This is a genomic window from Photobacterium panuliri (genome assembly GCF_059920555.1).
The window spans coordinates 3050809-3108479 of the sequence record NZ_CP197192.1; the positions used below are offsets into that span (position 1 = coordinate 3050809).

Annotated in this window: 46 protein-coding genes (1 of these 46 running past the window's edge); 27 read left to right on the forward strand and 19 right to left on the reverse strand. The window is 49.1% G+C overall.

What is annotated here, in order from left to right; translation table 11 throughout:
- Positions 1–621: 621 nt before the first annotated feature.
- From ACSF8X_RS13860 to ACSF8X_RS13870, 3 genes are all read left to right on the forward strand, one after another.
- The gene (locus ACSF8X_RS13860) at positions 622–1287 is read left to right on the forward strand and encodes a winged helix-turn-helix domain-containing protein (RefSeq protein ID WP_500850244.1); all 666 of its coding nucleotides are present in this window, start codon (positions 622–624) and stop codon (positions 1285–1287) included.
- Between the two features lie 25 nt (positions 1288–1312).
- Positions 1313–1669, forward strand: a complete 357-nt coding sequence (locus ACSF8X_RS13865) for a hypothetical protein (protein WP_157037768.1) — start codon at positions 1313–1315, stop codon at positions 1667–1669.
- Between the two features lie 124 nt (positions 1670–1793).
- Positions 1794–3461, forward strand: a complete 1668-nt coding sequence (locus ACSF8X_RS13870; RefSeq protein ID WP_500850245.1) for a response regulator — start codon at positions 1794–1796, stop codon at positions 3459–3461.
- Here the strand turns inward: ACSF8X_RS13870 and ACSF8X_RS13875 are convergent.
- Positions 3427–4386 (reverse strand): glutathione S-transferase family protein, encoded by a 960-nt coding sequence (locus ACSF8X_RS13875; RefSeq protein ID WP_500850246.1) that lies wholly within the window; start codon positions 4384–4386, stop codon positions 3427–3429. The two genes, ACSF8X_RS13870 and ACSF8X_RS13875, sit on opposite strands and share 35 nt — an antisense overlap.
- Before the next feature lie 123 nt (positions 4387–4509).
- A complete protein-coding gene (locus tag ACSF8X_RS13880; RefSeq protein WP_047877427.1) occupies positions 4510–4758 on the reverse strand; it encodes a GlsB/YeaQ/YmgE family stress response membrane protein in 249 nt (82 codons plus the stop codon).
- 365 nt (positions 4759–5123) lie between these two features.
- Between ACSF8X_RS13880 and ACSF8X_RS13885 the strand changes: the two genes are divergently transcribed.
- Both ACSF8X_RS13885 and xthA read left to right on the forward strand, forming a co-directional pair.
- Positions 5124–6986, forward strand: coding sequence for a methyl-accepting chemotaxis protein (locus tag ACSF8X_RS13885; RefSeq protein WP_500850247.1), 1863 nt, complete (start codon positions 5124–5126; stop codon positions 6984–6986).
- Between the two features lie 133 nt (positions 6987–7119).
- Positions 7120–7926: an exodeoxyribonuclease III gene (gene xthA, locus ACSF8X_RS13890; RefSeq protein ID WP_500850248.1), complete on the forward strand. Its 807-nt coding sequence runs from the start codon at positions 7120–7122 to the stop codon at positions 7924–7926.
- Between the two features lie 78 nt (positions 7927–8004).
- Here xthA and ACSF8X_RS13895 read toward each other — a convergent pair whose 3' ends face one another.
- A complete protein-coding gene (locus ACSF8X_RS13895; protein WP_500850249.1) occupies positions 8005–8781 on the reverse strand; it encodes an ABC transporter substrate-binding protein in 777 nt (258 codons plus the stop codon).
- Positions 8782–9116: 335 nt separating this feature from the next.
- Between ACSF8X_RS13895 and ACSF8X_RS13900 the strand changes: the two genes are divergently transcribed.
- Positions 9117–10814, forward strand: coding sequence for an ABC transporter substrate-binding protein (locus ACSF8X_RS13900; RefSeq protein WP_500850250.1), 1698 nt, complete (start codon positions 9117–9119; stop codon positions 10812–10814).
- A 42-nt stretch (positions 10815–10856) separates the two neighbouring features.
- Here the strand turns inward: ACSF8X_RS13900 and ACSF8X_RS13905 are convergent, their stop codons facing one another.
- From ACSF8X_RS13905 to ACSF8X_RS13915, 3 genes are all read right to left on the reverse strand, one after another.
- A complete protein-coding gene (locus ACSF8X_RS13905; protein WP_047877431.1) occupies positions 10857–11168 on the reverse strand; it encodes an ArsR/SmtB family transcription factor in 312 nt (103 codons plus the stop codon).
- 108 nt (positions 11169–11276) lie between these two features.
- On the reverse strand, positions 11277–12758 hold the full coding sequence (locus tag ACSF8X_RS13910; protein WP_047877432.1) for a YfcC family protein: 1482 nt from the start codon (positions 12756–12758) through the stop codon (positions 11277–11279).
- Positions 12755–14110, reverse strand: a complete 1356-nt coding sequence (locus ACSF8X_RS13915) for a M20 family metallopeptidase (protein ID WP_500850251.1) — start codon at positions 14108–14110, stop codon at positions 12755–12757. Before ACSF8X_RS13915 ends, ACSF8X_RS13910 begins: the two co-directional genes overlap by 4 nt.
- Positions 14111–14576: 466 nt before the next feature.
- Between ACSF8X_RS13915 and ACSF8X_RS13920 the strand changes: the two genes are divergently transcribed.
- The 6 genes from ACSF8X_RS13920 to ACSF8X_RS13945 all read left to right on the forward strand — a co-directional run bounded on the left by ACSF8X_RS13920 (position 14577) and on the right by ACSF8X_RS13945 (position 25114).
- Entirely contained in the window at positions 14577–16526 is a 1950-nt protein-coding gene (locus ACSF8X_RS13920; RefSeq protein WP_053062370.1) for a methyl-accepting chemotaxis protein, read from the forward strand.
- A gap of 120 nt (positions 16527–16646) precedes the next feature.
- Complete coding sequence (gene ycaO / locus ACSF8X_RS13925) at positions 16647–18404, forward strand: 30S ribosomal protein S12 methylthiotransferase accessory factor YcaO (protein WP_500850252.1); 1758 nt, start codon at positions 16647–16649, stop codon at positions 18402–18404.
- Positions 18405–18869: 465 nt separating this feature from the next.
- Positions 18870–19742, forward strand: coding sequence for a formate transporter FocA (focA, locus tag ACSF8X_RS13930; protein WP_047877435.1), 873 nt, complete (start codon positions 18870–18872; stop codon positions 19740–19742).
- A 59-nt stretch (positions 19743–19801) separates the two neighbouring features.
- Positions 19802–22078, forward strand: a complete 2277-nt coding sequence (gene pflB / locus ACSF8X_RS13935) for a formate C-acetyltransferase (RefSeq protein ID WP_047877436.1) — start codon at positions 19802–19804, stop codon at positions 22076–22078.
- 258 nt (positions 22079–22336) lie between these two features.
- Positions 22337–23080, forward strand: a complete 744-nt coding sequence (gene pflA / locus ACSF8X_RS13940) for a pyruvate formate lyase 1-activating protein (RefSeq protein ID WP_047877437.1) — start codon at positions 22337–22339, stop codon at positions 23078–23080.
- Positions 23081–23359: 279 nt separating this feature from the next.
- A complete protein-coding gene (locus ACSF8X_RS13945; protein WP_500850253.1) occupies positions 23360–25114 on the forward strand; it encodes a formate--tetrahydrofolate ligase in 1755 nt (584 codons plus the stop codon).
- A gap of 74 nt (positions 25115–25188) precedes the next feature.
- Here the strand turns inward: ACSF8X_RS13945 and ACSF8X_RS13950 are convergent, their stop codons facing one another.
- Positions 25189–26442: a NupC/NupG family nucleoside CNT transporter gene (locus tag ACSF8X_RS13950; protein ID WP_500850254.1), complete on the reverse strand. Its 1254-nt coding sequence runs from the start codon at positions 26440–26442 to the stop codon at positions 25189–25191.
- A 714-nt stretch (positions 26443–27156) separates the two neighbouring features.
- On the opposite strand from ACSF8X_RS13950, the gene ACSF8X_RS13955 reads away from it, so the two are divergent.
- The 4 genes from ACSF8X_RS13955 to ACSF8X_RS13970 all read left to right on the forward strand — a co-directional run bounded on the left by ACSF8X_RS13955 (position 27157) and on the right by ACSF8X_RS13970 (position 32792).
- Positions 27157–27657 carry a YfbU family protein gene (locus tag ACSF8X_RS13955; RefSeq protein ID WP_047877441.1) on the forward strand — a complete coding sequence of 167 codons (501 nt, stop codon included), beginning with the start codon at positions 27157–27159 and terminating at the stop codon, positions 27655–27657.
- 248 nt (positions 27658–27905) lie between these two features.
- On the forward strand, positions 27906–29171 hold the full coding sequence (locus tag ACSF8X_RS13960; RefSeq protein WP_047877442.1) for an ABC transporter substrate-binding protein: 1266 nt from the start codon (positions 27906–27908) through the stop codon (positions 29169–29171).
- Positions 29171–31534: an ATP-binding protein gene (locus ACSF8X_RS13965; RefSeq protein ID WP_047877443.1), complete on the forward strand. Its 2364-nt coding sequence runs from the start codon at positions 29171–29173 to the stop codon at positions 31532–31534. Before ACSF8X_RS13960 ends, ACSF8X_RS13965 begins: the two co-directional genes overlap by 1 nt.
- Complete coding sequence (locus ACSF8X_RS13970; protein ID WP_500850255.1) at positions 31521–32792, forward strand: sigma-54-dependent transcriptional regulator; 1272 nt, start codon at positions 31521–31523, stop codon at positions 32790–32792. Before ACSF8X_RS13965 ends, ACSF8X_RS13970 begins: the two co-directional genes overlap by 14 nt.
- Before the next feature lie 76 nt (positions 32793–32868).
- Here the strand turns inward: ACSF8X_RS13970 and ACSF8X_RS13975 are convergent, their stop codons facing one another.
- Positions 32869–34257: an MFS transporter gene (locus ACSF8X_RS13975; protein WP_500850256.1), complete on the reverse strand. Its 1389-nt coding sequence runs from the start codon at positions 34255–34257 to the stop codon at positions 32869–32871.
- A gap of 345 nt (positions 34258–34602) precedes the next feature.
- Here ACSF8X_RS13975 and ACSF8X_RS13980 point away from each other — a divergent pair, with 345 nt between their 5' ends.
- The 3 genes from ACSF8X_RS13980 to ACSF8X_RS13990 are packed head-to-tail and all read left to right on the forward strand — an operon-like array spanning position 34603 to position 39510.
- On the forward strand, positions 34603–35877 hold the full coding sequence (locus ACSF8X_RS13980; protein ID WP_500850257.1) for an ABC transporter substrate-binding protein: 1275 nt from the start codon (positions 34603–34605) through the stop codon (positions 35875–35877).
- A 2-nt stretch (positions 35878–35879) separates the two neighbouring features.
- Positions 35880–38255: a sensor histidine kinase gene (locus ACSF8X_RS13985; protein ID WP_500850258.1), complete on the forward strand. Its 2376-nt coding sequence runs from the start codon at positions 35880–35882 to the stop codon at positions 38253–38255.
- Positions 38242–39510, forward strand: a complete 1269-nt coding sequence (locus tag ACSF8X_RS13990) for a sigma-54-dependent transcriptional regulator (protein WP_500850259.1) — start codon at positions 38242–38244, stop codon at positions 39508–39510. The genes ACSF8X_RS13985 and ACSF8X_RS13990 overlap by 14 nt, the downstream gene beginning before the upstream one ends.
- Positions 39511–39602: 92 nt before the next feature.
- Here the strand turns inward: ACSF8X_RS13990 and ACSF8X_RS13995 are convergent, their stop codons facing one another.
- Complete coding sequence (locus ACSF8X_RS13995; RefSeq protein WP_047877445.1) at positions 39603–40631, reverse strand: porin; 1029 nt, start codon at positions 40629–40631, stop codon at positions 39603–39605.
- Positions 40632–40915: 284 nt separating this feature from the next.
- Here ACSF8X_RS13995 and rlmA point away from each other — a divergent pair, with 284 nt between their 5' ends.
- The 3 genes from rlmA (at position 40916) to ACSF8X_RS14010 (ending at position 43497) form a co-directional block, all read left to right on the forward strand.
- Entirely contained in the window at positions 40916–41734 is an 819-nt protein-coding gene (gene rlmA / locus ACSF8X_RS14000; protein WP_500850260.1) for a 23S rRNA (guanine(745)-N(1))-methyltransferase, read from the forward strand.
- A 138-nt stretch (positions 41735–41872) separates the two neighbouring features.
- Positions 41873–42865 (forward strand): ChaN family lipoprotein, encoded by a 993-nt coding sequence (locus ACSF8X_RS14005; protein ID WP_500850261.1) that lies wholly within the window; start codon positions 41873–41875, stop codon positions 42863–42865.
- A 326-nt stretch (positions 42866–43191) separates the two neighbouring features.
- Positions 43192–43497: a DUF6172 family protein gene (locus ACSF8X_RS14010; protein WP_047877448.1), complete on the forward strand. Its 306-nt coding sequence runs from the start codon at positions 43192–43194 to the stop codon at positions 43495–43497.
- A gap of 71 nt (positions 43498–43568) precedes the next feature.
- Here the strand turns inward: ACSF8X_RS14010 and yfbV are convergent, their stop codons facing one another.
- Positions 43569–44021, reverse strand: a complete 453-nt coding sequence (yfbV, locus tag ACSF8X_RS14015) for a terminus macrodomain insulation protein YfbV (RefSeq protein WP_047877449.1) — start codon at positions 44019–44021, stop codon at positions 43569–43571.
- Between the two features lie 336 nt (positions 44022–44357).
- Between yfbV and ACSF8X_RS14020 the strand changes: the two genes are divergently transcribed.
- From ACSF8X_RS14020 to ACSF8X_RS14030, 3 genes are all read left to right on the forward strand, one after another.
- Positions 44358–45554: an acetate kinase gene (locus ACSF8X_RS14020; protein ID WP_500850262.1), complete on the forward strand. Its 1197-nt coding sequence runs from the start codon at positions 44358–44360 to the stop codon at positions 45552–45554.
- A gap of 167 nt (positions 45555–45721) precedes the next feature.
- Positions 45722–47875, forward strand: coding sequence for a phosphate acetyltransferase (gene pta, locus ACSF8X_RS14025; RefSeq protein WP_157037769.1), 2154 nt, complete (start codon positions 45722–45724; stop codon positions 47873–47875).
- Between the two features lie 191 nt (positions 47876–48066).
- Entirely contained in the window at positions 48067–49317 is a 1251-nt protein-coding gene (locus tag ACSF8X_RS14030; protein WP_500850263.1) for an Nramp family divalent metal transporter, read from the forward strand.
- 64 nt (positions 49318–49381) lie between these two features.
- Here ACSF8X_RS14030 and ACSF8X_RS14035 read toward each other — a convergent pair whose 3' ends face one another.
- Together ACSF8X_RS14035 and ACSF8X_RS14040 are read right to left on the reverse strand one after the other, a co-directional pair.
- Positions 49382–49831 (reverse strand): hypothetical protein, encoded by a 450-nt coding sequence (locus ACSF8X_RS14035; RefSeq protein WP_500850264.1) that lies wholly within the window; start codon positions 49829–49831, stop codon positions 49382–49384.
- On the reverse strand, positions 49776–50330 hold the full coding sequence (locus tag ACSF8X_RS14040; protein ID WP_500850265.1) for a winged helix-turn-helix domain-containing protein: 555 nt from the start codon (positions 50328–50330) through the stop codon (positions 49776–49778). The genes ACSF8X_RS14035 and ACSF8X_RS14040 overlap by 56 nt, the downstream gene beginning before the upstream one ends.
- A gap of 323 nt (positions 50331–50653) precedes the next feature.
- Here ACSF8X_RS14040 and ACSF8X_RS14045 point away from each other — a divergent pair, with 323 nt between their 5' ends.
- Positions 50654–52522, forward strand: coding sequence for a methyl-accepting chemotaxis protein (locus ACSF8X_RS14045; RefSeq protein ID WP_500850266.1), 1869 nt, complete (start codon positions 50654–50656; stop codon positions 52520–52522).
- A 62-nt stretch (positions 52523–52584) separates the two neighbouring features.
- On the opposite strand, the gene ACSF8X_RS14050 is transcribed toward ACSF8X_RS14045, so the two are convergent.
- The gene (locus tag ACSF8X_RS14050; RefSeq protein WP_500850267.1) at positions 52585–53106 is read right to left on the reverse strand and encodes a MerR family transcriptional regulator; all 522 of its coding nucleotides are present in this window, start codon (positions 53104–53106) and stop codon (positions 52585–52587) included.
- A 460-nt stretch (positions 53107–53566) separates the two neighbouring features.
- Here ACSF8X_RS14050 and ACSF8X_RS14055 point away from each other — a divergent pair, with 460 nt between their 5' ends.
- Positions 53567–54328, forward strand: a complete 762-nt coding sequence (locus tag ACSF8X_RS14055) for a sulfite exporter TauE/SafE family protein (RefSeq protein WP_500850268.1) — start codon at positions 53567–53569, stop codon at positions 54326–54328.
- Positions 54329–54394: 66 nt separating this feature from the next.
- Here the strand turns inward: ACSF8X_RS14055 and ACSF8X_RS14060 are convergent, their stop codons facing one another.
- The 6 genes from ACSF8X_RS14060 to ACSF8X_RS14085 all read right to left on the reverse strand — a co-directional run.
- Positions 54395–55117 (reverse strand): SIMPL domain-containing protein, encoded by a 723-nt coding sequence (locus ACSF8X_RS14060; RefSeq protein WP_047877457.1) that lies wholly within the window; start codon positions 55115–55117, stop codon positions 54395–54397.
- A 223-nt stretch (positions 55118–55340) separates the two neighbouring features.
- Positions 55341–55892: a phosphodiesterase gene (yfcE, locus tag ACSF8X_RS14065; protein ID WP_500850269.1), complete on the reverse strand. Its 552-nt coding sequence runs from the start codon at positions 55890–55892 to the stop codon at positions 55341–55343.
- Positions 55893–55991: 99 nt separating this feature from the next.
- Positions 55992–56393, reverse strand: a complete 402-nt coding sequence (locus ACSF8X_RS14070; RefSeq protein ID WP_047877459.1) for a CBS domain-containing protein — start codon at positions 56391–56393, stop codon at positions 55992–55994.
- A complete protein-coding gene (locus ACSF8X_RS14075) occupies positions 56390–56740 on the reverse strand; it encodes a P-II family nitrogen regulator (RefSeq protein ID WP_047877460.1) in 351 nt (116 codons plus the stop codon). The genes ACSF8X_RS14070 and ACSF8X_RS14075 overlap by 4 nt, the downstream gene beginning before the upstream one ends.
- A complete protein-coding gene (locus ACSF8X_RS14080) occupies positions 56730–57524 on the reverse strand; it encodes a DUF1538 domain-containing protein (RefSeq protein WP_084722140.1) in 795 nt (264 codons plus the stop codon). The genes ACSF8X_RS14075 and ACSF8X_RS14080 overlap by 11 nt, the downstream gene beginning before the upstream one ends.
- 8 nt (positions 57525–57532) lie before the next feature.
- On the reverse strand, positions 57533–57671 hold the final stretch of the coding sequence (locus ACSF8X_RS14085; protein ID WP_047877461.1) for a DUF1538 domain-containing protein. Its footprint extends 596 nt past the window's final position; 139 of the gene's 735 nt are visible here — the last part of the coding sequence; its start codon lies off the right edge, out of view; the stop codon is at positions 57533–57535.

Sequence of the window (57671 nt, forward strand, 5' to 3'; positions counted from 1 at the left end):
AGCAGGCAACTTAATATCCAAGTCAAAAAGTTACATGATGAACACCTCCTGCGTGTAAAGAACAAGATGATCTCTCACATGGAGAGCCGAAAAAAGTTAGCAACCCAACACGCTGACTTTAACAGAGCGACTCGTTGATCATTGGGCTCTGCCCACAACGAAGATACTTTTGGAATGAGTATCTCTCTATGTGACATCTACTGGTGATTATTGGGGAAAGGATATCCCCCCTTTTTTTGCTCCTCTCCCTTCTTTGTACCCGATGCTCTCCTCCCTCCTCTCGCAACATCTCAATGCCTTGCCGTACATTTTTTAACCTGCCTCTCTTTTTTCTCAGAATCCCTACCCATAAAGCCACGTAAATATCGACTAAAATGCAACCTTATTTTCCATTATGTGTCTGTTTTTACATGATGATAATGTTTTTTTTAGCTGGAAATAAACACTCTAAATAGACATTGCATGATTTATCAGACAAAATCCCTCACTTTTACTCATACAGTACAGTACAAGTATTAACCCCAAAGCGATAAATACCGACCAGACATACAAAATACAGAAACGACTGGTTTACCTCGCTTATGCAACATTAGCTAACACCGCCCGAACGGAGACACTTGCTTGATCGATCTTAATTCACGGTCTTCATACTGTGTGTTGGGAGAGCTCTATTGGAGCTTTACCTCCCAATCACTGTATAAAGTATCCACCGATACTCAGGCCCAAGCCGAGCTGGTTAAGCTAACCAGCAAGCAAAAAGCCTTGCTACAATGCCTGATCGATGCCTACCCAAAAGTAATCGATAAAAACGATATCATCGAAGCGATATGGGGCAGCCATGCAATTTCACCAGAAAGCCTGCCACAACTGATCAATCGGACTCGGATTGCGATAGGTGACAGCGACAAGTCTGTCATTATCAACCACCCAGGCACAGGTTACTCCATTGTCATTGATGATAACCGCCCTGAGTTAGAGGCTCGTCCAGCACTGCAGGTCTGTGCAACAGAACCTGATGCCCCTGCGCCTGCGCCTAAATGCAATGTTCAGTCTCCCAAGACCCATACCGCAGCCACCTTCACCATCGCGGCGGTACTCATTGGTATCACCCTGTTCAACGGCTACAGCCTTGCGAGTGCTATTTGGTACAAAAATGTATTCCATTCATTTTTCAATGCCGTGCCATACCAGAAGATTGAAAAGAACGACAACACCAATGAACTACGAGTAATTCTCGATGACAGAACCTGCACTTATAACAAAACTAACAAGATTCTTTTTTGTTAAACGCTACCCGCTCATTGCGATGGTCGTGATCGTTAACATCGGATTGCTCGGTAGCACTTACTTGCAAGAGAATGTATTGGTTGGCACCGTTGAAAGAAATGGGATCAGCAGTACGACCTATATCAAGCAGTTCCGCAACAGCTACCAGTTCAAAATGTCGAACAGTGATATCCACAACGACAGGATGCAAAACGATACTTGGCACTATACGTTTGAGTTCAGTCGCCTTGAACGCAACCGTTACTTGCTGGTCAACGAAGATGACGATACCCATCTGTCACGCCATCGTATTTTCGAACTGGATAATACATGCAGCTTGGTATTTCGTGGCCCGGAAAAAAACACATCCAGCAATGTGATGCTTTTCTGCCAGCAAGACTAACCTTCCGACAGTCCCACTTTCAGGGTTGATCACATGATCAGCCCTTTTCACCCCTCCCGCTATATCCAAGCAACCTCCGCTAGCCTACACTTCAACTAGGAGCATAATAAAATAGGGTACGGAGATGCCGACAAGCGCCAAGGATGACACCACAGTTAAAAAAGGGAAGATATTGATCATTGACGATCAAAAAAGTGCGGCATGTCTGCTCAAAACCCTCTTAAATCAAATTGGCTACACTGATATCAGCATGGTTCAGACGGCCCCTCAAGCCATCGCCGCCTGCCAACATTGTGCTTTCGACCTGTTGTTTGTGGACTACCATCTCTCTCCACCGCTAACCGGTTGCGAACTCATTGCCATGCTAAGGCTCAACAATGCCATCAAACCTGCCTGTGGGATTGTGATGACATCAGGCGACCATACCAGCGAGGCAATCCTCACCAGCCTCTCTATCGCCCCCGATGCCTTTATCCACAAACCGATCTCTCTTGGGGTGGTGCGGGAAAAAGTGACGGCGACGCTGCTAAGCAACCAGTACTGCCAAACGATTTACGATACTCGGCAATATAATACTGACCTTGCTATTGAACAATGCAGGGAAATGCTCTCTCAGGTAGGTAACAACCGTAAACTTGCCGGGCTGCTTCTTGACATGCTGCTAGCCGAAGAGCGCTGGGAGGAAGCGGCTAAAGAAGCAGAACAGCGACTTACCAGCACACCTCACCCACGGTTGTATCTTTATCAGGCTCGAGCCTGGTATCACCTCGGGCACAAAGAGCAAGCCATTCGGCTCCTTCAGCAGCAACTTCAGCACCATCCTCTGGCAATCGAACTCTATGACTTCCTCTCTGATTTCCTTGCCGAAAGCGGCCATGTAGACGAGGCCTTGAACATCGCCCTGAAAGCGCACCGACAAACCCCGTGTATCGCCCAACGCACGCTGCGAGTCGCCAAACTGGCCGCCGACACAAACAACCATCAACTCTTATTCGAATGCGGCCGCTCTCTGGCTGCAAATCAGCCAATCACCGATCCCGCATGGCTCGACAACTTAGCGAGATATACGGCCATCATAGAAAAAGTCTACTTTCGGCATCACTCTCCTTTTTTTTCCCGCCAGTTAATGAGCGAGCTTGAGATTATCCACCGGCGGCTTGCCTCGCGGTTACCTCCAGCCCAGCTAAATACGCTTACCAGCTTTGGTCATATCTACCAGGCGAGGCTCGGTATCAACCAGCGCCCCTTGGACGCCAAACGTCATTTATTAATTGGTTTATCCTATTTCTTCAGCCAAACCAATAAATTACCATCTGCGATTATTGCCGACGCACTACCGTTGCTGATTCATCTTGGCGAAATATCGCTATTAGGGCTCTGCCACTACGCCATCACACAACAGGCCCCAATCGGCCCGCACAGCCAGCAGCGTCTTGACGATATCCGGCAACAACCGTTACTCATCAACGCGATAAAGTCAGCCGAAAAACGGCTGTTAGAAGCCGAATCGCTAAAGCAGCCAGCACCCGCTGATGCTCTACAGGTTTACCGACAAGTACTGCGCGATTACCCCTACAGCAGCGAAGCCAACCTCGGCAAGCTCGAATGCCTCTATCTGCTAGGTGAGGACAGCGACGCCCAGCTGATTGATGGCGTAAAGTCGCTATCCCTGATGCCATTACCCCCCCAGCTTTCACAGCGACGCCAAAGCCTGTTCGACAAACTGACGGCTAGACGCACTGCGGCTGCGCAGGCAGTTACACCAGCCTGTCTCGCAAATGCGGAGAATTAAGATCCAACTCGGGCCCTAACGGCACAATCCCCGTAGGATTAATAGTGGTATGGCTAAAGTAGTAATGGCGCTTGATATGATAAAAGTCGACCGTATCTGCGATACCCGGATACTGGTAGAGCTCTTTAAGGTAACCTTTTAGGTGTGGATAGTCAGCAAGACGCTGGCGGTTGCATTTGAAGTGCCCGACATAGACGGGATCAAAACGGATCAGGGTCGTAAACAAGCGCCAGTCCGCCTCAGTCAGTCGATTACCAACAAGATAACGTGATGTGGCAAGATGGGCATCTATCTTGTCTAACGCGGCGAACAACAGGCCAAAGGCTTCTTCGTAGGCTTGCTGAGTCGTAGCAAAACCGCAACGATAGACACCGTTGTTAATTGCCGGATAAACATATTCGTTCCATCGCTCGATCTCTTCCCTTAGCTCGACAGGATAAAAGTCAACCTCATTGCCCGTCACATCATTAAATGCCGAATTGAACATTCGGATGATCTCGGCAGACTCATTGCTGACAATAGTCTGGGAGTGCTTGTCCCACAAAACCGGGACCGTAACTCGTCCGGTATAATCCGCTTTGGCTCGAGTATAAAGCTGATGAAGGAAAGACGCGCCATAAAGCGGTTCAGGGGTGTCAAACGCCCAACCTTGATTTTTCATATCTGGACTGACAACTGTCACCCCAATATGCGGTTCAAGCCCCAAAAGCTTACGGTATATCAGTGTCCGATGAGCCCAAGGGCACGCTAATGATACATATAGGTGATATCGACCTGACTCAGCAGCAAATAGATGATCGTCTCCCTTGTCTCGAGCCGACTTCACCCAATGACGGAAACCAGCATCCTCCCTGACAAATTTCCCGCCACTGTCTTTAGTGTCATACCACACATCATGCCATACTCCCTGCACCAATTTTCCCATGATCTCCCCCTTCTCATCATACGTTTCCCTTGATTATAGAAAGGAGCCCACACAAAGTCGGCGGGGGAATATTGGCAGGGATCATCGAAATTTTCGAATGACTGCGCCGAAACGTTTTCTCGCCTAGCGAATAAACTTGTTATAGATAAATAGCAGGATAAATGCCCCCAGCGTCGCCGTCACCAAACTACCAATGTTGACCCCTGTCGCAGGCCCCAAGCCGATAAACGCCCCAACCCAGCCGCCAACAAACGCCCCGCCAATACCCAACCCCATCGTCGCTATCCAGCCACCGCCATCATCACCGGGCATCAGCCATTTCGCCAGTGCCCCGGCCAGCAAACCCAGAATAATCCAAGAAAAAACACCCATTCCTCTCTCCTCATCCTATGTTGATGTTGCACCTTGAACCTTGTTCATCCAAGGTGTTCGTCTCATATTTGCTCATCGAAAAAGTCAAAGATATTGTTGAGCATAGCCCCCACAAGCAAAGCGCTCAAACTTACAAAGCCTCTGCCTCAAAACTATGCCTTAATATTTAAGTGCAACTTGTTTATTATATTATTATCTATTTACCCCCATTACTGATTAGTCTTGTCTCACCTATTTACCCACCATCAATTGTCAATCCAGTCTATTGATTACGACGATTTATAAATTAACGAAATACGCACTCACAACAGACTAAAACTGTATGTTACAGTGTGATTAGTCATTAATAATGAATTACCACCCACATGCTAAAAAAAATAAATATATCCATATTAATCGCTTTATCTTTTATGTTTGCCGTTTCCCTACTGACGTCATATCAATACCTCAACTATTGGGAAGAGAAAAGCATTCAAAGAAGTAATGATGAAGTGGTATCTGTTATATCAACTGTTTATGCAACACTTTTAGCAGAGAAGGAAAACTCTGCAAAACAGTTCTCTGATCTACTGCCTTTAAATGGCTCATCATTTAATGAAGAAAATATATTACATTTTCTCAACGCAATAAAATCCGAAGATAAGAACTTAACCCAGGTCTTCTTTGCCACAAAAGAAGGTAAGGTGTTTAGTAACGCTGCAAACGGCTGGATTGAAAATTTTAATGCCGCCGAAAAACGTCGAGAATGGTTTGTCAGCATCATAGAAGGCAATCGTAATATTAATGTCACCAAGCCTTATTACGGCACATTAGGTCTAGCCGTTACTGTTTCAGCACCGATTGTTAGGGATAATGCTGTAGTTGGTGTATTTGCATTAGACTTAGTATTAAGTGGTCTTATCCCTGACAAATTAGGCTTGGAGTACGCCATTACAAATAATGATGGATTAATTGTCGCAACCGATATTAACAATCATGAGATGTTAGAAAATAACATCTATGAACAAAGACCTGCATACAAATCTGTCGACCATACCCCCTATATCTACGAGACGCAAGATAATGAATTATTTAGCGTTTCAAAACAAAAACTTAGTGATGAGTTGATCTTATTTGCCTTTACCAACCAAACTGGCTCCGTAAAGATGATAGAAAGCCTGCTAATCGGCTTGGTACTCTTGCTGGTTACTATCGGATGTGTATTTTTATCGCTTGTCATTACGATTGTAAACCGCGAGATAAAATTAAACCTTGGCGAAGAGCCAGCATTGTTAGTTGAAAAGATTCAATCATTCTCTAATGGCAATATCCGTGATGTTAAATTTATTAATCAAGGTTTGATATCTAAGTCACTGATTAATATGCAGGATAACATATCTAAAATAATTAGCACTTCAAACCAATCCATTGAACAACTTCATATCAACCAAGAAAATATAAATGCCATTATCATTGAAAGCAAAATAAATGCAGAAAAAGAGATCCATGAGGTTGAACAAGTTGTTGCAGCAACCACGGAGCTCTCTGCCACGGCAACGGAAGTGGCCAAAAACGCAACGGATGCCGAATCAGTAACCTCATCAACATTAGATGTAGTCAGCCAAAGCACGAAGACATTACAGCACTCAGAAGAGATTTCACATAAAGTCAGTAATGCAATGTCTGAGTCTGTAATCATTGTTGGTGAACTGAGAGATTATGCTGAAAAAATCAACACTGTTATTGATGTAATTAACTCAATATCAGAACAAACTAACTTACTTGCATTGAACGCTGCAATTGAAGCCGCTCGAGCAGGTGAACAAGGCCGGGGATTTGCCGTCGTTGCTGATGAAGTAAGATCATTAGCAGGAAAAACACAGCAATCCACAATCGATATTCAAAATATTATATTGAAACTGCAAGAACAATCTCAAAGAGCGGATAGCGTGATGAGAGATAATGCCAGCCTTGTTGATGAATCAAAATTGATTTCAGAAGAGCTGATTTCCGCCTTTAATGAAATATCATCGAAAATAATCGAACTTTCAGACATTAATACATTAGTGGCTACCGCCGCAGAAGAGCAATCTTCGGTTACGTTAGATATTTCAAAAAGAATGGAGGCAATCAACATAACCGTCCTTGAAAGCTTAGCAAATGCGAATAAAGTATCAGACGGTAATAATATGACATCATCTTTGACTAATGACATCAAACAACAATTTAGATTCTTTAAAGTGTCTTGATGCATTTCTAAGCATGCTCAGTCATTTTATGGCTGAGCATCTTGAGGTAACTTGGATATAGTACGAGAATAGACCAACTATCAGCCGACTGATTTTGTCATAAAGCCAACAAAACCAAGGACCTAAAATTATAATGAAAGTCATCTCTTTTAATATCAACGGCCTTCGTGCTCGCCTCCACCAATTACAGGCACTGATTGAAAAGCACCAGCCTGATGTTATCGGACTTCAGGAGATCAAAGTCCATGACGAGGCTTTCCCGCTCGCCGATGTGGAAGCGATGGGCTATAAAGTCTATTTTCACGGCCAGAAAGCCCACTACGGCGTCGCCATGCTATGCAAACAAGAACCTCTAGAGGTTCGCAAGGGCTTCCCTACCGATGACGAAGACGCCCAGCGCCGAATGATCATGGCAACCTTCGCGCATGCAGATGGCCGCAAGACAACTATCCTCAACGGTTACTTCCCGCAAGGGGACAACATCAACCACGAGACAAAATTCCCAGCCAAGGAAAAGTTCTATGCCGATTTGATGACCTACCTCAACAGCCACCACCATAACGGCGAAGAGCTGATCGTGATGGGGGATATCAACATCAGCCCGATTGATCTAGATATCGGTATCGGCCCAGCCAATGCCAAGCGCTGGCTGAAGACCGGCAAGTGTTCTTTCCAGCCTATCGAGCGAGAATGGCTTAAGACCCTGCTTGACTGGGGGTTCGTCGATACCTTCCGCCAGCTTCACCCCGATGCCGACGACCAGTTCTCATGGTTCGACTACCGTTCCAAAGGCTTCGATGACAACCGCGGCCTACGTATCGATGTGATCCTAGCCACGCCATCACTGGCTGAACGCTGTACCGATGCAGGTATCGATTACGAGCTACGCGGTATCGAAAAACCGTCTGATCATGCCCCTATCTGGTCAACCTTCAGCTAACCCGTGCCTGCATGGCACAGGCTCATAAAAAATGAAAACGCCGGCAATGCCGGCGTTTTTGCAAAAACAGATACAGCACTAATAACCGTAAACATCATAGGCAAAATAACGAGATGCAATCTGCTGGTAAATTCCCTTTTCGCGCAATGACGCGATCGCCCGGTCGAGGTTGTTTTTCAGCTCGCTATCCTGCTTGCGCACCGCGATACCAAAACCTTCACCGAACCATTTAGGATCGGTGAGGGTCGGGCCGGTGAAAGCAAAGTCCCTCCCCCACGGCCTATTTAGCAATCCATCTTCAAGCGTGGCAGCGTCACCCAAAACCATAGCGATACGCTCGGCCTTGAGATCAAGAAATGCCTCATCAAAGCTCCCGTAGCGGGTGACAACCATCGAATCACCAAAGTTATCACTAAGGTACCGGTCATGGGTTGAAGCGCGCAACACACCAACTTTCACCCCTTTGAGCCCCTCTGGGGTGAACACAAATTTTGCATCCTTCTCGGCGACATATCGATTGGGGATTAGTGCATATTTAGATGTAAAATCAACGACTTTCTTACGCTCATCGGTAATGGACATTGCCGCAATAATGGCATCGTATTTGTGATCCAGCAGTGATGCAATAATCCCATTCCAAGGTTGGGCCACGATCTTGCACTGCACTTGCATTTCCCGACACAGGGCATAGGCCAAGTCAACATCAAACCCCCTGAGTTCACCGTTGGGCTCGGTCCAGCTAAACGGCGGATAGGCCCCCTCGATACCAAAACGTACTACCGATCTTTCCTTGGCCTGAACGCACGAGCCCCCGAAAACGAACATCATCGCAACGGCTAGCACCCATCTGTTCATAATTACTCCTTTCATTTCTCCGTCACAATATGCGGTGATCGCCGACTTACACCCCAACCGAAAAAACCCCACAACACGATATCCATAATATACCCAAGTTACTCCAAGGAGCAGGATTCAACATAGGCTCTGCGGATTCCATCCAAGGAAAATATCCAAACCTTACAAGGGGATCTAGCACCGAAGTAAGTACGCAGAAACAAACAACATGTGGTAGTTTGGATATATCTAAGATTTATATGGTTTTTCACGGCCATATAGCATTGATTACCGCCTAGACATCCGTTAGTTTAGGCCGTTAATAGTGGGCTGCAGCGATATTTTCAGGCAGGTTTATGAGTTATCGATTTTTTTTCCTCACGACCAAAAGCATATACGGTCTTTTTGCGTCGTTGCTACTGGCATTTCCAGCCCTATCAACCCCTCTGGGGGCCCCTTTTGCCAAGCCTACCGTTCTCACCATCGTCCCTGAGCACAAAGACCATATTGTCGCCAATTTCAACCCCTTCTCAAAATTCAGCATGCCGACAACTCATGAGTTTATTTTCGAACCGCTGATCATCTTCAACAGCCTGCAAAACAACAAACCGGAATATCGGTTGGCGACCAAATACCGGCTGGATTCCGATCTTCTGGGGATCAACTTCACCCTTAGAGAAGGCGTTACGTGGTCAGACGGCAAGCCCTTCACCGCCGATGACGTCCTGTTTTCCTTTTCGATCATCCAAAAGCATCCAGAGCTCGACTCCTTTGGCGTAAACCAATGGCTTGCCCATATCGAAAAGCGCAGTGCCAACGAAATATACTTCAAGCTCAAGCAGCCCAATGCGCTTATTGCCTACACGTTGGTGCTCAATCCCATCGTGCCCAAACACCAATGGAAGTCCGTTACCGATTTTTCCAGCTACCTGAACTCGACGCCTGTCGGTACGGGCCCGTTCACCGAAATACGCGAGCTCAATGAAAACGGCTACCTCCAGTGTGCGAACCCTTTCTACTGGCAAGCATCCCACCGCAACATTGACTGCCTGCGTTTCCCCAAAGTCGCCACTAACGACGACTTTATCGCCCGGATCACCAAGGGGGAGTTTGACTGGTCAGGCGGCTTCATCCCAGATATCGAACGCAACTATGCGTCGTATTCGCCCGACTTCAAGTACTGGCTGCCACCAGCAAGCAGTATCAGCCCGATGTTCAACTTCAAGGCCGCCGATCCTGAAATACAGTCACTATTTCATGCACTGGCTTTTCGCAGAGCAATCTCCATGTCTATCCAACGGGGGTTGCTGATTGATATCGCGGCCTTTGGCCAAGGCGGTCCCTCTCGCTATGCCTCCGGTATGAGCGAGCGCTTCCACTCATGGGCCGATCCTATGGTAACTGAGCGCTACCTTCCCTACATGACCTACAATCCGATGCTTGCCCAGCAGATGCTCGACAAGCTCGGGGTTATCGATACCAACGGGGATGCTTGGCGTGAACTTCCTTCAGGCAAACCACTCTCATTAACCTTGCTGACCCCAAGTGGTTGGTCGGATTTCAATACCACCGCGCTACTACTCAGCGAGATGCTCGGCAATATTGGTATTCAAGTCATTCCAAAGGAAGTCGACTTCGATCAGTTTGTTCAACGCCTGAGCAATGCCGACTACCAACTGTCATTGACCAATTACCCGCAAGGGCAAACACCATTCAAGTACTTCGACAGCGCATTCAACAGTGCATATCAGGCCCCGCAATACCCGCGCTATGCGATGCACTTCTACAAGGATCCCGACATCGACCGACTATTGGCGGAGTTCCCAATTGCCAACAGCGCCCAACAGCGATTGAACATTATCCACCAGCTCAATAAGCTAACGGCCAGCAAGCAGATCACGGTTCCGTTATACAATACGGTCCAGTTCTATCAGTACAATACGCAACGCTTCGAGGGGTGGTATAGCAAAGACAACCCCGTGGCCTGCCCGCTCGCCTGGCCGCAGACCCCTGAGCGCCTGCTTCACGTTCTCTCCTTGCGCCCCAAGGCATAAAACAAAAAACGGGCCTCAGCCCGTTTTTTTCACTCTGTTTTTTTACTCTGATGGGTATTCGGTTTTACTCGATGCACTGCAGCACTCATCACGAAGAAAACCGATCACTGCATCAAGTACCTCATACTGAGGAACGCAATACAGCACCCGCCCGTCGCGCTGCTGGCAAATCAGCCCTGCCGATACCAATCCAGAAATATGGTGGGATAGCGTCGACCCCGGAATTGCCAGCTCCTCTTGTAATCTGCCCACCGGCAAACCATCGTACCCCGCCTTGACCAAGTGCTTATAAACCGCCAGTCTGGTCGGGTGGCCCAACTCTTTTAGCGCCTTCGCTACGTCTTCCAATTCCATATCTACGACTCTCAATACCTTGATATCTCAACACCCAACAATATTTCGATATTAGCAGAAACAAAAAAGCGGGGACACAGCCCCGCTCTGATATCAACAAACAACCAATCAAACCATCGCCGCACCGACAAACAGCAACACGACGGTCACTGCCAGTACCATACCGACAAATGGCATTACCCACTTCAGGAATCGCTCGTATGGGATCTTGGCCAGGGCCAGACCCGCAACCAGATGCCCGGCCGTCGGTGCGAACAAGTTAATCCAACCGCTGGCAGACTGGTAAGCTGTGATGATCAAATCACGGCCAATGCCAGAAAAGTCCGCCAATGGGGCCATCAACGGCATAGACACTGTCGCTAACCCTGAGGTAGATGGAATGAAAAAGCTCAGGACGATATGGACGAAATAGGTCACGACCACAAACACCCCAGAAGACAGGCCTGTTACAACGCCTTCTGCCCAGTTGAGGATGGTGTCAATAATCACCCCGTTGTCCATCACCACGTAAATACCGCGCGCAACGGCAACCACGAGGGCGACGCCAATCAAATCCTTGGCACCTTCGATGAATGTCTTGATGAACTCGCCTTCTGGCATACGGTTGATAACAGCAATCAAAATCGCCGCAGCCAAGAACAACGTTGACAGCTCATCAAACCACCACCACATGGTCGGGATCGCCGTGATTCCCATATCAGCCCACGGAATAACACCGTAGATCATGATAAGGAAAGCCGTGAAGAAGATCCCCATCGTCCATTTTTGCTTGGTGGTGAACTCACCGGTGTCCTCGCTGACATGTGAGAACTCGTCGTTGAACTCTATATCAGCCAGCACGGAATTGGATTTATCAGCCTTGACCTTGGCGGCATAGCGCATCACGAACCACGATGCCAATACAATCAGAATGGCCAGCTGAATCACCCGAAGCACGATCCCGTCACCAATCGGCAATCCGGCAAAACCCGATGCGATCCCTGTGGCAAACGGGTTCACGGTTGATGCCAATACACCGACCCCAGAGCCAAGCAGGATAATCCCGGCCGCGACCATACGGTCATAACCAGCAACCGCCATCACTGGCAGGATCACCGCCCAAAACGCCACGGTTTCCTCGGCCATCCCGTACGTCGATCCACCCAGCGCGAACAAGGTGATCAAGACAGGGATCATCAACTGCTCACGACCGTGGAACTTACGAACGATAGCCGCCACCCCGGAGTCCATCGCCCCGGTACGCATGGTTACGGCAAGGAAGCCACCGATCACCAATACGAACAACGCAACATCCACCGCCTTGTGGAAGCCCTTGATCGGTGCCATCAAGACATCAATCACCCCCTGCGGCGAAGACTCCAACTCATGGTAGCTGCCGGGAACCGGCAACAAACGCTCATCCCCGTTATAGTCCAGTACCTCGGCAGCCGGGATCACCTGCTGGGTACCATTGATGACATAATCGTACTTACCCGCGGGCAGCACCCAAGTCATCAGGGCAACGAGAGCAATAATGGAAAAAAGGATGGTATATACCGTGGGCATCTTGAACGAACGTTTCATTTTGCCGGCCTCAGACGTGGTTGTCATAGCTCAACTCCCTGCAATTGATATATCGCGTTAGCATACACATTCATTGCCCTGAGCATATCGTCAATGATTAGGTACTCATTGGGCATGTGTTCCACTTTGTCGCGACCGGGGAACACCGCCCCGAACGCCACACAATTGGGTATCGCGCGGGCATAGGTCGCACCGCCAGAAGTCATCGGCTGGCTCTCGCAATCGCCAGTGACCTCCTGATAGGCAGCCATCAATGTCTGGATCAACGGGCTTTCGGCCGGTACGTACAAGGATGGCAACACATCGAACTCTTCATAGCGCAGCGCGTACTGTTCAGCCACGGCATAGATATCATTATCGAAATCTTCCTTGGCGAAGGTCACTGGTACCCGGATATCGATACCGATCTTGCTGGTCGCACTGTTGATCTCAAGCTGAGCCACATTGAAGGTCAGCCGGCCACTCACATCCTCAACCGGACCGAAAATCTCCTTGGCATTGGCATCCTCGCCGACCTGCTCGGCAATAAAACGCACCGCCGGATGAGTTACCCCGATATCACGCAACGCCATACACAAACGGGCAATCGCATTAACCCCTTTGGTATCGGACGAGGCCGAGTGGGCCGCCTTGCCAAACACCGTGACCTCTGCATCCTCGGCGGTGAAATCAAACCCAAGCTCATCCAGCTTCGCCGCCAGTTCTTCCCATAACGGGCCGACATACCGGGCAAGCTCAGGAACCGCATTGAGCGCCCCGCCACACGATAGCTCGACAGCGGCATCGCCCGTGCCATGAAGCCATGATTGGATCAGCATCTTCTCGGCATAAATCAGCGGAAAAACAGAATCAGGGGTAAAACCGCAGCTTGGAGCCTCTTCTTTTTCCAAATAGCGGCCGATACAGCGCCAAAGGGTTTCTTCATCGGTACCAAAAATAAAACGGACGCGCTTGTTTAGCACAATACCGCTATCAAGCAGAGCCTTGACAGCAAACATCGCGGCCAGTGTCGGCCCCTTGTCGTCCTGAGTTCCACGCCCGTATAGTCGACCATCACGAATTTCAGGGCTGAACGGCGGGCTCTGCCAAGCGGATTCTTCTCCCACTGGCACCACATCCAAGTGGCCGAGAATACCAATCATCTGCTCGCCACTACCGATTTCGGCATAGCCATAATACCCGTCAGGATCTTTGTAAGTTGCAAACCCCAGCTCGTCACACAGTTTCAGTGTTTCAGTCAGGCAGTCATCAATAGGCTGGCCAAATGGTTTTCCGCTGTCATCGTCCTGATAGACACTTGGCATAGCGACTAAACGCGTCACCGCTGCAATATAATCATCACGTAGTGCGTCAATCGTAGATGCTATCGTAGCTTTCATCGTATCCCTCTTTAACCTCCATTTTAGCCTGCCCATTTATCTCAATACCGACTAAAAGGATGTGAATTAATAATTATCCAGAATATATAATTAGTTGGAACTCATCCGACCAACTTATGATGCTACAGAGTAACCCGTTTAACTGTGATGACTTTCACTCACTGCCAGAATCAGATGGGATGACGGTCATAAAAACAACAAATTAGGCCATAAGCACACCATCCATACAAACAATTCCTAATAAGAATCAAAAGGATGACTAAAAACGATAGGAAAATGCCAATAACTGTCACTTCTAACAATGACAAAAAATGTCATTTCTTATGTCAGTTTCTTTTACCCCATGACTAGTCATCACGTTTTTTTGTTTCTATAATCCGCCGCCATAATTTACTACTACTTTCACAGACTTAATTGTCAGTTTTGTCTTTTTTTTATATTTCATCGGGATTTACTATAAACACACATGAATCACGCGATTAAAAATATTCCGCTTAATATCCTACTTTCCCTCTCTTCAGGGTTTGCCATTCTTTGTTTTACGGCAGTACTTCTGATTAACCAGAACCTCCTCGCAGGTGTAAAAGAAAACACCAATGACGTGAACGATTACATCCAGTTCAACCGTCACATGCGTGCCCTTCAGGAAATTGTCGACAATAGCCGGATGAAAACCATCTACGGTTTGGGTTTTGACAGCCACCTCGATGCAATGGTGGACACCAACCGCAGCAACCTCACCAAGCTGCAAGCACGCTATAATCAGGTAATGGCGCTAAACAGCAGTGCCCTTTCCCCAGAAAACAAACAGAAGTTGACCCGCTTTTTCAATAACTACACCCGTTACGTCAATATCTCTGTCGAACTACGAGAAAAGCGCCATAAGATGACGGCAATCTATGACGCAACCAGCTGGCTAACCACAGATATAAACACGGTTCACAAAGCCATTGTCGACAACCACAATGATGCCGACGTCGCCCTATGGGGACGCGAACTGGCACAACTGTCAGACACTGCCGCCCTGATGCTCTACCACCTTGCCGTTGGCGTGAAGGGCCAGAACCCGGCCGAGACCCAGCAAACCATGACACTGACCCTGTCGCTGCTCGATCAAATGAGCCGCTTCAGTCAATGGCCGGAGACCCAATTGCTGGTCAAAAACGGGAACGAGTGGAAGCGCCAAGTGGGTGAGATCATCGAGCTACAGAGCCAAATCAACAATATGGCGAGTGAGATGACTAAAATTGGTGGGGAAAACACAGCAATCATCAATGATCTGCTAGCCAATTCGATCCGTACCACCGAAACCCTGGGCGGGCAGACATCCTCACTGCTTTCAACTGTCACAACCAGCCAATTAACGGCGACTGCAATTGCCGCCATTCTGGCACTCGGCATCAGCGTCCTGATGGCCGGGGCAATTAGCCGCATGATGACAACCCTGTCCGAGACCACCCGCAATCTGGCCGAAGGCAAGCTCGACAGCCTGTCAGGGATCGATGGCAGCAACGAGCTCGGTAAGCTGGGCCATAATCTGGATGATGCCATTGGCAAGCTCGCCAATATAATCCGCACCCTACGCGGGGTCAGCGACGAAGTAGCCGCGTCATCCACCGAACTGGCGGCGGTAATGACCCAAAGCGAAGTCAATGGCCAAGAACAGCAGCAGCAAGTCATGCAGATTGCCACCGCCGTCAATGAGCTAGCCGCGACTGCCGCGCAAGTCGACAGCCATGCCCGCACAGCGGACGAACAAGCCCGCGAGGCATATAACCTAGGACAAGAGAGCAGCGACATTGCCCAGCAGGCGCGCCAGCTGACCGATGAGCTGGAAACCCAACTCAGCGAAACGGCTTGTCAGGTCCTCGACCTCAACGAGCAAAGCATCAAGATCAGCGAAGTGATCACGGTGATCGACAGCATTTCCGAGCAAACCAACCTGCTGGCGCTCAATGCCGCGATTGAAGCAGCACGAGCTGGAGAAAGCGGACGAGGCTTTGCCGTCGTTGCCGACGAAGTTCGTGTACTGGCAGCCAAGACCCAGACTTCGACTCAGCAAATCCAGACAATTATCGAGCAATTGCAACAGAAGTCGTCGGCAGTGGTCGATGCGGTCAACGGCAGCTTGGAGAAAGTCAGCCACAATAGCGAAATCGCCGAAAAAACGGACCTCCAGCTGGCGACGATCAGCCAGACCTTGGCTCACATCAGCCAAGTCAATGCCGAGGTCACCCAGGCAGTAAATGGTCAAAATCAGGCTATTTCCGATATCACTATGAATATCAACGGTATCAACGACATCATTTCCCAAAATGTCGCCGGGATAAGCCAAACGGCCGAAGCCAGCAACCACCTATCTCAACAGGCGGAAAACCAGAACAATCAATTGGCGGTATTCCAGCTCCCTCGATAGCCCCTTCATGCTGCCGCAGATCACACTGCGGCAGCCAACTTATCTGATAGGGCGAAGCTTGGGATTATTTCGTGTGACAGGTATACTTCGCGCCACTCAACACTCTCTACGAGACCTATAATGAAAACCTATATTCCGGGTAAAGACGCCGCGCTTGAAGAGTCTATCGAGCGTTTTCAAAACAAACTCAAAGACCTTGGCTTCAATATCGAAGAAGCTTCTTGGCTAAACCCTGTTCCAAACGTCTGGTCAGTACACATCCGCGACGCTGACGCGCCGATGAACTTCACCAACGGCAAGGGCGCAACCAAAAAGGCTGCTCTTGCCTCTGCGCTGGGCGAATATTTCGAGCGCCTATCAACCAATTACTTCTACGCCGATTACTATCTGGGCGAAGCGATTGCCGACAGCGAGTTCGTTCATTATCCAAACGAAAAATGGTTCCCGCTCGAGCTTGAAGACAACCTGCCGCCAGAAGGCATTCTAGACGAGCGCCTGAGCCAGTACTACGACCCGACCATGGAGCTACTGGGCACCGATCTGGTTGACCTACAGTCAAGCAATATGGAACGCGGTGTGTGCTGCCTGCCGTTCGAGCGCCAGAGCGATAAGGAAACCGTCTACATCCCAATGAACATCATTGGCAACCTGTATGTATCTAACGGTATGTCCGCCGGCAACACCAAGACCGAAGCACGTACCCAAGGCTTATCGGAAGTCTTCGAGCGCAAGATCAAAAACCGAATCATTGCCGAGAGCATTAGCCTGCCGGAAATTCCTGCCAGCGTGATCGAGCGCTTCCCGGGGATCAAGGCCTCCATCGACGCCCTCGAAGCCGAAGGCTTCCCGATCTACAGCTACGATGCCTCTCTGGGTGGCAAGTATCCGGTGATCTGCGTGGTACTGTTCAACCCGAGCAACAACACCACCTTTGCGTCATTCGGCGCTCACCCTCGTTTCGAAGTCGCCTTCGAACGTACCGTGACCGAGCTGCTTCAGGGCCGAGGCCTTAAGGATCTTGATGTTTTCCCTGAGCCATCGTTCGACAACGAAGAGGTCAGCGACCACCACAACCTTGAAACCCATTTCATTGATTCATCAGGCCTGGTTTCTTGGGATCTGTTCAAAGCAGACGCCGACTACGAATTCGTCGACTGGAACTTCAGCGGCACCTCAGAGGAAGAGTTCACCCACCTGATGGCCCTTCTGCATGCCGAAGGCACCGATGCCTACATCGCCGACTACGATCACCTTGGCGTAGACTGCTGCCGAATCATCGTTCCGGGCTGGTCAGAAATTTACCCTGTCGAAGAACTGATCGAAGCCAACAACAATACCGCAATGGAACTGCGCGAGACCCTGCTGGCACTACCTGCTGTCGAGTGGGACGCCGAGCAATACGCCGAGATGTACCAAATTCTTGAAGAAGAAGGTTTCGACGACTTCAACCGCCTGTACGAGATCATTGGCTTAGTACCGCAGGCCGGCGACGCATGGCAGACCCTGCGTATCGGTGAGCTGAAATGCCTGCTGGCACTAGCGGGCGGAGATCTTGAACTAGCACTAGAACATGCCAGCTGGTGCGTGGACTATAACGTCTCGACTTACAGCGCTGAGCGTGCCTGCTTCTTCCGTTGTCTGGTAACCAGCCTGAAGCTGGCACTGGACGAAGAGCGCGATCCAGCCCAGTACAAATCCGCATTCGAGCGCCTATTTGGTGCTGACACCGTCGCTGCGGCTTGGGGATCTATCGAGGGCACCGTTCGCTTCTACGGCCTGACCGCCGGTGATCTGAGCATGGCGCAATTCCCGGCTCATCAGAAACTGCTGGCGTCGTACCACAAACTGCAAAAGGCAAAAATGCGCCACGCCTGCTAAGGCGAAACGTCAATCTGCCTTCCTGCCTAAAACCAGCAGGAACAAAAAATGGTGCCACGAAGGTGCGCACCATTCTTTATCATTGTGTAAATTAAATACATCCGACCACCTCTCCCACCACCAAATCAACATTTAACTAACAAATAAATCTCAGCCATCATGACTATTTTCTCAGCTGCTGAAAGAATAAAACTGACAAATTTTCACTATCTCATTGAATTTGAAAAAATAACCATAAAGTGTAAATTTCACCTTACGAGATGAAATTAAATTACATTAAAAAAAATTTAGCGTTTATCAAAAAAATTATATTCAATAAAATCATAAACTTGCATTTGTGTGACTTATAACAAATGGTCTAAAGTTGTTATATAATTTCACCGCAATGATCTAAATCAAGTTTTTGGCTGGCTTCATTTGCTATTATTCCGACAGCTGAAATTTAAACTTTTTAAGAGCAAACCTGTGAAGACTGAAAACAACCCGTTTGACGCTCTCATGCCACCAGCGATGGCGCACAAAGCCGAAGAAGTTGGTGTCTATAAAGCAACGAAGAACCCCCTACAATCCTTCTTCCTTGCTATCACTGCTGGCGTATTTATTTCAATCGCCTTTGTGTTCTATACGACAGTCACCACCGGTGCTGGCGACATGCCATGGGGCATGGCCAAATTCGTCGGCGGTATGGCTTTCAGTCTAGGCCTTATTCTTGTTGTTATCTGCGGCGGTGAGCTTTTCACTTCATCAGTACTAACAACGGTTGCTCGTGCAAGTGGTCGTATTACGACACCTCAACTTTTGCGCAACTGGGTTGTCGTTTACTGCGGTAACTTTGTTGGCGCCACCTTCTTTGTCGCTTGCATTTGGATTGCCCAACAGCACATGGGTGCTAACGGTCAATGGGGCATCAACGCTATGAAAATTGCCCAGCACAAACTTCATCACAATTTCGCCCAGGCGGTCGTATTGGGTACGCTTTGTAACCTAATGGTGTGTCTGGCGACATGGATGACATTCTCATGTCGTTCTGCAACTGATAAAGTTATGGTAATGCTGCTGCCTGTTGCTATGTTTGTAGCTAGCGGTTTTGAGCACAGCATTGCAAATATGTTTATGATTCCGATGGGCATCGTTATCCACTCCTTCGCAACACCAGAGTTCTGGGCGATGACGGGTGTTGATCCATCGCAATTTGCTGATTTAACGGTAAGTCATTTCGTACTTAACAACCTGATCCCAGTGACTATTGGTAATATCCTTGGCGGTGGCTTCCTGGTTGGTATGACTTATTGGATTATCCATCGCCGTCCGGAACTTAAAGGCCAAGGCCACCACTAAGTTTACGACGTCGATAACACAATTATTTTTCTACTGACATAGAGATAGGTAGGTATACAATGGCAGAGCAATTTGCTAAAGCATGGGAAGGTTTCGCCGCTGGCGACTGGCAGAACGAAGTAAACGTTCGCGACTTCATTCAGAAGAACTACACTCCTTACGAGGGTGACGGTACTTTCCTAGAAAAAGAAGCAACTCCTGCTACAGCTAAACTTTGGGAAGCTGTAATGGAAGGTATCAAACAGGAAAACGCGACTCACGCTCCTGTTGATTTCGATACTGACGTTGTATCTACAATCACTGCTCACGATGCTGGTTACATCAACAAAGATCTTGAGACTATCGTAGGCCTTCAAACTGACGCTCCTCTTAAGCGTGCTTTGATCCCTAACGGTGGTATCCGTATGATCGAGGGTTCTTGCAAAGTTTACGGCCGTGAACTAGACCCTACAATCAAGAAAATCTACTCTGAATTCCGTAAGACGCACAACCAGGGCGTATTCGATATCTACACTCCAGATATCCTAGCTTGCCGTAAGTCTGGCGTACTGACTGGTCTTCCAGATGCTTACGGCCGTGGCCGTATCATCGGTGACTACCGTCGTGTTGCTCTATACGGTATCGACTACTTGATGAAAGACAAATTCGCACAATTCACTTCGCTACAAGAGCGTTTTGAGAAGGGCGAAGATCTTCAAATGACCATGCAGCTTCGTGAAGAAATTTGCGAGCAACACCGTGCACTAGGTCAAATCAAGCAAATGGCTGCGAAATACGGTTGCGATATCTCTAACCCAGCGACTAACGCACAAGAAGCTATCCAGTGGACTTACTTCGGCTACCTAGCTGCTGTTAAGTCTCAGAACGGTGCTGCAATGTCTCTAGGCCGTACTTCTACGTTCCTAGACGTGTTCATCGAGCGTGATATTGCAAACGGCGTTATCACTGAAGCTCAAGCACAGGAAATGATCGACCACTTCGTAATGAAACTACGTATGGTTCGTTTCCTACGTACTCCTGAGTACGATGAGCTGTTCTCTGGCGACCCAATCTGGGCAACAGAGTCAATGGGTGGTATGGGTCTTGACGGCCGTACGCTAGTTACTCGTACTAACTTCCGTTTCCTAAACAGCCTATACACTATGGGTCCTTCTCCAGAGCCGAACATCACTGTTCTATGGTCTGAGCAGCTACCTGAAGGCTTCAAGAAGTTCTGTGCGAAGGTATCTATCGATACGTCTTCAATCCAGTACGAAAACGACGACCTAATGCGTCCAGACATGAACTCTGACGACTACGCGATCGCATGTTGTGTATCTCCAATGGTTGTTGGTAAGCAAATGCAGTTCTTCGGCGCACGTGCTAACCTTGCGAAAACTATGCTTTACGCAATCAACGGCGGTGTGGACGAGAAGCTGAAGATGCAGGTTGGTCCTAAGACTGCTCCAATCGAATCTGAGTACCTAGACTACGCAGACGTTATGGATCGCCTAGACCACTTCATGGATTGGCTAGCAACTCAGTACGTGACCGCACTGAACGCTATCCACTACTCTCACGACAAGTACAGCTACGAAGCATCGCTAATGGCTCTACATGACCGTGACGTTAAGCGTACTATGGCATGTGGTATCGCAGGTCTGTCTGTTGCAGCTGACTCACTATCTGCAATCAAGTTCGCTAAAGTTAAGCCAGTTCGTGACGAAGACGGCATCGCGATCGATTTCGAAATCGAAGGCGACTACCCTAAATTTGGTAACAACGATGCTCGCGTAGATGACATCGCTTGTGACCTAGTTGAGCGCTTCATGAACAAGATCCGTACTCACAAGATGTACCGTGATGCGATCCCAACTCAGTCTATCCTAACTATCACTTCAAACGTGGTATACGGTAAGAAGACTGGTAACACGCCTGACGGTCGTCGCGCAGGTGCTCCATTCGCACCAGGTGCTAACCCAATGCACGGCCGTGACGAAAAAGGCGCTGTAGCTTCACTGACTTCTGTTGGTAAACTACCGTTTGCACACGCTAAAGATGGTATCTCTTACACCTTCTCTATCGTACCAAACGCACTAGGTAAAGATCTTGATACTCAAGAAACTAACCTAGCGGGTCTAATGGATGGCTACTTCCACCACGAAGCAGGCATCGAAGGCGGCCAGCACCTGAACGTTAACGTTCTGAACCGCGAAACACTGGAAGATGCAGTTAAGCACCCAGAGAAGTACCCACAGCTAACTATCCGTGTATCGGGCTACGCTGTGCGTTTCAACTCTCTGACTCCAGAGCAGCAGCGCGACGTTATCTCTCGTACTTTCACTGCTTCTCTATAATCTAGAGTCCTCAGTGAAACTGCCCTGCTGGCAGTAAATGATACTAAGCCGATCGGAAACGATCGGCTTTTTTTATACCTCTCCCCCATCCATTGCTCACACCTCTATCCACCACCATGGATAGGTATCGCCAAACCCCAAATTTGAAGCACGTAAAACGTAGTATCCTTACTTTTTTAGTGCGTTTTCCTCTACTTTGAGGGCTGTTTTTGTAATAAAATAACAATTAAAACACGCCCAAAGCGGAGAAGCGATGTAATGTCAGTAACAGGCCGAATCCACTCTTTTGAAACCTGCGGGACCGTCGATGGTCCGGGTATCCGTTTCATTGTCTTTATGCAAGGCTGCTTGATGCGCTGCCAGTATTGCCACAACCGCGATACTTGGGACTTGCATGACGGGAAAGAAATCACCGTAGATGAACTGATGAAGGAAGCCACGTCTTACCGTCACTTCATGAACGCTTCTGGCGGCGGTGTAACAGCATCTGGTGGCGAAGCCATGATGCAGCCCGAATTTGTTCGAGATTTCTTCCGTGCTGCACAGGCCCAGGGAATCCACACCTGCCTAGATACCAACGGTTACATCCGCAAGCACACTGAGGTCGTCGACGAAGTGCTGGATGCTGCCGATCTCGTCATGCTCGACCTGAAGCAACTGGATGACTCAATCCACCAGAACTTGGTCGGCGTGCCGAACAAACGCGTATTGGATTTTGCCCGTTACCTGCACCAGCGTGGCCAGAAAACCTGGATCCGCTATGTTGTGGTGCCTGGCTTCACCGACGACGAGCGCTCCGCCCACCTGCTTGGCGAGTTCATCAAAGACATGGACAACATCGAGAAGGTCGAACTGCTGCCGTATCACCAGCTCGGCGAGCACAAGTGGGAAGCCATGGGCTTTGACTACCCACTAACAGGCGTGAGCCCGCCATCCAAAGAAACTATGGAAAAAGTCAAAGAGATCATCAGCAGCTACACCAATGCCAAAGTGATGTTCTAACCTCCATACCCCGATCCAAAAGGAGAGCCAACGCTCTCCTTTTACTCTCTCACTGAATAACAACCACTTCCGAGAACTTAAGCTTTCAAATTCACTTCTCCCATCAACCACAGATTGACGTGGCTATTGATTAAAGACAAAATCACCGCACTTATCTCGGAAATTCGCTATATACGCATAATAAAATTATGGTATAAACCAACCGCAAACGATTGCGCCAACTGAATTTAATGATTTCCGCAATATTTTACATGATACGCAGCGAGGTTATTGTGCACCATGAAAAGTGATATTGAGATTTGCCGTGATACCACATTAACCCCTATCGAGACTATCGCCCAACAGGCAGGCCTACTGGCCGAGGACTTGACGCCACAAGGTACCCTCAAAGCCAAGATCAAACCAGCCGTACTCAAGCGCCTGGCCGATCGCCAAGAAGGCAAACTGATCGTCGTCACCGCAATTACACCGACACCGCTTGGCGAAGGCAAGACAGTAACCACCATCGGTTTGGCCCAAGGGCTGGCTAAAATTAACCGCTCCGTCATAGCTTGTATCCGCCAGCCATCGATGGGACCGGTATTCGGCGTGAAAGGCGGTGCCGCTGGCGGCGGCTACAGCCAAGTTGCGCCGATGGAGAAACTCAACCTCCACCTAACGGGCGATATCCATGCTGTTACGGCCGCCCATAACCTTGCCGCTGCCGCACTGGATGCGCGCCTCTACCATGAACAGCGCCACGGCTATGAAGCCTTCAGCGAAAAAACGGGACTAAAAGCCCTGCGCATCGATATCAACCGTATCGTCTGGAAGCGAGTCATGGATCATAATGATCGTGCCCTACGAATGATCACTGTCGGCAAAAACGAGCCCGGCAAAGATATCAACGGAATCGAACGTGAGGACGGATTTGAGATCTCGGCGGCCTCCGAGCTGATGGCCATCCTGGCCCTGTCGCATGATCTGGCTGACATGCGCCAGCGCATCGGTCGTGTCGTACTGGCCTATGATCTTGACGGCAACCCTGTCACTGCCGAGGATCTGCAAGTAGCAGGGGCGATGGCTGTCACCATGTGCGAGGCTATCGAGCCGACCCTGATGCAAACGCTCGAAGGGGTACCGACGCTGATCCATGCCGGCCCATTTGCCAATATTGCCCACGGCAACTCGTCGATCATTGCCGATCGTATTGCCCTGAAGCTGGCCGATTTCACCGTAACCGAAGGCGGCTTTGGCTCGGATATGGGCTTTGAGAAAGCCTGTAATATCAAGGCCCAGCAAGCCGGTCGCGGGCCGGACTGTGCCGTTGTCGTTGCCACCCTGCGCGGCCTAAAAGCCAACTCGGGTCTCTACGATCTCCGCCCGGGACAAGCACTGCCAGATGCGATCTTCGAACCTGACAGCAAAGCTCTGGATGCCGGTTTTGCCAATCTAAAATGGCACATCAACAATGCCGCCCGCTATGGGGTGCCTGTTGTGGTGGCGATCAACCGCTTCCCGCAGGATACAGAACAAGAACTGACGACCCTAAAGCGCATGATTGAAGGCGAGCAATTTGCTACCCCTGTAGAGGTGGCGATTAGCGAGGCCTTTGGCAAGGGTGGCGAAGGGGCCGTAGAGCTGGCCGACGCTGTCGTTCGTGCCTGCCAGCAACCCGCCAACTTCAAGCCGCTCTATAACCTGTCACAAACGCTGGAAGAAAAGCTGATGACCGTTGCCGAAGTCGGCTACGGCGGCCGAGGGGTCGAACTCTCCGAACTTGCCAAGCAGCAACTTGCCCAGTTCAAGGCTCAAGGCCACGACAACCTTGCGGTTTGTATGGCCAAGACCCCCCTTTCCATCAGCCATGACCCGGCCCAGAAAGGGGCTCCTCGCGATTTCATCGTTCCGATCCGCGAGCTCAAACTCTGCGCTGGGGCCGGTTTCGTCTATGCCCTATGCGGCAACGTAATGACCATGCCTGGATTACCTGAAAAGCCGGCTTATCTGGCTCTGGATTTGGACGAAGACGGCAACATCATTGGCCTAAGCTAAAACACGCGTTACCACGCATCGATAACGTAAAAAAAAACGCCAGCAACTGCTGGCGTTTTCTCTATCTAAAACAATTACACGGCGAGGCTGATAAACAATCCTGCCACCGTCGCGTTGAGCAAGTTGGCGAGGGTTGCCGCCACCAACGAGCGTACGCCCAGAGTGGCTATCTCATGATAACGGTTCGGTGCCATCATCCCCATACTGCCCAGCATCACCGCAATCGAACCAAAGTTCGCAAAGCCACACAACGCAAACGCAATAATCGCTTCCACACGAGGCTCTAGCGCCCCACTGGTAATCAATGGTGCCAACTGAGAGAAGGCGACAAACTCGTTGATGGTCGTTTTGGTACCGAAAATCACCGCCATTTGCTGTGCGGCGTCAAAATCCCAAATCCCGGCCATATAGGCAAATGGCAAGAACAAGTAGCCGAAGACCAAATCAAGGCTCAATTGCGGCATCCCGAACCAACCACCAACCAGTGATAGCATCCCGTTGATCATTGCAATAAGGCCCACGAATGCCAGCAACATCGCACCGATATTCAGTGCCACCCGCATTCCCTGTGTCGCCCCCTGAGCGGCGGCATCAATGGCATTGGCCGGACGATCCTCATCTTCGCTATTATCGCCGGTACATGTGCTGGTATCTTCAGTCTCTGGGATCATCAGCTTGGCCATCATCAGGCCAGCCGGTGCTGCCATGAACGACGCGGCCAGAAGATACTCTAGCGGGATCCCCATCTGGGCATACCCCACCAGTACCGAACCCGCTACCGATGCCATGCCACCAACCATCACCGCAAACAATTGTGAGCGGGTCATGGTCGACAGATAAGGTCGGATCGTCAGAGGCGCTTCGGAAATACCCAAAAAGATATTGGCAGTAGCCGAGATCGACTCCGGGCGACTTGTATCTAGCAGGCGAGACAGTGCTCGGCCAAGGGTATTAACAATGAACTGCATGATACCCAGATAATAAAGCACCGAGACCAATGCGGAAAAGAACACCACGACCGGCAGTACCCGCAGGGCTAACACAAAACCGCCGCCACCGAACAGTTCGAACATACGGTCAGAGACCAAACCGCCAAAGAGGAAACTGATCCCGTCATGGCTGTAATTGATCACTTGCTGGACACTGTCAGAAAATGAGGATAAGGCTTCACGGCCAAACGGGCTATACAGCACAATCGCGGCAAACGTCATTTGGATGGCCAAAGCCCCGAAAACGGTACGCCAATTAATACGATTACGTCGCTCGGAGAGCAGGAAAGCCAAAGCGATCAGTAGCACAATACCGATCAGGCTAGAAAGAACTTGCATAGATTACTCATAAAAACAATTAGGCGTACTGTCTCCAGCCCTTTGCTATCACAACAGGCTATCGATCAAATCAAAGCACCGGAAATACAACCTAGGTACACTTCAGCCTGCAATAAAACAGGCACCCAATGCACTCGTTTTCCTTCTGCTTTGAATCCTTGCTTCCCAGCAGCATTTTGTTCGTATGAATGAAAAAAACGGGGATTCTCGCGCAATTTGCGAGTGGGCACGAAATATTCGTGCAATATTAGCGGGAGGAGAGTAAGGACTCCGCCCGGTAAGTGCAAGATACCCCGCACCAACCGCAGAAAAAAACACCATATCGTTTGTTTGTTACCGCAAATATCCCTATCCTCGCAGGCTCGAGGTGCAACAACGGCTGTTATCGCCATTATCGGCACGCCATTCCAACCTCATCCTAAAAGCACAATTTCGCCTTTTCCCGCGTTAAAAAAGCCAGTCCCCCACCCAATAAAACTGGCACTGGCATTTCGTGCCTCAGAACAGATAACCCTACCCGTAGCAGGCATAATCCCATGTAATAACTATGGGTAATAGATTGCTAGAGCCACTAATGCCTGCACTTCTGGACAGAGTTTGTCCGATTAGTGTTTTTTGGCAAAAAAGAGTCGGCAAGTCGTAACCAGATCAATTTTTTTTGTAACCAACCTGCTAATCTCAATCCAGCTCAATAAATATTAAAGGCCTATCATTATGGAAATGACAAACGCGCAACGCCTGATCCTCTCTAACCAGTACTACCTGATGTCAAAACTGACACCGGAAAATGCAGAAAAGTACCGTCGCCTTCAAACGATCGTGGAACGCGGATACGGACTACAAATGCGCGAGCTCGCCAAAGATTTCGGCGACCTGCCTGAGCAAGATTGCCGCCAGGTTATCGACTTTATGGAAATGTACCACGCGATGCAGGAATCCTACAAAATGCTGGATGCCGACAAGCAACAGCAAGTTGACCAGCGCCGCCTGAACTTCCTTGGCTTTGATGCCGCAACCGAAGCCCAGCTAGTACACTACGTTCGCTTCCTGACCGAAGACGAAGGGCTGTACCCACAATTCGACAAGACTGAGCACATGTTCAACAGCCAGGTACCGATGCTGGACAAATACCGTCGCATGCTGCAAACATGGCGCAACTGCCCGCGCCAGTATCACTTGTCAGTCAGCGAAATTCAGCAGATTATGAATGCTTAATTTGCATTTGGCCAAAGCCCAAACCGGTGCATAGCACCGGTTTTTTATTTGCCCAATACCAATAACAAAAATGTGATCCCTCACGATAAAAACAAAAATACAGAGTCAAAAATGACCCATCAAAAGAATCACTTGTCGTAAAAAGCGACTAAATCATCAATAATTTGATACGATCGAATTCCTACTCTCTGTTATCCCACACTTTTGGTTAGTATATACAAGCCCTATCCCTGTCTGGCGACTTGAACATGATACGATTTCTGCTTATTGCCGTGTGTTTCCTATCGGCTTCTTGTTTTGCCAAGCCTAACAACCAACTGATCGTCCTGACGACTTTTACCCTAGAATCGCTTCAGCCACTGTTGGCAAAATTCAAGGAAGAGCATCCCTCAATGACCTTCACGATCCTCCACCGACGTGAGGTCGCGGGGCTCAGGCTCCTCGAACAGAACGACCATGACATCGATATTGTCATTTCGTCGTCACCTTCGCTATTCAATTACCTCAGCGAACAAAACAGCCTGATGCCGCTTAACGCGCTCAATTACGACTCGGCTTTCCAGCGCCAGCGCTTCATGCAGCAAACGCTAGAGAACGTAGCCGTATTCGGCTATTCCGGTTACGGGCTGATGTGGAACGAAGACTACCTTGCCAAACACAATATCAAGGCCCCAGACTCTTGGGAGAGCCTGACCGACCCGCAGTACTTCCGTCATTTAGTCATGAGCAGCCCTGCACGATCCGGGACAACCCACATCATGGTCGAAAATATCCTCCAACAGCACGGCTGGAAAAAAGGCTGGCAACTACTGCTGCAGATCGGCGGCAACCTGTCATCTGTTTCAGCCCGCAGCTACGGGGTTAGCGACACTATCTCCCGCGGCTTGGCCGGGATTGGCCCGATCATCGATAGTTATGCCTACAGACGTCAGGAGCACTTCCCGTTTATCGGCTTCCAGTACCAGCCAAACAGCCCATTGATGCCGAGCTATGTTGCAGCCGTTAATAACATCAACCCGGCGGCACACAGCATTGAGTTCATCCGTTTTCTGCTTTCTGATCAGGTGCAGCATACCCTGTCCAGCAGTAGCATGAACAAATATGCCTTGAAGCAGAACATGACCCAGCCGTTTGACGTCTCTCAGCTCAACTACCAGCTGATGCACCAACGTGGGATGATGGTCAAACAACTGTTTGAACAGACCATCAACCAACAGCTTATCCGACTCAATCAAGCATGGCAGCTCATCAACGAAGTCAAGCGCCTACCGCACCTGAACAATGCTGAAATGCGCCAGCTTAATCTGGCCATCAAGCTTGCCAGTACACCGCCAGTCACTGAGTCTCAAGCCCAAGACCCGCACCTACTCGCCGTTCTGACGATGGATCGTAACGACCTCACCACGGTGAAATACGCCAACCACTGGCGCCAATTGATGGGCGAACAACTTGAGCAGTCGATCGCCCTGTGCGAACGGTTGATCGAGCAATATGAAAATAGGCGTAAAAACTGATGCTATTGCGCAATACCATCGGCAACCGCCTAATTGGTGCCATCACTTTCATGGCCTTCCTCAACATCTGCGTCAGTGTCATTGCGATTGCCAACTGGGAAAGCCTTGATGGCCAAATTCAGACCATGGTCAGCAAAAATATGCCCACCCTACAGGCCAGCTACCAGCTCGAACGAAATACCGCTGGGCTGCAGGCGGCACTCAACCTGCTGAGCAACAATACCGATCCGATCATGCATGCGGATCTCAAACAAAATATTCTCGAAAAACTCGATCGCATCAATGCGGCCATTGATCTGACCGCGACGCTCGAGTCATACCCGGCGATCAAGCACGAAAACCAAACTTTGCAGCAAGATATCAAGGTCTATGCCGACTTGCTCTACCAACGCAACACCCACCTGTTTGTTCTGGCACAAACTGAAAACAACATCAAATGGCTCCATCAGGATCTCATTGACGAACTGACGCCAATTCGCCAGGAAGTCGAATGGCAACTCACCCGCATGCTGCCCAATGCGGTGGTATCGAGCACGGTCAATGATGTGATGACCGAGTTCTCGCTGATCCAAGCCATCACCGTCAAGGAGAACGAGCTCCACCAGTTGGTGCAAGAAATCATCCTTCAGCGCAAAGATCGGGATATCGGCAACGCTTTCTATTTCATCGGCTACAAGACCCAAGAAGTCAGTAGGATGAGCCAGAAGCTGAGTCACTATTCATCGACTGCGTCTTACCGCCAACTTTTGGATGAGCTGATCACTCTCGTGGAACCCGGAGGCCAACTCGAAACCCAGTTGGTGCGCGACAATGCGTTGTATAACCAGATCCGTTCCTACGAAGAAAAAATACAGTCTCTATTGGGCCATCAGGAAGCTCTGACCCAGACGATGGTTGAGCATGAGGATGCCTCACTGCAGGCCCTCAACGAAAAAACGCGTCAATCAATCAACATCAGTAACCTGATTTTGTTTGGAATGATGATTGTCACCCTGTTCCTGTCGGTCATGCTGTCGATCTACCTCGTTGGCAAAGGAATCGTGAAGCGTCTCAACCTGTTGTCGCAGGATTTGTACGCGGTGGCCAACAACCAGCACAACGCCGAAATCCAAGTCAGCGGCGATGACGAAATTGGCCTGCTGGGTGACAACCTACGCCAATTCTGCCGCCAAATGCAGGAAATGCAGCAGAGCAATGCCCTCAACCTGATCAACAACACTCAGGCCAGTATCATCACCTCTGATCTCAATGGCAGAATAGAGTCGGTCAATCCAAGCGCCCAGAGTCTGTTTGCCCATGTCGAGCTCCCCCATACTCTCGCATTCTGGGAGCTATTCAGCCTTGCCATGCAACCCCGACTGCAATCTCTATTTGCCGCCGGTAGCCCGCTCTACCAACCACATGGCTGTAACCTGACGATCAAACAACCCAAAGGCGAAGACGACAACTTATACCTGCGCCTCGACTTCCGTTTGTTCAGTCAGGGACAAAAGGAAAAGGTCATCATAACCATGACTGACATTACCGAGCAGGAAAATGCTGCCCGCTGGCTGGAAAAAATGGTCAGGGAAAAAACCCACTCATTAACAACCCGAAACCGCCAACTGCACGAAGAAATCGAAGATCGCAAGCGCATTGAACTGGATCTGCGAGACACCCAAGACGAGCTGATCCAAGCTGCCAAAATGGCCGTGGTCGGGCAGACCATGACGTCGCTAGCCCATGAGCTGAACCAACCGCTGTCCGCGATCTCGACCCATATCTTCACCGCCAAGCTGGCCTTGGAGAAATCAAGAACAGACCAGCTGCCTGCCAGTTTGGAGAAAATTGATAACCTGACTTCTCGCATGAGTCGAATTATCAGTAGCCTGAAAAGTTTCTCCAAGAAACAGGGAGCTGACAAGCGACTACACCGAATCGATATCGAAGCGTCACTGCAGCAGGCCATGATGATTGTCGAAAGCCGAGCCAAGGTCCAGCAAACGACCATCCACAATGAGCTTGAAAGCGGGCTCTACTGCATCGCCGATCAGGTCCAGTTCGAACAGATTTTGGTGAACTTGCTGGTAAATAGCTGCGACGCCGTCGCAGGTAGCGATGCCCGCCAGATCACCATTCATTCTCTTGATGCCGAGGCCGGGCACGTCCGCCTCGCCGTCAGTGATAGCGGCGACGGATTTGCCGCCGAAATTATGGAAAAACTCTTTGTTCCATTTACCACAACGAAAGAGGTGGGGCTTGGCCTTGGGCTGAGTATCTGCCGATCGATAATGAACCGCTTTGACGGCGAGATCTATCTTGCCTCCAATCTACAAGGCGGGGCTATGGTCGTGTTGGAGTTGAAAAACGATGATAATGAATAACGATATTGAAGTATTGATCATTGATGACGATCAGGACGTTTTGGAGTCCTACCAGCAATTGCTGGAGATGTCTGGCTATAAAGTTAAGGCCATTACCGATCCTACCCTAGTAACTACGCTACTTCATAAAGACTGGCCCGGCGTAGTGGTCACTGACATGTACATGCCTGGCTTGAGCGGCATGGATTTACTTGACCATATTCAGTCACTTGATCCTAAATTACCGGTTATCATGATCACCGGTCACGGTGATATTCCGATGGCGGTCGATGCCGTCAAGCGCGGTGCGCTGGACTTCCTGCAAAAGCCTCTTCAGCCAGCCGAGCTGCTCGCCCTGCTGGATAAGCATTTGCCGGCCCGCAAATCTCACATTGCACAACGTTCGGCTATTTCCCAGTCCACCACCGACGTATTGCTCGGCGACAGCCCGCTGATCAGCAAAATCCGTGAAAAAATCACCCAAATCGCCCTGACCTCCAAGGATGTCCTGGTTGAAGGTGAAAGCGGCAGCGGCCGCCATACCGTCACCAAGCTACTGCACCAGAACAGCACCCTGCACCGTGGTCCGTTCGTGGCAATCGTCGGTCACAGTATCTCCTGTACCGCCGACCTTCAGCGTGCGATGATCTCGGCACGTAGCGGCAGCCTGAGCCTGCATGATCCCCATGAAATGCCAATGGAGACCCAGCAGTGGCTGTGCCGCTTCCTGCTTGAGCAAGAGCGCCAGAACAAGAAAGAAGTCCGGGTACTGGCGATTACCGGTACGACACCAGAAAACCTTGTGGAGCAGGAGCGCTTGCTGCCAGAGCTGTTCTACTTCCTGAGTCAGGTTCGCTTCCAGCTGCCGCCGCTTCGCCAGCGCGTTTGCGATATTGCCCCGCTGTTCAAGTACTTCCTGAAACTGAGCTGCCAGAAACTGCACAAGCCGATGCCGACCATCGACAAGGCCTATATCAATACCCTCAACCGCCATGAGTGGAACGGCAATGTGCTGGAGCTGAAAAACGTCGCCGAGCTGTACGCCATTGGTATTGTAAAACTGACAGGCCAAGATCGCACCACACCTATCGAGCATATGAGCAGCCCGCTCGATGACTTGGTCGACAGCTACGAAAAGCAAGTTATCGAAGATGCACTCTACCTCTTTGCTGGCCGGATCAACGATGTAGCAAATTATCTTCAGATCCCGCGCAAGAAATTGTACCTGCGAATGAAAAAGCACAGCTTGGACAAAGCCGAATACAAAGCCCAGAGCTAACGCCCCAAACAAAAACGCCCTGCACAATGCAGGGCGTTTTCCTATCTTTTGTCCGGCAAACTAACCAGATACTACGCTACTTAATCAACACCGGTTCTGCAGGCTGCCCGGCGTCGATATCGACAACCTTCTTGGCATTCCACACCGTCAGAGCAAGAAACAGCGAAACCACTGCGGCACCCAACCAGAAATACTGCGCCGTACCGAAATCGTAAACCTTAACCACTTCGCCAGCTTGGTTGGTCACTTCGGTAATCGTGATCAGGTGTGCTGAAATCAGCTCCTGCGCCGAGGCTGCCATGTAAGAGAACAGACCGATAAAGCCCTTCACCGCACCTACCGCATTCTTTGGCATCAAATCACACGCAGTCAGGCCCGCAAGGAAGACCACCAAGCCGCCAATGGCATAGCCAACCAATGCAAGGGCAACCGCATCCATCATTCGGCTCTGCGGGCCGAAGAACAGAAGTAGCATACCGGTAATGTTCGCGATACCGTATAGCAGTGTCGGAATATGACGATTGGCATTGAAGATCTTATCAGAGATGATCCCTGACAGGATCGCACCCGCAAGACCGGCAATAGGGTAAGCAGACATCGCGAAACCGGCATCAATCAGGCTATAGCCCTTTGACTCTTGAAGGTAAAGTACCGCCCATGAAGACATTGCATAGCGTGAGGTGTACATCGCCGCACACGACAATGCAATCAACCAGATCACCGGCTGCTTCAGAATAAACATCTGCGCGCGGCGGGTTTCTTTTGGATCGTTGGCTTTTTTGATTTCAGTCTCTTCGCCAAACGCCGTCGCTGCATCAGGAAGCCCGTAAGTCTGCGGACGGTCACGAAGGATGAAGAACATGCAGAACGCAGCAACCACGGCAGCAATACCCGCACCGATAAAGCCGGCACGCCAGCCAAAGTAGCTCACCATTGTCGCGGTCAGGATCCAGGTTATACCCTCTCCAATATTGCGCGAGCCTCCCCAGATAGAATAGCGAGTACCACGTTGCTTCGGCGAAAACCACTGGAACAGGGAGACGCATGATGGCGCAGATCCCACAGACTGGAACCAGCCATTAAGACCCCACAACAATACGAAAAAGAAAGCTGCCGAGTTCATCCCCATTGCCACAGCTGTCAGGCCCGACAAGAAAAGTGAGCATGACATAAAGCGGCCAATGTTTGCGTAGTCAGACAAGAAACCGTTGGAAAACTTACCAATTGCGTAAGTAAAGAAAAACGCTGACCCCATCAGACCCAGTTCGGCCTTAGTGACGATATCGGCATCGAGCATCGGTTTTTTAACCACACCCAAGCTCATACGTACGACATAAAATACCGCATAGCCGAATACCAAGCCCCAAAATACCGACCACTGATGGCGTTTAAATATAGATTGCATTTCATCTTTACTAACATCCATCACCGGCTTATCTGGCCGGGTTTTGAAAAAATCAAACATCTTTGTCTCCAGACAATATTAAATTTCAGACCGAACAATCATTAAACGACTGTGCATGGAGAGAGATGATATGGCGTCATAAAACAACAGCAACTCACTGGTTTTGAGAACAAATTTTCCCAAATTTATTTTTTGGATGGGGCAACCAGAGGACATTTAAACTAGAGTCGGCGCAGACTATCTAAGATAATTAAAAACAGAAGACGTAAAATGTTACTTACAGGGAACATTGCAGATTTAAAATATATTTCGCCAATTTATTAAATTATGACAACGCGCACAAAACCATCCTCAGTGAATGGTTTTTCTACCTGCCCCTTGCTTGCTAAAACGTTAAATATAGATATGAAATTTCTTTGCTATCTTTTGATTTTGATCGGTTCGTTGATCGCCCCGCTGACCAGTCTCGCCTCACCAACCCAACCGATCGTTATCCTGACAACGTTTTCACAACACTCAATCTCTGAACTGGTTGAGCAATACCAGCAACGCTTCCCCGATACAGAAATTAGGGTAATGTTCCGCCGTACCCGCTCGGCCCTGCGACTGCTTGGCAAAAATAATGATCAGAACATCGATATTATTATTTCTTCGTCTCCCGTCCTGTTCAGCCGCTTGTCACACAACAAGCAGCTCTACGCCATGACATCACCAACGAAACTCCCCGATTGGCTGACACCCCACATCCTCGATATTTCCGGCGAGGTCAACGCCTTTGGCTACTCAGGGTTTGGCCTAATGGCCAACCAGCAATACCTGGACAGCCACAAACTCCCCATGCCCACCAGCTGGGAAGCACTGACCAGTGCCACCTACTACCACCATATAGCAATGAGTACGCCATCGCGCTCAGGCACCACCAACTTGATGGTAGAGAATATCCTCCAGCACTATGGCTGGGATCAGGGCTGGAAATTGCTGATGCGGCTTGGCGGCAACATTGCTTTTATTTCGTCACGCAGTTTTGGGGTGAGCGAAGCAATTTCCAAGGGCTTCATCGGCATTGCCCCCGTGATAGATAGCTATGCGATCAATAGCCAAAAAGTATTCCCCTACATCCGCTTCAACTATCTGCCCAATTCAATTTTGATGCCGGCTTATATCGGCATTGCCCGCCGCAGCCATGCCCTTAACCATGCCCAACAATTTGTCGGCTTTCTGTTGTCCGATCCCGGCCAACGGCTACTTGAACATTCCTCAATGGCAAAATTCTCACTCAACCAGCCGGCATTGGCTCAAAACCACACATTCACCCTCAACAAACAGCTGGTGCACAGCCGTGATCCGCTGATATCTCACCTGTTTGATCAGGCGATCACCAACCAGCTCCACGAGCTGAATGCGATCTGGGAAAGAATCCACCATATCGAAACCAGTAATACCAAACTCGGCACAGCTGACAGGGCTGCACTGGCGGCCGCAAAACACGCGGTGACCGCCATCCCCGTGACAGCCGAACAAGCCAGATCCGATGCATATCTGGCGATGTTCCACAGCGATCGAGCACGAAACGGGCGCGACCCTATGGTTGCCGCAGAAATCCAACGCTGGAAGCGGGCCTTTAACGCCAATCTGTTGGAGTCAAAAAAGCAGCTCAACAACATCACCTTGGGTAACTGACCATGAAGATGAGCTGTAAAACCATCTGGGCCAAACTGGTTACCGCGTTTAGTGCCGTATTGTTCATGATTGGACTAGTCAGTAGCGTGGCCTTTGTTACCTGGGGGATCCTCGACCAAAAAATGGACATGATGGTAGACGGCAGTATTCCTGCCCTGACGGCCAGCTACCAGCTCGAACGCAACAGCGCCGAACTGCAAACCTATCTCAATGAACTGGATACCACTGCCAGCCTCGCTCGGCTCGGCCAAATCCACACCGACGTTGATCTGGAGCTAGACCAGCTCAACCACACTATTTCAACGCTGGAAACGATGACGCCAACCAACCAACTGGCCGAGCTCTATCTCCTGCTGAATCAAGATATCCAGCGTTACGGCCGCCTACTGGAAACCAAACTCAACCTTGCTCAAGAACGGCAGAAAGTCACCGAGACGATACTCTGGCTCCATCAGGATCTCCTCGACGAGATCACGCCGCTCAACCAAGAACTCGAATGGCAGGTTACCAACTCGCACAACACCAGCCTGAGTGATGAGAAGCTTGCGCTGCTCAACAAGGACTTCACGGTGCTACAGGAGCTGCGGCTGCAAGAAAGCAAGCTGATCGCACTGGTTCAGGAAATTATCGACCAGCACCCACACCGCAACCTCAGCAGTGCCTTTCAGTTTATCGGCTATAAAATTCAAGAGCTGAATGCGCTCAGCAATGCCATGCAGCACAATGCCGCCAGTATTGCCCTGTCTCAGCTTGTGGCTGAACTTGCCGACATCGTCAAGCCTGATGGCCAGCTTTACCAACTACTCAGCCAGACCAAGACCACCCAAAGCGCCGTCGAACAACAGAAAACCGCCATCAAAAGCCGGTTATCGCTCCAACAGGAATACATCCGCCAGCTGGTCAGCGAAACCCGCCGAACACTCAACCATATTCAAGATGATGCCAAGCAGACGGTTCGTATCGGCAACCATGCCCTGATAGCCGTCTTGCTGTGCGCCTTGCTGAGCAGCATTTTTATCTGCACCTATTTCGTTCGCAAGCGTATCGTTGCCCGGTTGCATGATCTAAGCCTGGCGCTCAATGCCGTTGTCAGCGGTAAAAAAGAGCTTGCGGTCTCAGTCAGCGGGCAGGATGAAATCGGCCGCCTCGGCCAAGATTTACGTAATTACTTGCTTCAGAGGCAGGAGATGGAGAAAACCAACGCCCTGAACCTCATCAACAATACCGAGGCCAGCATCATCACCTGCACCACTCGCGGCTGCATCGAATCCGTCAACAGCCGAGCAAGGGAGCTATTCCCTCGCCTATGTGCTGACATCATGCCATCAGAGACTATCTGGGCGCTGTTTGCCCCCCATCAGCAAGCCTCGCTAAAAGCCATTTTCTCCGAGGCTAGCCCACTGCTAAAAGACGGGGCTCATAGCCTGACTCTCGGCCTCGGTGCCGACGGGCAGCAACGCTATTTCCGACTCGACCTTCGGCTCTACCAGCAAAACAACCAGCCCAAGGTCATCATTACCCTGACAGATATCACCGAGCAGGAAAACATCGCTCGCTGGCTTGAACAAAAAGTCGAAGAGAAAACCCTGTCTCTCTCGGCTAGCAATGCCGCCCTGCAAGACGAAATAGAAGAACGCAAACGGGCCGAGGCCGATCTCGTCACCACTCAGGACGAGCTGATCCAAGCCGCCAAAATGGCAGCTGTAGGACAGGCAATGACAACACTGGCCCATGAGCTGAACCAACCGCTCTCTGCACTTTCTACTTATATCTATACCGTACAGATGACCTACGATGAAGAACAGTACCCGGCCATCAACGACACCATGGTCAAGATGGATGAGATCTGCGAACGGATGGATCGCATCATTGCCAACCTGCGGAGTTTCTCAAAAAAAACCAGCAGCGCTCGGCCTGTGACGAAAACCAGCCTGTCAATTGCGGCGGCCAATGCTATCGAAATCGCGGCCTGCCGAGCAAAACAGCACAGTATCGAACTGCACAACGAATTAGATCGCGAATGCCATGCTTTCGGCGAGCCGATCCAAATCGAGCAGATCCTTGTCAACCTGCTCCTCAACAGCTGCGACGCCCTCGCCCCGCAGGTCGATACCGTGGGCCGGGTGAGCATCGCCGAAATTAACCGCACAGATGATTGTGTGACCATCGCCTGCTGCGACAACGGCCCGGGCTTCGATCACGATATTACCCATAAGATTTTCACCCCGTTTACCACGACCAAAGAAGTCGGGTTGGGGCTAGGTTTAAATATTTGCCGCTCAATCATGGACAGAATGAATGGTTCTATCCGGCTTGCTTCAGCACTCAATGGCGGCGCAATGATTATTTTGGAGTTACCTATCAATGCTGCTAACTAACGACATCCAAGTCATTATTATCGACGATGACCAGCATGTACTGAACTCGTGCCAGCACCTTCTTCAACTGGCGGGCTACCAGACCAAGGCATACCTCGACCCCCATCAGGCCGTTGCGGCACTGCATGCAAACTGGTCAGGTGTGATCCTCACTGACATCTACATGCCAACCATGAACGGGATGGAGCTCATCGATAAGGTCAAGGCAATCAGCCCCCACCTGCCAATAATCACCATCACCGGTCACGGCGATATTGAAATGGCGGTCGAAGCCATGCAAAAAGGGGCCGTGAACTACCTAGAAAAACCCTTGAAGCCCAAAAAACTACTTGGCCTATTGGCGCAGGTTATCGGCGAGCGGCAGCAGCGTGTCGAACAATGGAAAATTATCGAAAACACCTTACCTAGCCAGCTACTCGGCAACAGTGACACCATCAGCGAGCTGCGCAACCATATCAAATTGCTGGCCACGACAGACAAAGACGTGCTCATCGAGGGCGAAAATGGCAGTGGCCGCCATACTACAGCCGCATTGCTCCATGAACACAGTACCCGGGGCTCGGCCCCCTTGGTGATCAAAAGCGGCACGAGCCTATTGAATCAAGAACAACTCAGCGCAGCACTCGAAGAGGCAACCCACGGCACGCTCCTGATCCACGAACCAGCCGCAATGCCCATAGCTCTGCAACGATTCTTGAGCCACTTTCTGCTTAATCAAGAAAGAACCGGCAACCACAATGTCAAATTCATTGCCGTCATTGATGAGAGCCCGGAAGAAGAACTCAAGGAGCACCGGCTGCTTCCCGAGCTGTTCTACTTCCTCAGCCAAGTTAGGCTGGCGATCCCGCCGCTGCGTAAGCACAAAGAGGATATCATCCCGCTGTTTCGCCATTTTTTGAAAAACAGCTGCGCCCTGCTCGGCAAGCCGCTACCTAAGATAGACCGTGCTTATATCGAGGCTCTGAAACGTCACCAGTGGCCTGGCAATATCCGAGAACTAAAAAGCGTCGCTGAACTTTACGCGATCGGTATCGTCAAGCTGTCGGGCAACGACCGCCAGCAGCCTATAGAGCAACTGACCAGCCCCCTTGATGACCTGATCGAGCAATACGAGAGGCAGCTAATCGAAGATGCACTCTATCTTCATGCCGGGCGGATCAACGATGTGGCCGACTACCTCAAGATACAGCGCAAAAAACTGTATCTAAGAATGCGAAAGTACGAACTCAACAAAGATGCTTATAAGGTTCGTTAACCATCTCATCGGTCACCGTACCTCACCACTCCAACAAAAAAGCCCTGCACTCGCAGGGCTTTGACAATCACAATCGACTCGATGATGAGCGATCAGTATTCGTAACGCAGGCCGAGGAAAAAGTAATCATCATCGGCATCGCCCGAATAGCCCGCTGATGTGCCGTTATCGCCATCACGGAAGACATAGCTACCGAAAATTGACGAGCGGGTAGTCAGGCGGTATTGGGCCTCAAGGGTGGTATCACTCAGTTCCAGTTCATCCCCGCCACTGTTTTCAAGCCAACGGTAACCGGCGCGCAATACCCACCAATCATTGAGATCATAAACGATCGAGGCCTCAACCACTTCATCCTTGCTCTTATCGACTACGCCAACTTTTTCAACCTCGTCCTCGGAATAAACGACCCCAAGCACTACATCACCGATGTAATAGCTGGCACCGATACCCCAAACATAGTACTCATCGCCGCTCTCACCCTCGTCATACTGATAAATCGCGACAGGGGCGAGCTTGCCCGCATCCCCCATGTTGAAGGTATAGCGCAATGCAAGGTTATAGGCTGTATCCAAGTCAGAGGTGTTATTGCCGATGATATAGGCCGCCGATACATCAAAATAATCAAAGCTGTTTTGATACTGCACCGTACCATCCTGACGAAATACCTGAGTTGCGGTAGCATCAACAACACCAACCTGCCGGGCGATCGCGATATCCGACGCAGCAAACACATCGACGATGTCGGTGAACATGATAAGCCCCGATGCGACACGTCCCCCGGTCAGGCGACCGTATTCAGCCCCGTCGATACCGGCCCAGACATAACGAGCCGTCAGCTCATCTTCATCATTAAGGTTGTTGGCAAACTCAGCGGCGCCAACCTGATATTCGGCCCAGCCAATCACCGATACAGTATCGTTGACGGTCTGAGATCCCCCGATACCTAGACGGGCATCGAACTTACCCTCGACGTCCTCCGAGCCCTTGTCAGTAATATTGAATGCCAAGCGTCCGTATACATCGATTGTTGACCCATCCTCACCTTGGTAAATCGTACCAGCCTGAACGGCACCAGATGCCAAAAGAACGGGAATAACCACTGCTAATGCTGCTTTTTTCATGTTCAACTCCTGTTGTACATTTTTATTAGACAATGAAGCCTTATTTGCGCGCGTCCATTGATAGATACATCCCTTACAGGGATATCAATCGTTTATTTGCGCTCAAAAATCATAGTACAGATCAATTGGAATTAAATTTTAATTGCAAAATTATGCGCAGTAGCTATCAACGACAAGTCTTCCCGTTTCGACGGCTAGATAAATTCTGGCTAAAACCACACATCACAGGGAAGTTGAGGTTACAATGCGGCTATTATTGTGTTTATGCTCCAGCGGATAATGACATGTCCTACCAATGCCCATTGTGCCACCTTCCCCTCGCTCAACAGGGGAACACCTGGCTTTGTACCAACAACCATCGTTTCGACCTTGCCAAAGAAGGCTATGTCAACCTGATGCCAGCCCATCACAAGAGCTCTAAAAACCCGGGTGACAACAAAGAGATGATGCAGGCACGACGCCTGTTCTTGGAAGGCGGCCACTACCAGCCAATGAAGCATGCCGTGGTGGAAAAAATCAAACAGCACCTGCCAGAGAGCGCCCAACAACTGCTCGATATTGGCTGTGGCGAAGGCTACTATACCCATGATTTTTCCCTTGCCGCACCGGAACAATCGGGGCTGACCGTCTACGGGCTCGATATATCTAAAATTGCGATTCGCTATGCGGCCAAACGCTACAAGGAGTGTCGTTTCTGCGTGGCATCCAGCCACCGCCTACCATTCGCCGACCAAAGTTTCGATGCCGTGGTCCGGATCTATGCACCGTGCAAGGGAGAGGAGCTGGCTCGTACCGTCAAGCCCGGCGGGATCCTCGTAGCTGTTACCCCTGCCCCGCGCCACCTATACCAACTTAAAGGGCTGATCTACGACGAAGTCCATCTCCATGATGTACCCGTGGAATCCATTGACGGCTTTGAGCTGATCGAGGACGACCAACTACATTACGATATGACGCTCAATGGCGAAGAAGCCACCGCCCTAATGCAGATGACCCCGTTTGCATGGAAGACCAGCGATGCCGTTTGGCAACAACTGGCAGCCAGCGAACAGTTCCACTGCGAAGCAGATTTTGCGATCAGGGTGTACCGCCGTACCGCATAAATGGTCGCCTATTAATTGATATTGGTTATCAATAACATTTGATAACCAATATCAACTCCTTTATTATCAGCGCACTATACTTATACGTCTGACTGACGCGCCCGCGCGCCTTGCGGACAAAATGGTGAACTGACAATCATGAAAAAATGGCTTTCCCTCGGCCTGACCAGCCTGCTCCTCGGTTGTAGCGCACAGGGCGAATTCTCCCCTGCCGCACAAGTAACCCCTCCGGCAACGTTCTACGACGCAACTATCCGCAGCCCGGACGGCCAAACCTTAACAATCAGCAGCCTCGCGCAAGCTGTCCGTGATGCCGATATCGTGCTGGTCGGTGAGTGGCATGGCCACCCGGCTGCACACCTGATGCAGACAAAACTGTTCTCCGCCCTGTATGCCGAAAACCCGAACATGGCACTGTCCATGGAGCAGTTCACCCGCGACAAGCAGCATATCGTCAACCAGTACCTTGCCAGTGAAATCGGCGAGAAAACACTGATCAAAGAGGGCAACGCCTGGCCCAACTACAGCAGTGACTACCGCCCGTTGGTGGAGTTTGCCAAACAGCACGATCTTGATGTCATTGCCGCCAACGCCCCGAAGTCGATTGTCCGCTGCATCGGCCAACAAGGCGCCGGTTACATCGAGCAGTTACCCGCCAACGAGCGGAAGTGGGTTGCCGAGACACTGACCCTCAATAACGATCGCTACCGTCAGGTCTTCAACGCCTCAATGCACCACGGAGACGAAGCCAAAACCAACCGCCAGTTTGCTGCGCAAACAGCATGGGATGACACGATGGCCGAAAGCATGGTCAATTACCTCGCCCTACATCCAAATACCCAGATCATCCATACTGCCGGACGCTTCCATGTCGCAGAAGGGCTCGGGACGGCATCACGGATTTTGGCCCGGAATCCGGCTCTGAAAGTCGTCATGGTCACTCCAATCACCGATGAAAGCGAACTGTCGGAGAATGCACCGGACTACACCTTCAAGGTGATGCCGCTGCCGACAAGCTACATCAACAAAGACAAGATGAAAGCGGCAATGAACGAAATCTATTCACGTAACAAAGGGCTGCAGTGTTATGAAGAAGGGAGGCTACAGCCAGCAAAGCCAGCCGGCCAATAGACAAAAGCAGGATATATAGCAGAAAACCAAAAGCCCCGTCGGCGGCCAAGCTTGCGGGGCTCTGGAGAGAGACAGCGAGTAATATCTCGACACTGACTATCGCATAACCGTGCTGACCGGAAGCTGAACCTTCCCCCAGTGATAGGCGAGCCCCCCTCTCGCACCGCCGCCACGGTGAGAGAATCCGCAAAGCAAGAAAGGCGATAAGGCACAACCGCTGACGGGTAACTGAATGTGACTTAGATCTTGTTATTCGCGACAACCGCAGATTTGAAGTAATATATGCCCGTGCCCAACGTGTATAGGGCTTTTATTCTAGGAAAACGATGAAAAAAACATTTGCTTTAACTCACCCAAAGAAAGCGGTTCCACGCGTTGTTGACGCTGTTAAATTCGAAGTGAAGAAGTACATCAAGCGTGAGCGCAACAAAACTCTGCCTGCAGGCGCTGACTTCTGGAGCTTTGACTGCCGATTCGGCGATACCGAGCAGGAAGCAAACGTCATCCACCTAAAAGAAATCAACAAGTCTATTGATGCGGTGGTAGCGAAAGGCCTGACTTCGTTCTATCTGGAAATCTTGGCCAAGCCAAGCGTTCGCCAGAAAAACATTGAAGCCGACGACGAAGAATAAGTCAGACGCAGATAATAAAAAAGTAGCCCAATGGCTACTTTTTTATTATCTGGTGTTGATAGCCTTACGCATCAGAACCAGCGTTCAAGTGACGCTTTATCAAGCTGTTTAAACGCACGGTTAAGTACCTGAGCCAGTTCCATATAGCGGGGCTGAGACTTAACCGGCTGCATCGCATAGCCTTCACTCAAAATTTTGTCGTGGATTTCGCGATACCAGCTCGCCAACGAAGGCGGCAACGTGGTATTGCTCCGACGCCCCAACCACCATAACCCCTGCAGCGGCATGCTCAAAGCAAACAGCGCGACGGCAATCGCCTGCGGCAAGGCATCATAATTATTGAAAGCCATTTGGCTCAGTACACTCATCACCGCGACAGCTGGCATGACCCGCATCGCAAACCGGGTCGCCCTGATGTAACGCTGCTCGGGAAACAGCATGGCCAGCTCTTTCCGCATCGGCCACGTTGACATGTAATCCTGCCCATCACGGAATGATTGCCAGAGTGAGTTGTGTTGATTCATAAACCACCAATCTTCAAAAAAATCAGTAAAAAATCAAATTGACAAATAACTAACTTGATTCAAATTAATTTTTTCTAAAAATCTTTTTGTTATATTGCGTAACAATCGCTATCCTAAGCACGCCTACATTCATTGTTGCCTGTAATCTCCGTAATGGCAACTGGAGGCACTTCCAAGGATGGCCCAGGATTCGGGTTACTCGTTTCTAATTCATATATGGATATAACATGAATTTGACCCTGGTTAGACTGACAGATGCAAAATGTCGTCTATCCTATGGGTAATTTTTATTCAGTTGAATATCAACTTTCAGACAGATTATAGGTAGTCACTCTCATGTCTAAGCTGGTTTTAGTTCTTAACTGCGGTAGCTCTTCGCTAAAGTTCGCTGTTGTTGACGCTGTTTCAGGTGATGAGCACCTGTCAGGTCTTGCAGAATGTCTGCACCTTCCAGAAGCACGCATCAAGTGGAAACTTGATGGCAAGCACGAAGCTCAACTAGGTGAAGGCGCTGCTCACGAAGAAGCACTAGCGTTTATGGTAGACACAATTCTTGCGTCTAAGCCAGAACTAGCAGAAAACCTAGCAGCTATCGGTCACCGTGTAGTACACGGCGGCGAGCAGTTCACTGCATCTGCACTGATCACTGACGAAGTTCTAAAAGGTATCGAAGACTGTGCAACTCTAGCACCTCTTCACAACCCTGCGCACATCATCGGTATCAAAGCAGCACAAACTGCATTCCCAGCACTGAAAAACGTTGCTGTATTCGATACTGCATTCCACCAGACTATGCCTGAAGAAGCGTTCCTATACGCACTTCCATACAACCTATACAAAGAGCACGGCATCCGTCGTTACGGCATGCACGGTACTTCTCACCTGTTCATCACTCGTGAGACAGCTAAGATCCTTGGTAAGCCAGTTGAAGAACTAAACATCATCAACTGCCACCTAGGTAACGGTGCTTCTGTTTGTGCAATCAAGAACGGCCAGTCTGTAGACACTTCTATGGGTCTGACTCCTCTTGAAGGTCTAGTAATGGGTACTCGTTGTGGTGATATCGATCCTGCGATCATCTTCCACCTACACGACAACCTAGGCTACTCTGTTGAGAAAATCAACAACATGCTAACTAAAGAGTCTGGCCTACAGGGTCTGACTGAAGTGACTTCTGACTGCCGTTTCGTTGAAGACAACTACGGTGAGAAAGAAGAAGCAACACGTGCAATGGACGTGTTCTGCCACCGTCTAGCGAAGTACGTAGCTGGTTACACTGCGTCTCTAGAAGGTCGTCTAGACGCAATCACTTTCACTGGTGGTATCGGTGAAAACTCTGCACCTATCCGTGAGATGGTACTTAACCGTCTAGCTATCCTAGGTGTTGAAGTAGACAGCGAAGCTAACCTGAAAGCACGCTTCGGCGGCGAAGGTGTTATCACTGCTGCAAACAGCCGTGTTCCTGCAATGGTTGTTTCTACTAACGAAGAACTAGTGATCGCAGAAGATACAGCTCGTCTAGCTGAAATCTAATCCGTCACCATAGTTGATGAACGGCTGGCTTTGGCCGGCCGTTTTTTCATGGTTGATAAGTTAGCTCACACTAACTGAACCATGTCAGTCTGTTGTGGCGCTGCTCAATAATGGTTTCTCAATCATTATTGACCAGCGCTGTATTATCAATAGTTGAGGAATCCACAGTGTCCCGTACTATTATGCTTATTCCGGTTGGCGCCGGTGTTGGTCTTACTAGCGTAAGCCTTGGTGTACTTCGCGCCATGGAACGCAAAGGTGTTCGCGTTTCATTCTTCAAGCCTATCGCACAGCCTCGTCACGGCGGCGAACAGCCTGATCTAACTACCACAATCATCACTGCAAACAGTGACATGAAAGTGGCAGAACCATTCTCAATGGCATGTGCTGAAGAACTTATCCGTAACGATAAGAGCGACGTTCTGCTAGAAGACATCGTTGCGCGCTTCAAAGAGTCTACAGCTGACGCTGAAGTAGCACTGATCGAAGGTCTAGTTCCTACTCGCAAGCACCCATTTGCTAACCAGATCAACTACGAAATTGCGAAAACGCTAGACGCGGAAATCGTATTCGTTGTCTCTCCTGGTACAGACAACCCTGCACAGCTTAAAGAGCGCATCGAAGTAGCATGTTCTAACTTCGGCGGCATCAAGAACAAGCAAATTGCTGGCGTTATCGTTAACAAACTAAACGCACCAGTAGATGCCGAAGGCCGTACTCGCCCTGACCTATCTGAAATCTTTGACGATGTAGAAGGTACTGTACCGTCTAACGTTGAAGTAATGCAGGTTTTCAACTCTAGCCCAATCCGTGTACTTGGCTGTGCACCTTGGAGCGCAGAGCTAATCGCAACCCGTTCTACTGACATTGCGAAGCACCTGAACGCTGAAATCATCAACGAAGGCGAGATCGCGACACGTCGCATCAAGAGCATCACTTTCTGTGCACGCTCTATTCCGCACATGATTGAGCACTTCCGCCCAGGCTCTCTGCTTGTTGCTTCTGCTGACCGTCCAGACGTTGTCGTAGCAGCGTGTCTTGCAGCAATGAACGGCGTTGAAATCGGTGCCCTACTGCTAACTGGCGGCTACGAGCTACCAAAAGCGGTCACTGACCTATGTAAGCGTGCTTTCGAAACAGGCCTACCTGTAATGACTGCACCGGGCAACACTTGGCAAACGTCTCTGAACCTTCAGAGCTTCAGCCTAGAAGTACCAGCTGACGACAAAGAGCGCGTTGAGCTAGTTAACGAATACATGGCTAGCCACATCGACGGCCAGTGGATTGAATCTCTAACTGAAGGTTCAACTAAAGAGCGTCGCCTAAGCCCTCCTGCATTCCGTTACGAGCTAACTGAGCTTGCACGTAAAGCAGCTAAGCGTATCGTTCTTCCTGAAGGTGACGAGCCTCGTACAGTTAAAGCAGCGGCTATCTGTGCTGAGCGCGGCATTGCAGAATGTGTGCTTCTTGGTAACCCAGAAGAAATCCGTCGTGTTGCTGAGCAGCAGGGCGTTACACTAGGTGCTGGCGTAACTATCATCAACTCTGATGAAGTACGTGAAAACTACGTTGCTCGCCTTGTTGAGCTACGTGGCGCGAAAGGCATGACTGACGTTGTTGCACGTGAAAAACTACAAGACTCTGTTTTCCTAGGCACTATGATGCTAGAAAACGACGAAGTAGACGGCCTGGTTTCAGGTGCGGTTCACACAACAGCGAACACTATCGTTCCTCCGTTCCAGATCATCAAGACTGCACCTGATGCGTCTATCGTATCGTCTGTATTCTTCATGCTGCTACCTGACCAAGTACTGGTTTACGGTGACTGTGCGATCAACCCAGATCCAACTGCTGAGCAGCTTGCAGAAATCGCTATCCAGTCTGCAGATTCTGCTAAAGCGTTCGGTATCGAACCACGCGTTGCTATGATCTCTTACTCTACTGGTGAATCTGGTAAGGGTGCAGACGTAGATAAAGTACGTGAAGCAACTAAGATTGCTCAAGAGAAGCGTCCTGATCTCGTGATCGACGGTCCTCTACAGTACGACGCCGCTATCATGGAAAACGTTGCTGCTTCTAAAGCACCTAACTCTCCAGTAGCAGGTAAAGCAACTGTATTCGTATTCCCTGACCTAAACACAGGTAACACGACATACAAAGCGGTACAGCGTTCTGCTGATCTTGTTTCTATCGGTCCAATGCTTCAGGGCATGCGTAAGCCGGTGAACGACCTTTCTCGTGGCGCACTAGTAGACGACATCGTTTACACTGTTGCACTAACTGCGATTCAGGCAAAGCAAGCAGAAGAAGCAAACAAGTAATTTCGATTACTTTGCGCTAAAGTCCTCAACGCCTCCGCTTTTGCGGGGGCGTTTTTTTATCTCGGTAAAACAGAGAACTACCACCTTCCGATTCATCGCTAAATGCTATCAGAGCGATAGTTATTACAAATTGGCATCCTCCGGTTACCAAGCGTAAATTCACTCCCATATTAATAACCGGAATACACGCCATGACTGCGCTCGTGTCACCTTCAGCCAATACTGCTTACAGCCAACCGGCCCATCTTCTTAAAGGCAACAGCCGTCGCCTGCTTGGCCCGGCTTTTATTGCAGCAATCGGCTATATTGACCCGGGTAATTTCGCAACCAACATCGAATCAGGTTCAGCGTTTGGCTACCAGCTACTATGGGTTGTGCTGTGGGCTAATTTGATGGCGATGCTCATTCAGTACCTCTCTGCCAAGCTGGGTATCGTAACCGGGAAAAACCTTGCCGAGCACCTTCGCGACAACCTGCCACGCTGGGCGGTTGTTCCTTATTGGATTCAAGCTGAAATTATCGCAATGGCCACCGATCTGGCCGAATTCATCGGGGCCGCCGTCGGTTTCCAATTACTGCTAGGGGTAAGCCTACTAGAAGGCGCAACCATTACCGCCCTACTAACCCTCGCAATTCTCACCCTCGGCCGTCGCAGCCAGAAACCCCTAGAACTCTTTATCGGCGGCTTGTTGGTATTGGTTGCCGCCATCTATGCCGTCGAACTCTTGATGGCCAAGCCTGCCGCCACTGAACTCGCGACCGGCCTGTTCATCCCGACCCTAAACGATCCCAAGCAGATTTACTTGGCAGCAGGCATTTTAGGGGCCACGGTCATGCCGCATGTTATTTACCTGCACTCGGCACTGTTCACCGCACAAACAAGCCACAATATCCGCCAGCGACTCAAGATGACACGGCTTGATGTACTGATCGCGATGACGATCGCCGGTTTTGTCAATATCGCCATCATTGCCATGGCGGCAGCAGTCTTCCATCACACCGGGCGCAGTGATATCGCCAGTATCGAAAATGCATATCAGACCCTGACCCCGCTGCTGGGTAAGGGAGCCGCAGTGCTATTCGGGCTGTCGCTGATCGCCTCAGGCCTATCATCAACGGTTGTCGGCACCTTAGCCGGTCAGGTGGTGATGCAAGGCTTCGTCCGCTTCAGCATCCCTATGTGGTTACGCCGGACAATCACAATGCTACCGGCATTTGGCTTTATTATGGTGGGAGTCAGCACAACCGATATTCTGGTTGCCAGCCAAGTCGTACTCAGCTTTGGGGTGGCCCTCGCCATTATCCCATTGCTGATTTTCACCAGCCGTAGGCAAATTATGGGGAGTTTTTGCAACCCTCGGATTATTTCGGCCTTAGGCGGAGTTATTGTCTCCTTGGTTCTGACACTTAACGGATACCTACTTTGGAGCCTTGTGGCATAACTTATCAAACAAAAAGCCCTCGACTATACGAGGGCTTTTATCTGATAAATAAACCACTGAAGAATTATGCCATCTTATGCTTTACATCAATTTTGCAGAAGAAAAAATGCTGGGTAAAGCTATCTACCGAATCAGATTCCATCATATAGCACCCTTTTGAAAGTTTTTTTATTCTGTAAGATCCAAAACAGCCATTCTTCATATCTTCAGGGACAAAATAATACTCGTCAGTCAACGTCCCAGAACAGTGAATTCGGTCAACATCACCATTAGATTTTTCAATAAATGCATTCAATACATATCGATTTGAATAACAATGCCGGATATGCGATGTCACAACCAAATCATTATGGTATTCTCCACGACCAAAATAAATCGTATCATTAAAGTAGTCAGCAAAAGAGTAGAACATCAAGAAAATCAAGACGGGTAAAGATATGTAAAAAAACACATCCATTTTATTTGCAAACAATGGTGCTATTTTTTTCAGAAACATCGCAAGATGAATATTCATCACTCAATACCGCATCATCAAAAGAAACTTGGTTAAAATACATTGTCGAAAAATAGACAAAACCACCCATCACCACAACACAAAGAAAAACTTTAATCTTGAAATAAAGACTCTTATTTAAAGCAATATTTCCCTCTTGAAATTCTTCTTTTAAGGTTTCTTTTTTATCATTAAAAAGATAATCACTATACTTTAATATATATCCTTTCCCTGGCACATTAACGATTATTTCCTTATCATAATCATCCAGTAATATCCTTAATTTATTCACTGTTTGTGTAATGTTCTCTGGCGATGTATGGCCGCGCCATACAGCATCAACAATGATATCCTTATCTACCACTTGACCATTTCCGCAGCATAATACTGAAAGAAACTCTAATGGTTTATTGGGAATAACCTTAACGCAAGCAGAAAGATCATTATTAAGAAATAACCTTCCCGTTTCTAAATCTAAAATCCATTTCCCCAATTCAATATACGAGCCATTCATAGCCATTTATTCTATCTAAGCATTAAATATTGAGACAAGTCACTTTCAAAAGTTAAAACTGCGAAATGCTATACTTATGGAAAATTTACGTCAAGCTCTATACGCATACAAGCACTCAATAGTGACACCCATCCAGAATATTTAAAATTTAATAAATTATAAGTTGACAATACAAGTAAAATCAAAAACAAAAATAATTCCTCTGCGATATATAACCAGTTAGTAACTAACAATTTGTCATACCATTTCATAAGATAGCAGCCATAAATCCACGATTGCATATGTTGATTTCGTGATAAGTCGTACCTTTCGCGTGAGTAAACGTAAACATGAAACTAAGTACAAAAATAACAACAGCCTTCACATCATTTTTTGTTATCTCTTTTGCTCTAATTACAAGTATCAATTTGTCGAACTTTAGTGAGTCATCAATAAAGAATCATGAGAGTAAAATGCAGTCCCAGTCCCAAATGCTCGCGACTGTGGTAGCACAATACTCTGAAAGATATTTTGATATTTTAAGCACCTCTAGCTTTGATATCGATACTGCTGATAATGAGAAAATGTCAGCAGTAATGGCTAAGCTCTCTAACATCACATCAAATTCAGCAATATCTAATGTCTATATTGCGATGAATGATGGTGGCATCATTACTAAAAATGGTTTTGATGTGACAAAAAATGCCAAAGGAAAACGTTGGTTTGACAACATTATAAATGGTAGTCACAACCGCTCATTCACTGAAGCCTATGTCGATGAATTTACAAAGAGATGGATCATTACATTCAGCGTTCCTCTCTACGATGCCAGCAGCAATATTTATGCTGTTGTTGCGGCCGATCTATATTTGGATGAACTCAATAAGTTTGTTTTATCAACTGTTGCAACGAATAAAGTTGATGTCTACCTAACCAAAAGCGGTAATGTGATCGCCAGTGGTGATAGCACTATGCTACACACCAATATTTATGCTGATTACCCTCAATATAAAAACCGCTCAGGAAAAATCAGCTATAGTGGCGAACAAGGTAATATCATTGCTTACATTACCAATGTAGAAACGTTGGGATTTAGCGTTGCTAACTATGAATATGTGTCCGAAATAGAGAAAGAGAGTAATAATAACTTTATTCTTGGAATCATCATTCTTTGCGTGGCTAGCCTTCTAGCCATGTTCTTATGCCAAATATTTGTACGAAAATATATCTACGCCCCTATTGGCGGAGAACCTGACGATATTAATCATCTTGTTGAGAATATCTCAAACGGTATCTTGACTGATATCCCTCAACTGAGTGCAAAAGATGTTGGTGTATACCGCTCAACACTGATTATGGCTAACAACCTAAAAGATATTATTGTCAGCATCAATAACTGCTCTAGTGACTTGCACAAATCATCGAAACTCATTGCCGATTCATCGGTAGACGTCGATAAGTCATCCCAGCACCAAATCATGGAACTGGAGCATGTCGTTACCGCAATTAATGAAATGTTGGCAACCATTACTGAAGTTTCAAAAAATGCCAGCGTAACATCGAAATCCTCTAATGATGCCCACCATCGCTCAACAGATGGCCAACAAATTGTGGATGAGATGAACGACAATATAAAATTGCTCGTCAATGATCTTGGCGAGATCCAAAATGCCATCAATATTGTTCAGCAGGAAACGGAAAATGTCGGTGGTATTCTTGATGTTATTCGTGGTATTGCCGATCAAACCAATCTATTGGCACTCAATGCCGCAATCGAAGCTGCACGAGCGGGAGAGCATGGCCGGGGATTCGCGGTGGTAGCCGATGAAGTTAGATCACTGGCGACCAAAACTCAGCAGAGTACCGATGAGATCCAAACCATGATCTCCAAACTCAAGGAACAAGTTCATCACTCTGTTAGCCTGATGGAAAACAACGCACGTAGTGCCCACAATACGCTGTCTAAATCGGATGACGCGGCCCACATGCTCCAGTTGATTGAGCAGGAAATTCGCCAAATCCAAGATATGAACATTCAAATTGCCACGGCGACCGAAGAGCAATCTCAGGTCACTCAGGAAATCAATAAGAATGTATATAATATCAATGACATATCAAAAGAAACTGCGGCTGTTATCAACCAAAACAAGATTCAGGCAGAAAACTTGGAACTGCTCTCTGTTGAACTGAGCAACTCTGTTCTCAAGTTTAAAATTTAATAACAGGCACGATCCCCATAAAAAAACCGCCAACATTGTTGGCGGTTTTTTCGAATATAGCCTTACTTTTTTGACCAATGACGAATTTTCACGATCTCTTCAGCATCAATGCCTAGTGATTCCAAAAACTCCTGATGTGCATCCGGCTCCATTTTTTCAAACTGCTTATGCCAATTGTGCATGTCCTGCTCATTAAAACCAGCCGCTTTCATAATGTCAGTCCAACGCTCTTTCGTTACCATGTTTTGCTCCAATAATGTCGGTTGTTCCAATAGCATCACAATCGCTTTTTGTTGCTGGCGCAGCATCTGAATTTCGTCTTCCAATGCATTAAATTGTTCACGCAATATCTGCTCTTGTGTTGTCTGACTGTCACGATCAAGCAAAGAGGCAATGTGACTGACAGAAACCCCAAAAGACCGGTAAGCCAAAATACTCTCCAATCTTTTGATTTCATTCTCGCCGTACCAACGATAACCATTTTCAGACCGACAACGGGGTACCAGCAATCCGGAACGCTCATAATAGAGTATTGTGGTTCGTGAAATTTTATGGTGTTTCGCTAACTGACTGATTGTCAACATAATAGGCTCTCTTGCTTAACTTAGTGATAGTCTGAACCCGTCACTTATAGACAGGTCAACAACTACAACAGAAATATTATGCCGGTATTGATGTCACTTAATGCTGAATTTCAGGCAAAAAAAAGCCGCTATCTCCATAGCGGCCAAACCAGACTCAATCAAAAATAGTTCTTATACACTGCTTAGAACATCCAGACACATTCTGAAACAATTTAAATATAGGCGGCAGATAGTGAACCTAATTGACTCAAAATTCAAGGTTTAGCCCACACAAGAGCTCGAAATAACCGAGATTAAACATCGAATTTACCGAAGTAAAAAGACGCGACAAACATCATGGATCATTTTTATAACGGGAAATCCCCCCAGCCCCGAAACCATTACAACAGCAAAAACTGGCCGCCAATCTAAATAATGCGCTAAGGTGTATATCCCTTGTGACACGGAAGACACAAAGACGATGGATACCATCAATACACTCGGTCTATTTATAGGCTCTTTACTTTCAAATACCCTTGCGTCCCTATCCGGAGGCGGTGCAGGACTCATCCAGTTCCCCCTGCTTATCTTTCTCGGCCTGCCGTTCGCCATAGCCCTTGCTACCCATAAAGTTGCCAGCGTCGCACTGGGATTGGGAGCTGCCATCAAGCACCTTCGCAGCGGTACGCTCGAATGGCAACCGGCACTCTATGTCATTTTGGCTGGCAGCCTCGGGGTCATCCTCGGAGCAAAAGTTATTCTGTTCGTTCCCGGAAGAGCGGCCGAAGCCATGTTGGGCTTGCTCATTCTGGGATTGGGTCTCTATTCACTCACCAAGCAGCAACTCGGCCAACATGCAGCTCCCTGCCACAGGGATCGGTATGGATACCTATTGGGGGCACTGTGCTTGAGCTCTATTGGTATTCTCAACGGATCATTAACGGCAGGCACCGGACTGTTCGTTACGCTATTTTTGGTGCGTTGGTTCGGCTTTGACTATAAACAAGCCGTGGCGCTGACACTGGTCAGCGTAGGCCTCTTTTGGAACGGAATTGGGGCTGCCACCATGTATTTGAGCGGCGCTGAGATCTACTGGCCGTGGATCCCTGTCTTACTGTTGGGCTCCTTATTGGGCGGTTATCTTGGCGCGCATCTCGCAACCAAGAAAAGCAATGCCCTGATAAAACGCTGCTTTGAAATACTGACATTCATCATCGGAATCAAACTTCTGCTTGGGCTTTAACTGAAAAAAACGGTGGTAGCCCCCGCTATCACCGCTCTTTCATCACAGGTATCCAAAGTAAAAACATCACTCCGTTAAATAAAACTCAATACTGGTGACGACTCGAATATCCTTTTCAATTTTATACAAATCACCGTACTCTTCACCTGAATCGGTGATTGAAAAATTACCTTGCCGGGCAGAGCGAATACTCCCTACTTTCACCCCGGCATTTTCAGCAAACTCATTAGCTGCGATACGCGCATTTTTGGTCGCGGTTTTCAGCATTTCAGGCTTAATCGAGTTCAACTGGGTAAAGCGGTAAGTCGGCGCATCATTAGTAATGTTGTAGCCTTTTGCCACCAGCTTATTTACCTCAGCACGGACCTTTTTAATATCATGTACCTTGTGGGTTTCTAGGCTTATACGCCCAGTCAAATTATGCTCTTGCTCTACCACAACCTGCTTGTCATCGCGGTATTCGTAGACGCTGTAGTCAATCAAGCCGATCTCTATTTCATCGTCACTAAAGCCGTTTGCTTTCAAGATCGCTACAATTTCTTGTTGCTGTTGCTCAGCTTGTTGATAAAGCGCTGGTATATCAGCTTTGCTTTTCGCTTGGTTAGAAAAACTCATGGTCCAGTTGGCGGTATCCGCTTCCACACGCTTTTCCGCCAACCCTTTGACTTCCGCTGTATTCATCGCAACCTTGGCGTTGTACATCGTCTGCCCGATAAAGTAACCGCCCGCCCCAAGTCCAGATGCAACGAGTAGGCCGCTCAATACAATCCCTAGCAAATTATTATTCATTCAAACTACCTGCCATTGTCCTAATAGAGGTAAGCATTTCATCTTTGTGCAGATCCTTCCAGAGGCATTTATCCGGTTATGTCAAAGCTTGTTAGTTACCTCCCAAAATGCGACACAAACCGGTCCTTCAATTCACCTAGATTCTCTTTATCCAAACGTAAAAAAACGCACCGGAGTGCGTTTCTAATCAGGAGCGACCTAAGGGCCCTGTTGAGAGGCGTTTTTATTCGGCTAACTCAACCGAGCAAATCACCTCTCCCTCGAAGGTAACAACCTTCAAGGTATTCTCTTCCAATATACCATAGCTGGCTTGGTGCTCACCGCGAGGAATAGTCACCGAACCTGGGTTGAAAGCATAGATATTGCCCTGTTTCTCAGCAACCGGCAGGTGGGTATGGCCGGACACAACCACATCGCCATCACGCAGTGGCGGGTGCTTTTCGGCATTGTACAAATGCCCGTGGGTCAGGAACAAACGTCGCCCCGATGGCAACAGCACCAAATTATAATCAGCCATCATCGAGAAGCTCAGCAGCATCTGATCGACATCACTATCGCAGTTTCCCCTCACCGCTGTAATCTGGGTAGCGTATTCATTGAGCAAATCGGCCACGTCGATTGGCGCATAACCGGCAGGCAAGGCGTTTCGCGGGCCATGGTTCAGCACATCACCCAGCAAAATAAAATGATCGGCTCCGCTTTTCTCGAAAGCCGCCAAGGTACGACGGGTACTCTCGGCACAGCCGTGAATATCAGAAGCAAAAAACAATTTCATGGCATATCGTGTTATTGGAAACAAGTCAGCCGATCCTACACCGATGCCTTCACCTTTTCCATGCTGGCCTGCACTGTGGCTCACTCTAACCGATTGGTACTAACCATCCTGTAGCATGCCGTTGAGCACAATATTGTTGTAGCTCACCATACCAATAAGCTGACCTTGCTCAATCACCGGGGCACGGCTGATCCCAAAACGCTCAAACAACCGGGCACAATAACGTACATCCATATCTGCCCGTACTGACAAGGCAGGCTTGGTCATGATCTCATAGATATTGGTCCGCTCAGGCGCACGATCCAGCGCCAAAACCTTTTTGGCAATATCGTTCATCAACACAATGCCATATTCATCATCTTCATGGCGCTTGTCGACGATCAACGCTTTGATCTGGCGCTGCTTGGCAATCCGCACCGCCTCGGCCACGGTCACTACGCCATCAACCACCGCATAGGTATCCATCATAACGTCCCGAACCCGAACAATTGCATTGCTCATAGCTTTGCCTCCACCACCTTGGTTAAACTGGCGACCTGATGGGCAACCCCGACCGCATCTTCAATATCAAGCTGAACCGCAATCCCCTGCCCGGAAGCCTCATCAAACTCCCCAACCCGCTCAATAGTTTCAAGGATAGTGCGGGCGAGATGCTCCTCGACGACGAATAAGATCACGTCCCGCTGGACATCCAGCCCCAGCCCGAAAAAGGTTTTTTTCTGGTTAAGCCCCTCGCCACGGGCATTGTTTATCACCGTCGCCCCCGTTGCCCCCGCTTCGCGGGCAGCATTGAGCACGGCATCGGTTTTGGCATCTTCGACAAAAGCCAATAACAACTTAAAGCGCATCGCTTTCTCTCCTTTTGGCCTGCCAAGCCGCCAGCTGGGCGTAGGCCATCACGGTGATCATGGGAAACAGGCTGGCAAATGCAATCAACCCAAAGCCATCAAGCATTGGGTTTCGCCCCGGCACAGTTGAAGCTAGCCCCAACCCCAACGCCGTCACGATGGGAACCGTCACTGTCGATGTCGTTACCCCACCGGAATCATAGGCCAACGGAACAATGCTCTTGGGAGCAAAGTTCGTCTGGATAACCACCACCACATAGCCCAACAAAATATAATTATGCAGCGGGTCCCCAACAACAATTCGGTAACTGCCAAGAGCTATCCCCATGGCAACGCCCAAGGCCACGGCAATTCGCAGGCCATTGACCCCTATCGAGCCCCCCGACACCCGATTTGCCTTGAGCGCAACAGCAATCAATGAGGGCTCTGCGATGGTGGTGCTAAAACCAATCGCCGCAGCGAACAGGTAAACCCAGTAATACTCATTCCACGGGATTGTCGCCGGTATTACCTCCCCGCTGTCATATAGAAATGTCAGGGACGTAAGCTGAGAAGCCATCGCCTCGCCAATAGGGAATAACGCCAACTCCAGCCCCATCAAAAACAGGGCCAGCCCAATAATGACATAGACAAACCCCAGCAATACCTTGGGCCAGTTGCCTATCGGCTTTCTCAACACGGCAAGCTGGAATACCAAGATAATCGAAGCGATCGGCGCTACATCGCGCACGGTCGCAATAAAAGTCAGCCCAAAATGTTCAAGCAACGCCACGCCATCGATCACCCAACCCCCTAATGCATCCAAATACCATAGGCCATCACGAAAATCATGGGGGTCAGGGAGGCAAAGGCAATCAGGCCAAAACCGTCCACCATCGGATTCCGCCCCTTGATAGAGGATGCCAATCCAACCCCTAAAGCCGCCACCAGC

Bases quoted from the DNA above. Each gene is read 5' to 3' on its own strand.
- ACSF8X_RS13965 (WP_047877443.1), top strand. From the start codon at position 29,171: ATGCTATTGCGCAATACCATCGGCAACCGCCTAATTGGTGCCATCACT.
- ACSF8X_RS13990 (WP_500850259.1), top strand. From the start codon at position 38,242: ATGCTGCTAACTAACGACATCCAAGTCATTATTATCGACGATGACCAG.
- ACSF8X_RS13880 (WP_047877427.1), bottom strand. From the start codon at position 4,758: ATGGGTGTTTTTTCTTGGATTATTCTGGGTTTGCTGGCCGGGGCACTG.
- ACSF8X_RS13980 (WP_500850257.1), top strand. From the start codon at position 34,603: ATGAAATTTCTTTGCTATCTTTTGATTTTGATCGGTTCGTTGATCGCC.
- yfcE (WP_500850269.1), bottom strand. From the start codon at position 55,892: ATGAAATTGTTTTTTGCTTCTGATATTCACGGCTGTGCCGAGAGTACC.
- ACSF8X_RS13960 (WP_047877442.1), top strand. From the start codon at position 27,906: ATGATACGATTTCTGCTTATTGCCGTGTGTTTCCTATCGGCTTCTTGT.
- ACSF8X_RS13915 (WP_500850251.1), bottom strand. From the start codon at position 14,110: ATGAAAGCTACGATAGCATCTACGATTGACGCACTACGTGATGATTAT.
- ACSF8X_RS13975 (WP_500850256.1), bottom strand. From the start codon at position 34,257: ATGTTTGATTTTTTCAAAACCCGGCCAGATAAGCCGGTGATGGATGTT.
- pflA (WP_047877437.1), top strand. From the start codon at position 22,337: ATGTCAGTAACAGGCCGAATCCACTCTTTTGAAACCTGCGGGACCGTC.
- ACSF8X_RS13905 (WP_047877431.1), bottom strand. From the start codon at position 11,168: ATGGAATTGGAAGACGTAGCGAAGGCGCTAAAAGAGTTGGGCCACCCG.
- ACSF8X_RS14060 (WP_047877457.1), bottom strand. From the start codon at position 55,117: ATGAATAATAATTTGCTAGGGATTGTATTGAGCGGCCTACTCGTTGCA.
- ACSF8X_RS14035 (WP_500850264.1), bottom strand. From the start codon at position 49,831: ATGAATATTCATCTTGCGATGTTTCTGAAAAAAATAGCACCATTGTTT.
- ACSF8X_RS13895 (WP_500850249.1), bottom strand. From the start codon at position 8,781: ATGAACAGATGGGTGCTAGCCGTTGCGATGATGTTCGTTTTCGGGGGC.
- ACSF8X_RS13985 (WP_500850258.1), top strand. From the start codon at position 35,880: ATGAAGATGAGCTGTAAAACCATCTGGGCCAAACTGGTTACCGCGTTT.
- ACSF8X_RS13870 (WP_500850245.1), top strand. From the start codon at position 1,794: ATGCCGACAAGCGCCAAGGATGACACCACAGTTAAAAAAGGGAAGATA.
- ACSF8X_RS13995 (WP_047877445.1), bottom strand. From the start codon at position 40,631: ATGAAAAAAGCAGCATTAGCAGTGGTTATTCCCGTTCTTTTGGCATCT.
- ycaO (WP_500850252.1), top strand. From the start codon at position 16,647: ATGAAAACCTATATTCCGGGTAAAGACGCCGCGCTTGAAGAGTCTATC.
- ACSF8X_RS13885 (WP_500850247.1), top strand. From the start codon at position 5,124: ATGCTAAAAAAAATAAATATATCCATATTAATCGCTTTATCTTTTATG.
- ACSF8X_RS13910 (WP_047877432.1), bottom strand. From the start codon at position 12,758: ATGACAACCACGTCTGAGGCCGGCAAAATGAAACGTTCGTTCAAGATG.
- ACSF8X_RS14070 (WP_047877459.1), bottom strand. From the start codon at position 56,393: ATGAGCAATGCAATTGTTCGGGTTCGGGACGTTATGATGGATACCTAT.
- ACSF8X_RS13875 (WP_500850246.1), bottom strand. From the start codon at position 4,386: ATGGGAAAATTGGTGCAGGGAGTATGGCATGATGTGTGGTATGACACT.
- ACSF8X_RS14020 (WP_500850262.1), top strand. From the start codon at position 44,358: ATGTCTAAGCTGGTTTTAGTTCTTAACTGCGGTAGCTCTTCGCTAAAG.
- ACSF8X_RS13920 (WP_053062370.1), top strand. From the start codon at position 14,577: ATGAATCACGCGATTAAAAATATTCCGCTTAATATCCTACTTTCCCTC.
- ACSF8X_RS14050 (WP_500850267.1), bottom strand. From the start codon at position 53,106: ATGTTGACAATCAGTCAGTTAGCGAAACACCATAAAATTTCACGAACC.
- ACSF8X_RS13950 (WP_500850254.1), bottom strand. From the start codon at position 26,442: ATGCAAGTTCTTTCTAGCCTGATCGGTATTGTGCTACTGATCGCTTTG.
- ACSF8X_RS14055 (WP_500850268.1), top strand. From the start codon at position 53,567: ATGGATACCATCAATACACTCGGTCTATTTATAGGCTCTTTACTTTCA.
- ACSF8X_RS13900 (WP_500850250.1), top strand. From the start codon at position 9,117: ATGAGTTATCGATTTTTTTTCCTCACGACCAAAAGCATATACGGTCTT.
- ACSF8X_RS14005 (WP_500850261.1), top strand. From the start codon at position 41,873: ATGAAAAAATGGCTTTCCCTCGGCCTGACCAGCCTGCTCCTCGGTTGT.
- ACSF8X_RS13970 (WP_500850255.1), top strand. From the start codon at position 31,521: ATGATAATGAATAACGATATTGAAGTATTGATCATTGATGACGATCAG.
- xthA (WP_500850248.1), top strand. From the start codon at position 7,120: ATGAAAGTCATCTCTTTTAATATCAACGGCCTTCGTGCTCGCCTCCAC.
- ACSF8X_RS14030 (WP_500850263.1), top strand. From the start codon at position 48,067: ATGACTGCGCTCGTGTCACCTTCAGCCAATACTGCTTACAGCCAACCG.
- ACSF8X_RS14045 (WP_500850266.1), top strand. From the start codon at position 50,654: ATGAAACTAAGTACAAAAATAACAACAGCCTTCACATCATTTTTTGTT.
- pflB (WP_047877436.1), top strand. From the start codon at position 19,802: ATGGCAGAGCAATTTGCTAAAGCATGGGAAGGTTTCGCCGCTGGCGAC.
- ACSF8X_RS13945 (WP_500850253.1), top strand. From the start codon at position 23,360: ATGAAAAGTGATATTGAGATTTGCCGTGATACCACATTAACCCCTATC.
- ACSF8X_RS13955 (WP_047877441.1), top strand. From the start codon at position 27,157: ATGGAAATGACAAACGCGCAACGCCTGATCCTCTCTAACCAGTACTAC.
- ACSF8X_RS14040 (WP_500850265.1), bottom strand. From the start codon at position 50,330: ATGGCTATGAATGGCTCGTATATTGAATTGGGGAAATGGATTTTAGAT.
- yfbV (WP_047877449.1), bottom strand. From the start codon at position 44,021: ATGAATCAACACAACTCACTCTGGCAATCATTCCGTGATGGGCAGGAT.
- rlmA (WP_500850260.1), top strand. From the start codon at position 40,916: ATGTCCTACCAATGCCCATTGTGCCACCTTCCCCTCGCTCAACAGGGG.
- ACSF8X_RS14010 (WP_047877448.1), top strand. From the start codon at position 43,192: ATGAAAAAAACATTTGCTTTAACTCACCCAAAGAAAGCGGTTCCACGC.
- ACSF8X_RS14075 (WP_047877460.1), bottom strand. From the start codon at position 56,740: ATGCGCTTTAAGTTGTTATTGGCTTTTGTCGAAGATGCCAAAACCGAT.